Annotated in this window: 53 protein-coding genes and 1 riboswitch (2 of these 54 running past the window's edge); of the genes, 37 read left to right on the top strand and 16 right to left on the bottom strand. The window is 62.6% G+C overall.

Going from position 1 to position 56,488, the window contains the following annotated elements; translation table 11 throughout:
• The 9 genes from infA to dsbD all read left to right on the top strand — a co-directional run.
• On the top strand, positions 1 to 163 hold the 3' portion of the coding sequence (infA, locus tag BCA01S_RS26540) for a translation initiation factor IF-1 (protein WP_004521905.1). Its footprint begins 56 nt before the window's first position; 163 of the gene's 219 nt are visible here — the last part of the coding sequence; its start codon lies off the left edge, out of view; the stop codon is at positions 161 to 163.
• Between the two features lie 20 nt (positions 164 to 183).
• A complete protein-coding gene (gene rpmJ, locus BCA01S_RS26535; RefSeq protein WP_004199844.1) occupies positions 184 to 300 on the top strand; it encodes a 50S ribosomal protein L36 in 117 nt (38 codons plus the stop codon).
• A gap of 41 nt (positions 301 to 341) precedes the next feature.
• Positions 342 to 707, top strand: a complete 366-nt coding sequence (gene rpsM, locus BCA01S_RS26530) for a 30S ribosomal protein S13 (protein ID WP_006052223.1) — start codon at positions 342 to 344, stop codon at positions 705 to 707.
• Between the two features lie 28 nt (positions 708 to 735).
• Entirely contained in the window at positions 736 to 1,140 is a 405-nt protein-coding gene (rpsK, locus tag BCA01S_RS26525) for a 30S ribosomal protein S11 (protein WP_006052224.1), read from the top strand.
• A 157-nt stretch (positions 1,141 to 1,297) separates the two neighbouring features.
• The gene (gene rpsD, locus BCA01S_RS26520; protein ID WP_020070587.1) at positions 1,298 to 1,921 is read left to right on the top strand and encodes a 30S ribosomal protein S4; all 624 of its coding nucleotides are present in this window, start codon (positions 1,298 to 1,300) and stop codon (positions 1,919 to 1,921) included.
• A 124-nt stretch (positions 1,922 to 2,045) separates the two neighbouring features.
• Complete coding sequence (locus BCA01S_RS26515; RefSeq protein WP_006052226.1) at positions 2,046 to 3,023, top strand: DNA-directed RNA polymerase subunit alpha; 978 nt, start codon at positions 2,046 to 2,048, stop codon at positions 3,021 to 3,023.
• 169 nt (positions 3,024 to 3,192) lie between these two features.
• A complete protein-coding gene (gene rplQ / locus BCA01S_RS26510) occupies positions 3,193 to 3,585 on the top strand; it encodes a 50S ribosomal protein L17 (RefSeq protein WP_006052227.1) in 393 nt (130 codons plus the stop codon).
• Between the two features lie 371 nt (positions 3,586 to 3,956).
• Positions 3,957 to 4,289 (top strand): divalent-cation tolerance protein CutA, encoded by a 333-nt coding sequence (cutA, locus tag BCA01S_RS26505; RefSeq protein ID WP_027779515.1) that lies wholly within the window; start codon positions 3,957 to 3,959, stop codon positions 4,287 to 4,289.
• Complete coding sequence (dsbD, locus tag BCA01S_RS26500) at positions 4,282 to 6,141, top strand: protein-disulfide reductase DsbD (RefSeq protein WP_027779514.1); 1,860 nt, start codon at positions 4,282 to 4,284, stop codon at positions 6,139 to 6,141. The genes cutA and dsbD overlap by 8 nt, the downstream gene beginning before the upstream one ends.
• A gap of 160 nt (positions 6,142 to 6,301) precedes the next feature.
• On the opposite strand, the gene hemB is transcribed toward dsbD, so the two are convergent.
• Both hemB and yihA read right to left on the bottom strand, forming a co-directional pair.
• Positions 6,302 to 7,300: a porphobilinogen synthase gene (gene hemB / locus BCA01S_RS26495; RefSeq protein WP_027779513.1), complete on the bottom strand. Its 999-nt coding sequence runs from the start codon at positions 7,298 to 7,300 to the stop codon at positions 6,302 to 6,304.
• A gap of 261 nt (positions 7,301 to 7,561) precedes the next feature.
• Entirely contained in the window at positions 7,562 to 8,215 is a 654-nt protein-coding gene (gene yihA / locus BCA01S_RS26490) for a ribosome biogenesis GTP-binding protein YihA/YsxC (protein ID WP_027779512.1), read from the bottom strand.
• Between the two features lie 216 nt (positions 8,216 to 8,431).
• On the opposite strand from yihA, the gene BCA01S_RS26485 reads away from it, so the two are divergent.
• From BCA01S_RS26485 to msrQ, 5 genes are all read left to right on the top strand, one after another.
• A complete protein-coding gene (locus BCA01S_RS26485; RefSeq protein WP_027779511.1) occupies positions 8,432 to 9,085 on the top strand; it encodes a c-type cytochrome in 654 nt (217 codons plus the stop codon).
• 116 nt (positions 9,086 to 9,201) lie between these two features.
• Positions 9,202 to 11,400, top strand: coding sequence for a cytochrome c biogenesis protein ResB (locus BCA01S_RS26480; RefSeq protein WP_027779510.1), 2,199 nt, complete (start codon positions 9,202 to 9,204; stop codon positions 11,398 to 11,400).
• Between the two features lie 4 nt (positions 11,401 to 11,404).
• On the top strand, positions 11,405 to 12,616 hold the full coding sequence (gene ccsB, locus BCA01S_RS26475) for a c-type cytochrome biogenesis protein CcsB (protein WP_027779509.1): 1,212 nt from the start codon (positions 11,405 to 11,407) through the stop codon (positions 12,614 to 12,616).
• A gap of 184 nt (positions 12,617 to 12,800) precedes the next feature.
• Positions 12,801 to 13,796: a protein-methionine-sulfoxide reductase catalytic subunit MsrP gene (msrP, locus tag BCA01S_RS26470; RefSeq protein WP_027779508.1), complete on the top strand. Its 996-nt coding sequence runs from the start codon at positions 12,801 to 12,803 to the stop codon at positions 13,794 to 13,796.
• An 11-nt stretch (positions 13,797 to 13,807) separates the two neighbouring features.
• Positions 13,808 to 14,509 carry a protein-methionine-sulfoxide reductase heme-binding subunit MsrQ gene (gene msrQ, locus BCA01S_RS26465; RefSeq protein ID WP_027779507.1) on the top strand — a complete coding sequence of 234 codons (702 nt, stop codon included), beginning with the start codon at positions 13,808 to 13,810 and terminating at the stop codon, positions 14,507 to 14,509.
• Between the two features lie 82 nt (positions 14,510 to 14,591).
• On the opposite strand, the gene lysA is transcribed toward msrQ, so the two are convergent.
• Both lysA and BCA01S_RS26455 read right to left on the bottom strand, forming a co-directional pair.
• Positions 14,592 to 15,854 (bottom strand): diaminopimelate decarboxylase, encoded by a 1,263-nt coding sequence (lysA, locus tag BCA01S_RS26460; protein ID WP_027779506.1) that lies wholly within the window; start codon positions 15,852 to 15,854, stop codon positions 14,592 to 14,594.
• 9 nt (positions 15,855 to 15,863) lie between these two features.
• Positions 15,864 to 16,220 carry a lipoprotein gene (locus BCA01S_RS26455; RefSeq protein WP_027779505.1) on the bottom strand — a complete coding sequence of 119 codons (357 nt, stop codon included), beginning with the start codon at positions 16,218 to 16,220 and terminating at the stop codon, positions 15,864 to 15,866.
• 35 nt (positions 16,221 to 16,255) lie between these two features.
• Between BCA01S_RS26455 and cyaY the strand changes: the two genes are divergently transcribed.
• Positions 16,256 to 16,573, top strand: coding sequence for an iron donor protein CyaY (gene cyaY, locus BCA01S_RS26450; protein ID WP_020070599.1), 318 nt, complete (start codon positions 16,256 to 16,258; stop codon positions 16,571 to 16,573).
• Positions 16,574 to 16,666: 93 nt separating this feature from the next.
• On the opposite strand, the gene BCA01S_RS26445 is transcribed toward cyaY, so the two are convergent.
• Positions 16,667 to 19,060, bottom strand: coding sequence for a penicillin-binding protein 1A (locus BCA01S_RS26445; RefSeq protein ID WP_027779504.1), 2,394 nt, complete (start codon positions 19,058 to 19,060; stop codon positions 16,667 to 16,669).
• Between the two features lie 254 nt (positions 19,061 to 19,314).
• Here BCA01S_RS26445 and pilM point away from each other — a divergent pair, with 254 nt between their 5' ends.
• From pilM to BCA01S_RS26410, 7 genes are all read left to right on the top strand, one after another.
• The gene (gene pilM, locus BCA01S_RS26440; protein WP_027779503.1) at positions 19,315 to 20,313 is read left to right on the top strand and encodes a type IV pilus biogenesis protein PilM; all 999 of its coding nucleotides are present in this window, start codon (positions 19,315 to 19,317) and stop codon (positions 20,311 to 20,313) included.
• Complete coding sequence (locus BCA01S_RS26435) at positions 20,310 to 21,062, top strand: PilN family protein (protein WP_027779502.1); 753 nt, start codon at positions 20,310 to 20,312, stop codon at positions 21,060 to 21,062. The genes pilM and BCA01S_RS26435 overlap by 4 nt, the downstream gene beginning before the upstream one ends.
• Positions 21,059 to 22,006: a hypothetical protein gene (locus tag BCA01S_RS26430; RefSeq protein ID WP_027779501.1), complete on the top strand. Its 948-nt coding sequence runs from the start codon at positions 21,059 to 21,061 to the stop codon at positions 22,004 to 22,006. The genes BCA01S_RS26435 and BCA01S_RS26430 overlap by 4 nt, the downstream gene beginning before the upstream one ends.
• Positions 22,003 to 23,718, top strand: a complete 1,716-nt coding sequence (locus tag BCA01S_RS26425) for a type IV pilus secretin PilQ (RefSeq protein ID WP_027779500.1) — start codon at positions 22,003 to 22,005, stop codon at positions 23,716 to 23,718. Before BCA01S_RS26430 ends, BCA01S_RS26425 begins: the two co-directional genes overlap by 4 nt.
• Before the next feature lie 106 nt (positions 23,719 to 23,824).
• Positions 23,825 to 24,376 carry a shikimate kinase gene (locus tag BCA01S_RS26420; protein ID WP_027779499.1) on the top strand — a complete coding sequence of 184 codons (552 nt, stop codon included), beginning with the start codon at positions 23,825 to 23,827 and terminating at the stop codon, positions 24,374 to 24,376.
• Positions 24,377 to 24,384: 8 nt separating this feature from the next.
• Positions 24,385 to 25,461: a 3-dehydroquinate synthase gene (aroB, locus tag BCA01S_RS26415; protein WP_042319501.1), complete on the top strand. Its 1,077-nt coding sequence runs from the start codon at positions 24,385 to 24,387 to the stop codon at positions 25,459 to 25,461.
• A gap of 68 nt (positions 25,462 to 25,529) precedes the next feature.
• Positions 25,530 to 26,735 (top strand): deoxyguanosinetriphosphate triphosphohydrolase, encoded by a 1,206-nt coding sequence (locus tag BCA01S_RS26410; protein ID WP_027779497.1) that lies wholly within the window; start codon positions 25,530 to 25,532, stop codon positions 26,733 to 26,735.
• Positions 26,736 to 26,968: 233 nt separating this feature from the next.
• Here BCA01S_RS26410 and BCA01S_RS26405 read toward each other — a convergent pair whose 3' ends face one another.
• Together BCA01S_RS26405 and BCA01S_RS26400 are read right to left on the bottom strand one after the other, a co-directional pair.
• Positions 26,969 to 27,349, bottom strand: coding sequence for an ElaB/YgaM/YqjD family protein (locus tag BCA01S_RS26405; RefSeq protein ID WP_020070608.1), 381 nt, complete (start codon positions 27,347 to 27,349; stop codon positions 26,969 to 26,971).
• A gap of 347 nt (positions 27,350 to 27,696) precedes the next feature.
• The gene (locus tag BCA01S_RS26400; protein WP_027779496.1) at positions 27,697 to 28,422 is read right to left on the bottom strand and encodes an OmpW/AlkL family protein; all 726 of its coding nucleotides are present in this window, start codon (positions 28,420 to 28,422) and stop codon (positions 27,697 to 27,699) included.
• A gap of 187 nt (positions 28,423 to 28,609) precedes the next feature.
• Between BCA01S_RS26400 and BCA01S_RS26395 the strand changes: the two genes are divergently transcribed.
• The 3 genes from BCA01S_RS26395 (at position 28,610) to BCA01S_RS26385 (ending at position 35,913) form a co-directional block, all read left to right on the top strand.
• Entirely contained in the window at positions 28,610 to 29,317 is a 708-nt protein-coding gene (locus BCA01S_RS26395) for a transposase (RefSeq protein ID WP_027779495.1), read from the top strand.
• Positions 29,318 to 29,611: 294 nt separating this feature from the next.
• On the top strand, positions 29,612 to 34,315 hold the full coding sequence (locus BCA01S_RS26390) for a glutamate synthase-related protein (RefSeq protein ID WP_027779494.1): 4,704 nt from the start codon (positions 29,612 to 29,614) through the stop codon (positions 34,313 to 34,315).
• Positions 34,316 to 34,443: 128 nt separating this feature from the next.
• Positions 34,444 to 35,913, top strand: a complete 1,470-nt coding sequence (locus BCA01S_RS26385) for a glutamate synthase subunit beta (RefSeq protein ID WP_027779493.1) — start codon at positions 34,444 to 34,446, stop codon at positions 35,911 to 35,913.
• Positions 35,914 to 36,116: 203 nt separating this feature from the next.
• Here BCA01S_RS26385 and BCA01S_RS26380 read toward each other — a convergent pair whose 3' ends face one another.
• Together BCA01S_RS26380 and BCA01S_RS26375 are read right to left on the bottom strand one after the other, a co-directional pair.
• Complete coding sequence (locus tag BCA01S_RS26380) at positions 36,117 to 37,409, bottom strand: D-amino acid dehydrogenase (protein ID WP_027779492.1); 1,293 nt, start codon at positions 37,407 to 37,409, stop codon at positions 36,117 to 36,119.
• A 43-nt stretch (positions 37,410 to 37,452) separates the two neighbouring features.
• Positions 37,453 to 38,712, bottom strand: coding sequence for an MFS transporter (locus BCA01S_RS26375; RefSeq protein WP_027779491.1), 1,260 nt, complete (start codon positions 38,710 to 38,712; stop codon positions 37,453 to 37,455).
• A gap of 348 nt (positions 38,713 to 39,060) precedes the next feature.
• On the opposite strand from BCA01S_RS26375, the gene BCA01S_RS26370 reads away from it, so the two are divergent.
• Complete coding sequence (locus BCA01S_RS26370) at positions 39,061 to 40,005, top strand: tyrosine-protein phosphatase (RefSeq protein ID WP_027779490.1); 945 nt, start codon at positions 39,061 to 39,063, stop codon at positions 40,003 to 40,005.
• Positions 40,006 to 40,231: 226 nt separating this feature from the next.
• Here BCA01S_RS26370 and BCA01S_RS26365 read toward each other — a convergent pair whose 3' ends face one another.
• Both BCA01S_RS26365 and BCA01S_RS26360 read right to left on the bottom strand, forming a co-directional pair.
• Positions 40,232 to 41,557 carry an ATP-binding protein gene (locus BCA01S_RS26365; protein ID WP_027779489.1) on the bottom strand — a complete coding sequence of 442 codons (1,326 nt, stop codon included), beginning with the start codon at positions 41,555 to 41,557 and terminating at the stop codon, positions 40,232 to 40,234.
• Positions 41,554 to 42,294 carry a response regulator gene (locus tag BCA01S_RS26360; protein ID WP_027779488.1) on the bottom strand — a complete coding sequence of 247 codons (741 nt, stop codon included), beginning with the start codon at positions 42,292 to 42,294 and terminating at the stop codon, positions 41,554 to 41,556. Before BCA01S_RS26360 ends, BCA01S_RS26365 begins: the two co-directional genes overlap by 4 nt.
• Positions 42,295 to 43,031: 737 nt before the next feature.
• Between BCA01S_RS26360 and BCA01S_RS37370 the strand changes: the two genes are divergently transcribed.
• The 3 genes from BCA01S_RS37370 (at position 43,032) to BCA01S_RS26340 (ending at position 44,663) form a co-directional block, all read left to right on the top strand.
• Positions 43,032 to 43,199 (top strand): DUF6726 family protein, encoded by a 168-nt coding sequence (locus BCA01S_RS37370; protein WP_341807758.1) that lies wholly within the window; start codon positions 43,032 to 43,034, stop codon positions 43,197 to 43,199.
• Positions 43,200 to 43,202: 3 nt separating this feature from the next.
• Complete coding sequence (locus BCA01S_RS26345; RefSeq protein ID WP_027779486.1) at positions 43,203 to 43,928, top strand: hypothetical protein; 726 nt, start codon at positions 43,203 to 43,205, stop codon at positions 43,926 to 43,928.
• A gap of 93 nt (positions 43,929 to 44,021) precedes the next feature.
• Positions 44,022 to 44,663 (top strand): flagellar basal body L-ring protein FlgH, encoded by a 642-nt coding sequence (locus BCA01S_RS26340; protein ID WP_425176918.1) that lies wholly within the window; start codon positions 44,022 to 44,024, stop codon positions 44,661 to 44,663.
• A gap of 102 nt (positions 44,664 to 44,765) precedes the next feature.
• Here BCA01S_RS26340 and BCA01S_RS26335 read toward each other — a convergent pair whose 3' ends face one another.
• The 5 genes from BCA01S_RS26335 to BCA01S_RS26315 form a co-directional block, all read right to left on the bottom strand.
• Positions 44,766 to 45,509 carry a response regulator gene (locus BCA01S_RS26335; protein ID WP_027779484.1) on the bottom strand — a complete coding sequence of 248 codons (744 nt, stop codon included), beginning with the start codon at positions 45,507 to 45,509 and terminating at the stop codon, positions 44,766 to 44,768.
• Positions 45,510 to 45,610: 101 nt separating this feature from the next.
• Positions 45,611 to 46,258, bottom strand: coding sequence for a hypothetical protein (locus BCA01S_RS26330; protein ID WP_027779483.1), 648 nt, complete (start codon positions 46,256 to 46,258; stop codon positions 45,611 to 45,613).
• 85 nt (positions 46,259 to 46,343) lie between these two features.
• Positions 46,344 to 46,805, bottom strand: a complete 462-nt coding sequence (locus BCA01S_RS26325; protein ID WP_027779482.1) for a hypothetical protein — start codon at positions 46,803 to 46,805, stop codon at positions 46,344 to 46,346.
• Between the two features lie 209 nt (positions 46,806 to 47,014).
• Positions 47,015 to 47,875, bottom strand: coding sequence for an SDR family NAD(P)-dependent oxidoreductase (locus BCA01S_RS26320; protein WP_027779481.1), 861 nt, complete (start codon positions 47,873 to 47,875; stop codon positions 47,015 to 47,017).
• A complete protein-coding gene (locus BCA01S_RS26315; RefSeq protein ID WP_027779480.1) occupies positions 47,872 to 49,623 on the bottom strand; it encodes an ABC transporter ATP-binding protein/permease in 1,752 nt (583 codons plus the stop codon). Before BCA01S_RS26315 ends, BCA01S_RS26320 begins: the two co-directional genes overlap by 4 nt.
• A gap of 381 nt (positions 49,624 to 50,004) precedes the next feature.
• Positions 50,005 to 50,128, top strand: a riboswitch (TPP riboswitch).
• A 218-nt stretch (positions 50,129 to 50,346) separates the two neighbouring features.
• Between BCA01S_RS26315 and BCA01S_RS26305 the strand changes: the two genes are divergently transcribed.
• From BCA01S_RS26305 to BCA01S_RS26270, 8 genes are all read left to right on the top strand, one after another.
• Positions 50,347 to 51,477 carry an FAD-dependent oxidoreductase gene (locus tag BCA01S_RS26305; protein ID WP_027779478.1) on the top strand — a complete coding sequence of 377 codons (1,131 nt, stop codon included), beginning with the start codon at positions 50,347 to 50,349 and terminating at the stop codon, positions 51,475 to 51,477.
• Positions 51,478 to 51,548: 71 nt separating this feature from the next.
• Entirely contained in the window at positions 51,549 to 51,746 is a 198-nt protein-coding gene (gene thiS, locus BCA01S_RS26300; protein ID WP_006052269.1) for a sulfur carrier protein ThiS, read from the top strand.
• Positions 51,747 to 51,781: 35 nt separating this feature from the next.
• Entirely contained in the window at positions 51,782 to 52,597 is an 816-nt protein-coding gene (locus tag BCA01S_RS26295; RefSeq protein WP_027779477.1) for a thiazole synthase, read from the top strand.
• Positions 52,594 to 53,706 carry a thiamine phosphate synthase gene (gene thiE / locus BCA01S_RS37365; RefSeq protein WP_084166934.1) on the top strand — a complete coding sequence of 371 codons (1,113 nt, stop codon included), beginning with the start codon at positions 52,594 to 52,596 and terminating at the stop codon, positions 53,704 to 53,706. Before BCA01S_RS26295 ends, thiE begins: the two co-directional genes overlap by 4 nt.
• A gap of 93 nt (positions 53,707 to 53,799) precedes the next feature.
• Positions 53,800 to 54,621, top strand: coding sequence for an ABC transporter ATP-binding protein (locus BCA01S_RS26285; protein ID WP_027779475.1), 822 nt, complete (start codon positions 53,800 to 53,802; stop codon positions 54,619 to 54,621).
• 8 nt (positions 54,622 to 54,629) lie between these two features.
• Positions 54,630 to 55,397 (top strand): lipid asymmetry maintenance ABC transporter permease subunit MlaE, encoded by a 768-nt coding sequence (mlaE, locus tag BCA01S_RS26280; RefSeq protein ID WP_027779474.1) that lies wholly within the window; start codon positions 54,630 to 54,632, stop codon positions 55,395 to 55,397.
• 88 nt (positions 55,398 to 55,485) lie between these two features.
• On the top strand, positions 55,486 to 56,016 hold the full coding sequence (mlaD, locus tag BCA01S_RS26275) for an outer membrane lipid asymmetry maintenance protein MlaD (protein ID WP_027779473.1): 531 nt from the start codon (positions 55,486 to 55,488) through the stop codon (positions 56,014 to 56,016).
• An 11-nt stretch (positions 56,017 to 56,027) separates the two neighbouring features.
• Positions 56,028 to 56,488, top strand: partial view of an MlaA family lipoprotein gene (locus BCA01S_RS26270; protein ID WP_027779472.1) — the beginning only. 595 nt of this gene lie beyond the right edge of the window; 461 of the gene's 1,056 nt are visible here — the first part of the coding sequence; its start codon is at positions 56,028 to 56,030; its stop codon lies beyond the right edge, outside the window.

Here is a 56,488-nt window from a genome sequence, read left to right as displayed (position 1 = left end):
CGCTACCTTCAGGGTGAAGCTGGAAAACGGCCATGTCGTATTGGGACACATATCCGGCAAGATGCGGATGCACTACATCCGAATCTTGCCGGGCGACAAGGTGACGGTTGAATTGACGCCTTACGATCTGTCGCGTGCGCGGATCGTGTTCCGGGCGAAGTGATTTGAAAAAAGGGTAATATCATGAAAGTGATGGCATCGGTTAAGCGCATTTGCCGCAATTGCAAGATCATCAAGCGCAAAGGCGTTGTGCGCGTGATTTGCAGCTCTGATCCGCGCCACAAACAGCGTCAAGGCTGAACGCCGCGCTTTTGCTTGCGCTTTTTGTTTGAGGAAAAACAATGGCTCGTATCGCAGGGGTTAACATCCCGAATCACCAGCATACTGAAATTGGCCTGACGGCTATTTACGGTATCGGCCGCACGCGCTCGCGCGACATTTGCGTCGCTGCTGGTGTGGCATTTTCGAAGAAGGTCAAAGACCTGAACGACGCAGACCTCGAAAAGCTGCGTGAAGAAGTCGGCAAGTTCATCGTTGAAGGCGATCTGCGCCGTGAAACGACGATGAACATTAAGCGCCTGATGGATCTCGGCTGCTACCGTGGCGTTCGGCATCGTAAGGGCTTGCCCCTGCGCGGCCAGCGTACGCGTACGAATGCCCGTACGCGCAAGGGTCCGCGTCGTGCAGCGCAATCGCTGAAGAAGTAAGCGGAACTGACAGTTACAGGAAAACGTAATGGCTAAGGCTTCGAACAACTCCGCGGCGCAACGCGTTCGCAAGAAGGTCAAGAAGAACGTCGCCGAGGGCGTGGTTCACGTTCACGCGTCGTTCAACAACACCATCATCACGATCACCGATCGTCAAGGCAATGCACTTGCTTGGGCAACGTCGGGTGGTCAGGGCTTCAAGGGCTCGCGTAAATCGACCCCGTTTGCAGCCCAGGTGGCAGCCGAATCGGCTGGCCGCGTGGCGATGGAATACGGCGTGAAGAACCTCGAAGTGCGGATCAAGGGCCCCGGTCCTGGCCGTGAGTCGGCGGTGCGCGCGTTGCATGGTCTTGGCATCAAGATCACCGCGATCTCCGACGTAACTCCGGTCCCGCACAACGGCTGCCGTCCGCCGAAGCGTCGTCGTATCTAAGACGCTGTTTTCGCCAGCGCCTGTTGCCGCCGGATCTAGTAAACCGGCGAAACAGGCTGCTTGCGCTATTGAATTGACTAAGCCCACTGTTCGACCCAAAGGGTTCGGACTAGCGCGAGTGCCTGCATTCGCGTGATCAATCAACGAAGGAATCAACGTGGCACGTTATATCGGCCCTAAGGCCAAGCTGTCCCGCCGTGAAGGCACTGACCTGTTCCTGAAGAGCGCCCGTCGTTCGCTCGCTGACAAGTGCAAACTTGACAGCAAGCCTGGCCAGCATGGTCGCACGTCGGGTGCACGTACGTCCGACTACGGCACGCAGTTGCGCGAAAAGCAAAAAGTGAAGCGCATCTACGGTGTCCTCGAGCGCCAATTCCGCCGTTACTTCGCTGAAGCCGACCGTCTGAAGGGCAACACGGGTGAGAACCTGCTGCAATTGCTCGAGTCGCGTCTGGATAACGTCGTGTATCGCATGGGCTTCGGCTCGACGCGTGCTGAAGCGCGTCAGCTCGTGAGCCACAAGGCGATCACGGTGAACGGTGTTGTGTCGAACATCCCGTCGATGCAAGTGAAGGCAGGCGACGTCGTCGCAGTGCGCGAACAATCGAAGAAGCAAGCGCGTATCCTCGAAGCACTGTCGCTGGCTGAACAGGGCGGCATGCCCAGCTGGGTCGCTGTCGATTCGAAGAAGTTCGAAGGCACGTTCAAGTCCAAGCCGGAACGCAGCGACATCGCTGGCGATATCAACGAAAGCCTGATCGTCGAATTGTATTCGCGGTAATCGGATTAACGGCCGGGGCACCCCGATTGCGTTGCGCAAGGGGGAGTCTCGGCTGTTTATTTTCAGGTTGTTACCGGTCAGCCTTATCGGTGTAACGAGCCGAGGGTATTGAAAAGGAAAACCTATGCAAACCAGTTTGTTGAAGCCCAAGATCATCGCAGTTGAATCGCTGGGCGAAAGCCACGCGAAAGTGGTCATGGAACCGTTTGAACGCGGTTACGGCCACACCTTGGGTAACGCGCTCCGCCGCGTGCTGTTGTCGTCGATGATCGGCTACGCGCCGACCGAAGTGACGATCGCAGGCGTCGTACATGAGTATTCGACGCTCGACGGTGTGCAAGAGGACGTGGTCAACCTGTTGTTGAACCTGAAGGGCGTAGTGTTCAAGCTGCATAACCGTGACGAAGTGACGGTTACGCTGCGCAAGGAAGGCGAAGGCGTTGTTACCGCCGGTGACATCGAACTCGCGCATGATTGCGAAGTCATCAACCCTGATCACGTGATTGCGCATCTGTCGAAGGGCGGCAAGCTCGACGTCCAGATCAAGGTCGAGAAGGGCCGCGGTTACGTGCCGGGCAATGTGCGTCGTTACGGCGAAGAGTCGGCCAAGATCATCGGCCGTATCGTGCTGGATGCGTCGTTCTCGCCGGTTCGCCGCGTGAGCTACGCCGTGGAAAGCGCTCGCGTCGAACAGCGTACCGACCTCGACAAGCTCGTGATGAACATCGAAACCAACGGTGTGATCTCGCCGGAAGAAGCGATTCGTCAATCGGCTCGCATTCTGGTTGATCAACTGTCTGTGTTCGCTGCACTGGAAGGCACCGAAGCAACGGCTGAAGCGCCGTCGCGCGCGCCGCAGATCGATCCGATCCTGCTGCGTCCGGTCGATGATCTCGAATTGACGGTTCGTTCCGCGAACTGCCTGAAGGCCGAGAACATCTACTACATCGGCGATCTGATCCAGCGCACGGAAAACGAGTTGCTCAAGACGCCGAATCTGGGCCGCAAGTCGCTGAACGAAATCAAGGAAGTACTGGCGTCGCGTGGTTTGACGCTCGGCATGAAGCTCGAAAATTGGCCGCCCGCTGGGCTGGACAAGTAAGTCGGCGCTTCGTCTCGGGACAGAACCCGTCGCTGCACTGGCAAAGACGCGGATTTTCCTTTAAAATCCGCGTCTTGCTTTTTTCACTACCGGCCCGTGCACTCGCTATTTGCAGTAGAGCGAGCGCGATAGAAGAGCTGGACCAAAACTCTGAATCGAAGGAATCAACATGCGTCACCGTCATGGTCTGCGGAAACTGAACCGCACGAGCAGCCACCGTCTGGCAATGCTCCGTAATATGTCCAACTCGCTGATCGAGCACGAAGTCATCAAGACGACGCTGCCGAAGGCGAAAGAACTCCGTAAAGTTGTCGAGCCGCTGATCACGCTTGGCAAGAAGCCGTCGCTGGCAAATCGTCGCCTGGCATTCAACCGCCTGCGCGATCGTGACTCGGTCACGAAGCTGTTTGAAGTCCTCGGCCCGCGCTACGCTACCCGTCCGGGCGGCTACCTGCGCGTGCTGAAGTTCGGCTTCCGCGTCGGCGACAACGCACCGATGGCTCTGGTCGAATTGCTCGATCGTCCGGAAGTCGAAGAAGTTGAAGTGCAAGAAGCCGAGTAAGCTTCAGGGCACTAAAAAGCCAGGCGTCACGCTTGGCTACAGAATGCAGACAGACCCCACGCTTCTCGGAGCGCGGGGTTTTGTTTTTTTGGCTAGGTAAATGCTCCCGTGAGCCGCGGGGTTTCGTCGGAAAAGCCGTTCGAAAAGCGCAATGGCAGGTCAAAGCACGCATGACCAACCGGCCGCATCGCTGCAGCATGCATGCCTCAAGCGATCCACAACGGCCCCAGCGCTTTGGATCCAGGTGCAACGACGGAGCCAGTCAATCCGCAGTGACCAAACGCCGCACGCACGGGGCCGCACAGCCTGCGGCACTTGTCTGCCAGGTGATACGATATTGCCACTCGAACTGTGCCTTGCCGGAGCTTTCAGTGAGCGTGAGTGTTACCTTGATCCTGACGACGGTGCCCGACGCGGCCGCTGCTGACAAGCTGGCCGCAGAAGCGCTCGCTGCCCGGCTATGTGCTTGCGTAACGCAGCTCGGCGCCGTGCAATCGCGCTACCACTGGCAGGGGCGTGTCGAAACGGCACAAGAAATACAGCTGTTGTTCAAGACGAGCGCTGCCCGTGCTCTTGAGCTTGAGCAGTACATACAGACGCACCATCCGTACGACACACCGGAAATTCTGTCGTGGCAAGCCACGGCCTCGGCCACGTATGGTCAGTGGATCCTTGCAGAAACCCAACGCCCTCTACATGTTTAACTGTCTCGACGGGCGCGCGCGCCATGCGTTTCGTGCCGCATTCCTCCTCTTTGCCGGCCTGATTCTGGCGCAGTTCTGCACCCTCGCCCGTGCGGCAGACGACTTCCTCGATCCGGCGGTAGCGTTCAAGTTCAGTGCGGCTGAAAAGCCGGGCGAAGTCGACATTACGTACAAAATTGCTGACGGCTACTACATGTACCGGGAGCGTTTCGCGTTCGCGACTCGCAGTGGAAACGCGACAATCGGTGAGCCACAGTTGCCGGCGGGCCATATCAAGTTCGATCAGACGTTCAATAAGAACGTCGAGACGTATCGCAACGAGCTGACGATCCGCATTCCAGTTAAGCAGGCCGCAGGAGGTTTCGATCTGGCCGTGACATCGCAAGGGTGTGCGGACGCTGGCATCTGCTATCCGCCGATGGAGCGCGTCTACCATGTAAGCGGTGCCGCTCTGCGACCGGTGGGAAGCGCGGCCGCGCTGCAAACTGAGGCGAGCGATACGCCGTGGTACGAGCGGGCCACCAACGCCGAGTACGCGCAATCGCTGCTCCAGGGCGGCGGTTTCCTCACGATCATCGGACTTTACTTCGTCGCGGGCATGGTGCTGAGCCTCCTGCCGTGCTCATACCCGATGATTCCCATTCTTTCGGCAATCATCATCGGCGAGGGCGCACGGGTCACTCGCGCGCGGGGCTTGGCGCTGTCTCTCGCCTATGTAATCGGAATGGCGCTCGTTTACACCGCGCTCGGCATTGCTGCCGCGCTCGTTGGGCAAAGTCTGGGCGCGTGGCTGCAAAATCCGTGGGTGTTGGGTGCGTTCGGTGTACTACTGACCGTTTTTGCGCTCACGCTGATTGCGGGTTTCGATATCGCATTGCCGCAGCGTTGGCAGGAAGGCGTTTCACACGTGTCGGCGCGGCGCTCTGGCGGCAAGTTTGCAGCCGTCGCCGGAATGGGCGCGCTGTCCGCGTTGGTCGTGGGTGCCTGCATGACTGCGCCGCTTTTCGCGGTGCTCGCCTTCATTGCGCACACGGGGAATGCCGTGCTCGGTGGCGCCGCGCTGTTCTCGATGGGACTCGGGCTTGGCGTGCCGCTGCTTATCATCGGATTTGGCGCCGGAACCTTGCTGCCGCGCGCTGGCGCGTGGATGGACGGCGTCAAAGTGCTGTTCGGTGTCGTGCTGCTCGCCGCGGCGCTCTGGATCGTCTGGCCGGTGCTCGGGGCAACGGCTGCCATGCTCCTGAGTGCGCTCTGGCTCTTGATCGCCGCGGCGTCGCTGGGTCTCTTTTCGGCGCCTTTGGCGCAAGCGTCGATATGGCGCCGGCTTGGCCGCGGTATCGGCGCCGCCATGGCTGTTTGGGCGGCGGTGCTGCTCGTTGGACTGGCGGCTGGCTCGTCAGATCCGCTGCGCCCGTTGGCTGTGCTAGCAACGCGCGGCAGTGCGCCGGTGCCGGATCGTGCGGCTGGCTCACCCCAGAATGCGTCGCAGGGCGATCTGACGTTTCAGCCGGTGCGATCATCGGTCGGACTGGACGAGGCCGTCAAAGCTGCCGCGCAGCCGGCCATGCTCGACTTTTACGCCGACTGGTGCGTCAGTTGCAAAGAGATGGAGAAATTCACCTTCAGCGACCCGCGCGTCCAGGCGAAATTGAAGGAGATGAACCTGCTGCGCGCCGACGTGACGGCCAACAATACCGACGATCAGGCACTGCTCAAGCGCTTTGGCCTTTTCGGCCCGCCGGGAATTATCTTTTTCGACCGCGGCGGCAAGGAGGTACTGCGCGTCGTCGGTTATGAGTCGGCCGACAAATTCCTGCGCACGCTCGAACGGGCGAGCCGACCTCAGGCGTGATTGCAATAACCGCATGAATGAGCGGCAAGCGCGAGTGGATAAAAAACGGAGGCGTGACTGAAAGTCCGCCTCCGTTTTACGTTCTGGCCCCTGCTGAACTCGCACATGAATCGACTCAGCCCGTGCCAGACGAGGTAGTTGCCGCTATGCGCGGCGCCAACTACTTTTGCGAGCGGAGAATCCGCGCTGCATCCAGCGCGAAATAGGTCAGAATGCCGTCCGCGCCCGCGCGCTTGAAGGCGAGCAGTGATTCCATCATCGCCTTGTCGTGGTCCAGCCAGCCGTTCTGAGCCGCTGCCTTTAGCATCGCGTATTCGCCGCTGACCTGATACACGTAGGTCGGGAACTGGAACTCGTCCTTCACCCGGCGCACGATATCAAGGTACGGCATGCCCGGCTTGACCATGACCATGTCCGCGCCTTCGTTAATGTCCGCTTGCACCTCGCGCAACGCCTCATTGGAGTTGGCGGGGTCCATCTGGTACGTCATCTTGTTGCTTTTGCCGAGGTTCGTCGCGGAGCCCACGGCGTCGCGGAACGGGCCATAGAACGCGGACGCGAACTTGGCCGCATAAGCCATGATGCGCGTGTGGACATGGTCCTCGCTTTCCAACATTTCGCGGATGGCGCCGATGCGGCCGTCCATCATGTCCGAGGGCGCGACGATATCGACGCCGGCTTCAGCTTGCGCCCGGGCCTGTTCGATCAGGATGTCGACGGTCTCATCGTTGATCACGTAGCCGTTTTCGTCGAGCACGCCGTCCTGGCCGTGGCTCGTGTACGGATCCAGCGCGACGTCGGTGAGCACGCCCAGATCGGGAAAGTGCTTCTTCAGTTCGCGAACCGCGCGCGGGATCAAACCCGCGGCGTTGGTCGCTTCGCGGCCATCAGATGTCTTGAGCGACGGCTCGATCGCCGGAAACAGCGACAGCACCGGTACGCCGAGCTCGACGCATTGCTCGGCGACTTTCATCAGCAAGTCGACCGAAACCCGCTCGACGCCAGGCATCGACGGCACGGCTTGCCGCACGTTGCTGCCTTCGACTACAAAGACGGGGTAAATCAGATCGTTGGTGGTGAGAATGTTCTCGCGCATCAGACGGCGCGAGAAGTCATCGCGGCGCATGCGGCGAGGACGATAGTGCGGGTAGAAGCTCATGGAATCGAAGATCGTGGATGTCTTGGTAGGACAGTGCCCAGAGAGGTGCTCGGGAGCCGGCGCCGCTCACGGAAACTTTTCAAGACAATGGTATATCATACCGATCGAGCAAGGCGCTTGGCGCTGACCTCCCCGCTTCTCCTCCCTGAGCGGGTGCCTGTCGTTTTTCGATTAGGCTGTTTGACCCGCCGTTAAAGCGGCGGGTTTTTTTATGGGCGGCGGAAAGTGCGCGCTCAGGCCGCCGGCAAACACACTTCGGGGTTACTGCGCGGCGTCGGTTGCGCCCTTCATTTCGGGGATCAGCCAGCTTTCAATCAGTTCGTGAGCTTCGTCGATACCGACCCGCTTGAGCGCTGAGAAGAGTTGCGCCGTCAGTTCGCCTTGATAGCCCGCGGCACGATATTCCGCAAAACCCTTCTGTGTCGCGCGCAACGCATTCACGCTTTCCTGCCGCGTCAATTTGTCGCATTTGGTGAGCAGTGCGTGGATCGGCTTTCCGGTCGGAGCAAACCACTCGATCATTCGCCGATCCAGGTCGGTCAGCGGCCGGCGCGAGTCCATCATGAGGATCATGCCGCGCAATTGCGAACGCGATTGCAGGTACGTGGACAGCAGCGCTTCCCAATGAGCCTTGGCTGCGCCAGGCACTTCCGCATAGCCGTAGCCAGGCAGATCGACAAGATGGGCCGTGGGTTCGTCCGCCTTGCCGACGGAGAAGTAATTGATGTGCTGCGTGCGTCCCGGTGTCTTACTCGCGAATGCGAGCCGCTTCTGATTGCACAGGATATTGATGGCCGTCGACTTGCCTGCATTCGAGCGCCCGGCAAAAGCAATCTCGGGCTGGGCGGTGGCCGGCAGATCACGAAGGTGATTGACGGTCGTGAAAAAGCGGGATTGGTGGAGCAGGAAGGACATGATCAGGCCAGATTTCGAGACGCCGGGGAACCCGGAGTGGGGACGGGTCAAGCCCGACTGGCGTCTTAGCGATTAGCGAGTTATTGTACAATACGATGGTTTACTGAAAACCTGAGGGGGCCAGCCCGCGTGCCTCGGCGGCTCCTGGCGGTCACTCGGGTCGCCGTCGTATTGTGCAAAACCTCTAAAATCCACAAGACGAGACAGGGTGTGCGAATGAATCGACTGTGCAAGGCTCTGATGGTTTTTCATGTAGCAGCAGGTCTTTCAAGTTTGGCAATTCAGGCACGAGCAGCAGATCCGGCAAAGCCGGACGTCAATCGGGGGCAGGCAATCGCAGTGCAGGTTTGCGCGTCATGTCACGGCGCAGACGGCAACAGTGCCGGCGGCGCATACCCAAAACTGGCGGGCCAGCATCCCGACTATCTCGTCAAGCAACTCAAGGATTTCAAGCCGCAGCCCGGCGCCAAGCAGCCCGCGCGTAACAATGCGATCATGACGGCTATGGCGGCCGCGCTGTCCGACCAGGATATGGTCAACGTCGCAGCCTACTTCGCGACGCAGGCTCCAAAGCCTGGTTATGCGCACAACAAGGACACGGTGCCGCTCGGGCAGAAGATTTATCGAGGCGGCATCGCGGACAAGGGCGTGCCGGCCTGTGCCAGTTGTCACGGGCCCACGGGTCAGGGTATTCCGTCGCAGTACCCGCGCTTGTCCGGCCAGTGGGCTGAATACACGGTGGCGCAGTTGAACGCGTTCACGCAGGGCCCCGGAGCGCGCAATAACAACGAGGCGATGCATGCTGTCGCATCGCGTCTGTCGGACAGCGAGATCAAAGCTGTGGCCGATTACATCGCGGGCCTGCACTAAGAGGTTCGCGCGCAATTGCAACCGGCCCGCCGAGGCCGGTAAAAAACAAGAAAAGGGTGGGGGCGTCGTGTCAACGGTCGCCCTTCACCCTTTTTTGCTGTTCAGTCGGAGTATGAATGAGCGTCACCACGTCGGGTTTGCAGTCGAAGTCGAGCAATCGCATCGTGCGCAGCGTTGTCGAAGTATTGAGTTCGATGCGTTTCGCCATTGCGCTGCTCGTGATCCTGTCGATCGCCAGCATTATCGGTACCGTCCTTACGCAGGACGATCCGTATCCCAATTACGTCAACCAGTTCGGCCCGTTCTGGGCCGATATCTTCCGCGCGCTAAGCCTTTACACGGTTTACAGCTCGTGGTGGTTCATGCTGATTCTCGGCTTTCTGATGGTGTCGGTGTCGCTGTGCGTGATCCGCAACGCGCCGAAAATGATCGCTGACACGAAGAGCTGGAAAGACAAGGTCCGCGAAGCCAGCCTCCGCGCGTTCCATCACAAGGGCGAATTCGCGGTGCACGGCACGCGTGCCCAGACGGCGGCGGTGCTCGCCAGACTGTCCGCCAAGCTTGGCTACAAGTTCGTCACGCGCGAGTCGGACGGCGCCACGCTGATCGCGGCCAAGCGCGGCGCGTTGACCAAGCTCGGCTACATCTCCGCGCACATTGCGATCGTGGTGATTTGCCTTGGCGGCCTGCTCGACAGCAATCTGCCGATCAAACTGCAAATGTGGCTGTTCGACAAATCGCCGATCCGCGCGAACACCGTAATCAACGACATCCCGCCGGAACATCGCCTGTCGCAATCGAATCCGACGTTCCGCGGGTACGCATGGGTGCCGGAAGGGCAGCACGTGTCCACCGCTATCCTCAACCAGCCGGACGGCTCGCTCATCCAGGACCTGCCGTTTTCGATCGAGTTACAGAAATTCATCGTCGATTATTATTCGACGGGCATGCCGAAGCTGTTCGCTAGCGACATCGTCGTGGTAGATCACAAGACCGGCGCGCGCGTGCCGGCTCGTATCGAAGTGAACAAGCCGTTCGAATACGACGGCGTGTCGATCTATCAATCGAGTTTCCAGGACGGTGGCTCGCAAATGCAGATGACGGCCTATCCGATGACAGGTCCGAGCGCGAAAACCGCGCCTTTCGGCGGCACGATAGGAGGCAATGCGCCGTTGAGTTCGGCCACGTCGCTTGCCGACGGGCAGACGGTCGAGTTCACCGACTTCCGCGCGATCAACGTGGAGAACATTTCCAATGGCAGCGGCCAGACGGACGCCCGCGGCGTCGCCGCCCATCGCTCGCTGAAGGAAGCATTCGACGAGCGGCTCGGCTCGGGCGCGAAGACCACAAAGCCGCTCGACCTGCATAACGTCGGCCCGTCGGTGCAGTACAAGGTACGCGACAAGGACGGCCAGGCGCGCGAGTACAACAACTACATGCTGCCGGTTGCGGTTGCCGGGGAACGATTCTTCCTTGCCGGCATGCGCCTCAATCCCGACGATCCGTTCCGCTATCTGCGCATCCCCGCCGACAGCGGCGGAACCGTCAAGGATTGGATGAACATGCGCGCAACGCTCGAGAACCCGGGAATGCGCGCGCAAGCCGCTCACCGCTTCGCCCAGCGCTCGGTGCCCGAAGCGAACACAGAATTGCAGCAGCACCTGGAAGAAAGCGCGCTGCGCGTGCTGACCCTTTTTGCTGGCGCGGACAACACCGTCAAAATGCCGAACGGCCAGCCGGTCGGCGGCTTCCAGGCAATCGCCGGATTTATCGACCATTCGGTGCCGAAAGGCGAGCAGGAAAAGGCTGCAGGCCTCTTGCTGCGCATGCTCGAAGGCTCAATGTGGGACCTTTGGCAACTGTCGCGCCAGCAAGTCGGCGAGCCAGAAGCGCAGGCCAACGCGGATTCGAGCCGCTTCGTACAAAGCTCGATCAACGCGATATCCGACAGCTTTCTGTATGGATCGCCGGTCTACTTGCAGCTCGACTCGTTCAAGCAGGTGCAAGCCTCGGTATTTCAGTTGACGCGCGCACCCGGCAAAAAAGTCGTGTATCTTGGCAGCCTGCTCCTCGTGTTGGGCATCTTTTCGATGTTCTACGTCCGCGAACGGCGCCTGTGGTTCTGGCTCAAAGATACTGAGCAGGGCACCAATGTCGTGATGGCCATGTCGAGCGCGCGCAAAACGCTCGACTTCGAAAAAGAATTTGTTCAGACGCGCGACGCGGTCGGCGCCGCGTTGGGCGCGAAGCTCACCGATGCATCGTCCGGCAACGCCGGCACGCCGTCCGCAAGCTCACAAGATTCGACCCGGTAATACCATGGACTTGACTCAGGTTTCCTCATCTTCGCCTTCATCCGCCCGACCCTCCAAGGCGTCTGCGGACGAAGCGTTCAACTCTGCCCAATATGACGAGCGGCCGTTCCTGAAACGGCTTGGCATCGTCGACTGGCTATTCGCCCTCGCCATGGTCGCGGGGGCCGGGTTCGCGCTGTCGCGCTATTACCCGTTCATGAATTACTACGACAAACTGGTGCTGGTGTGCGCGGTGCCGGTCTTCGTCGTGCTCGGCTGGCGCTGGAAACCCGTGCGTCCGCTGATGGTGGGCATTGCGGCACTGTCGCTGCTGGCCATCCAGATCTATCACGGCGATCTGAGCCGGGCCGAGAACGCCTTCTTCCTGAAGTATTTCCTGTCGAGCCAGTCCGCGATTCTGTGGATGAGTGCGCTGTTCGTATTCGCCACCGTTTTCTACTGGATCGGCCTGCTCTCGCGCTCGCCCACGGGCGCCGCCATCGGCTCGAAAATGACCTGGGCCGCCGTGCTGATGGGCTTCGTCGGTCTGATGGTGCGCTGGTACGAGTCGTATCTGATCGGCGCGGACGTCGGGCATATTCCCATTTCGAACCTGTACGAAGTCTTCGTGCTGTTCAGCCTGATCACCGCGCTGTTCTATCTCTACTATGAACAGCACTACAACACGCGCGCGCTCGGTGCGTTCGTGCTGCTCGTGATCAGCGCCGCCGTCGGTTTCCTGATGTGGTATTCGGTCGCCCGCGACGCGCAGCAGATCCAGCCGCTCGTCCCGGCGCTGCAAAGCTGGTGGATGAAGATCCACGTGCCCGCGAACTTCATCGGGTACGGTAGCTTTGCCTTGTCGGCAATGGTCGCAGTCGCTTATCTGGCAAAGGAGCGCGGCATGTTGGCCGACCGCCTGCCGGCGCTCGAAGTGCTCGACGACGTCATGTACAAGTCGATTGCTGTCGGCTTCGCGTTCTTCACGATTGCGACGATTCTCGGCGCGTTGTGGGCGGCAGAAGCGTGGGGCGGCTACTGGAGCTGGGACCCCAAGGAAACGTGGGCACTGATCGTCTGGCTGAACTATGCAGCCTGGCTGCATATGCGTCTGATGAAAGGCTTGCGCGGCGCTGTCGCCGCGTGGTGGGCGCTGACGGGCCTGCTCGTCACGACCTTTGCGTTCCTTGGCGTGAACATGTTCCTGTCGGGCTTGCATAGTTACGGCAAACTGTAATTTCCGCTGTTCCCAACCGACAAAGAACCGCCGCGTGTTTCGCACCGGCGGTTTTTTTATGACCGACGGAATATTTGCACGCCAAATGTGTTCGTCCATGTGAGTACGCATGGATGGCCCGACGAGCGATCATCACCCTGGCCCCGTCAGATGTCAGAAGCGGCGGCCGGCAAGGAGCAGCATGATGTGGATCAAGCGAAGCGACAGGATTCAACTTACCGGCGACGATATCGCTCGTAGCGAAATCACGCCTCAGCACATTTTCGAGAACCGGCGGCGCGTGCTGCAGGCCGCAGGCGCGCTGGCGCTCGGCAGTCTGATCGGCGTGAACGGCGAAGCACTGGCGGCTTACACGTCGACCGATCCGAAGGCGCAGAAACTGGCGGCCAAAACGAACGCGAAGTTCGTCGCGCTGGACAAGATCACGCCGTTCAAGGACATCACCACATACAACAACTACTACGAGTTCGGCACCGACAAGTCCGATCCGGCACACAACGCCGGAACGCTGCGCCCGCGGCCGTGGAAGGTCAGTGTCGAGGGCGAGATCAAGAACCCGAAGGTCTACGACATCGACGAACTGCTCAAGCTCGCGCCGCTCGAGGAGCGCGTGTATCGGCTGCGTTGCGTCGAAGGGTGGTCGATGGTGATTCCGTGGATCGGCGTGCCGCTCGCCGAGCTGATCAAGCGCGTGCAGCCGACAGGCAACGCGAAATATGTTCAGTTCATTACGTTGGCCGACCCGTCGCAGATGCCGGGACTCTCCACGCCGATACTCGACTGGCCATACTCCGAAGGCTTGCGTATGGACGAGGCGATGAATCCACTCACGCTGCTCACTATGGGTGTGTACGGTCAGGTGCTGCCGAACCAGAACGGCGCGCCGGTTCGCGTGGTGGTACCGTGGAAATACGGCTTCAAGAGCGCGAAGTCGCTGGTGAAAATCCGCTTTGTCGAGAAACAGCCGGCGACGAGCTGGAACACTTATGCGTCGAGCGAGTACGGGTTTTATTCGAACGTGAACCCGAACGTCGACCATCCGCGCTGGAGTCAGGCGACAGAGCGGCGCATCGGCGAAGACGGCTTTTTCACGCCCAAGCGCAAAACGCTGCTGTTCAACGGCTATGGTGATCAGGTGGCGTCTCTCTATCAGGGCATGGACCTGAAGAAGAATTTTTGAGCGACACGACGATGGCTTCCGATACCCAATCTGTCACTCGTACCGGGCACAGCGCGCCGCGAGCCAATGCGCCTGCTGCGGCGCCGGCAAAGCGTCCCGCCGCTGGCTCGCGCTGGGTCGTGCCCGCGAAAATCGCGGTGTTCATCGCGGCGTGGTATCCGCTGGCGCGGATCGTGTTGTTCGGCGTGACCGACCGGCTGGGCGCGAACCCGATCGAGTTCATCACGCGCTCAACGGGCCTGTGGACGCTCGTGTTCCTCTGCATCACGCTCGCCGTGACGCCACTGCGCCGCCTCACAGGCATCGCGGCGTTCGTGCGGTTTCGCCGCATGCTCGGGCTATACGCGTTCTTCTACGCGACGCTGCATTTCACGACGTATCTCTGGTTCGATAAATGGTTCGACGTGGCGGAGATCGTCAAGGACATCGGCAAGCGGCCGTTCATTACTGTGGGTTTTGCGGCGTTCGTGCTGCTGATTGCATTGGCCGCAACGTCGCCGCGCGCAATGGTGCGCAAGCTCGGCCGCCGCTGGCAGACGTTGCACCGCGCGATCTACGCCATCGGCGCGCTGGCGATTCTGCATTTCTGGTGGATGAAAGCGGGCAAACACGACCTCATCCTGCCGAAAATCTACGGCGGGATCATGCTCGCGCTGCTGGGTTGGCGTCTGATTGTGTGGATACGCGAGCGGCGCAAGTTGAAGCCGCGCTGACTGCGCGCGAGCGTAAGTGCTAAGAAAAAAGGCGATGCCGCAATGGCATCGCCTTTTTTATAAAGCGGACTTGCGACGCTGGTTACGCCGGCAAAACCGTTTCGCCCGCGAACAACTGCTGGACTGCTTCTCTCGCCCGAACTACATGCGCTTGTGTACCATCAACCATCACCTCCGCTGCACGCGGGCGGGTGTTGTAGTTGGAGCTCATCACGAAGCCGTAGGCGCCCGCCGAGCGAATCACGAGCAGATCGCCGGGCTCGACGGAGAGCAGCCGTTCGCGCCCCAGCCAGTCGCCGCTTTCGCAAACCGGTCCCACGATGTCGTACACATGCGCGGGGACGTCGCGCTCAACAACGGCGTCGATAGCGTGGTACGCCTCGTACATCGCAGGGCGGGCAAGTTCGGTCATCGCCGCGTCCACGATGGCGAAATTCTTTTCAGCGCCCGGCTTCAGGAATTCGACGCGCGTGAGCAGCACGCCCGCATTGCCAACTAGCGAGCGGCCCGGCTCGAAATACACCTCGCGGTGGCCGTGACCGCGCGCCTCGATGCGATCGAGCACCGTGCGTACGAATTCGCCGATGTCCGGCGGCGTTTCGTCGTCGTAGGTGATGCCGAGGCCGCCGCCTACGTCGATATGACGAATTGCAATGCCGTCTTTCTCGATCAGTTCGACCAGTTCCAGAAGCTTGTCCACCGCGTCGAGGTAAGGCGCAATCTCGGTTATCTGCGAGCCGATATGGCAGTCGATGCCGACAACCTCAAGGTTCGCCATGGCTGCGGCCGCTTGATACGTGGCGCGTGCATCTTCGAACGCGACGCCGAACTTGTTCGACTTCAGCCCAGTGGAGATGTAGGGATGCGTCTTCGCATCGACGTCGGGATTCACGCGCAGCGAGACGGGCGCGATCTTGCCCATTTCCGCGGCCACCGTGTTCAGGCGATCGAGTTCCGGAATGGATTCGACATTGAAGCACTTCACACCCGCCGCGAGTGCCTCGCGCATTTCGCTCGCGTGTTTGCCGACGCCGGAAAACACGGTGTTTTCCGCTTTGCCGCCGGCCGCCAGCACGCGAGCCAGTTCGCCGCCCGACACGATGTCGAAGCCCGCGCCGAGACGCGCGAACACGTTCAGCACTGCGAGATTGCTATTGGCCTTCACAGCCACGTGCACGCTCGCGCGACGGCCGGCGCACGCGCCTGCGTACGCATTCCAGGCGTCAGTGAGCGCGGCCCGGGAGTACACATAAAGCGGCGTGCCGAACTGTTCGGCGAGCGAAACGGCGGACACGCCTTCGACGTGAAGCACGCCGTTGACGTAGTCAAATGCAGGTCGAGTCATGCGGAGGTCTTATTGAACGGGAGTGGCGGCGGAAGCGGGCTGCGAAGCCGAAGCAGCGGAACCAGCAGATGAAGGAGACGCCGACAGTTCGTTCGCGGGCGCGAGCGAGAGCGGCGTGCCGGAAGTGTCAGGAATGGAGTCTGCGTCGGACGCGGTTTCGGCGCCGGGTTGTACTTCGTCAGGAGACGGCGGCTGTGTGCGGTCGATGGGCTTTTCCGGCAAAGGTGGCACGGTAGGCAAATAGAGCGAACCGCGTTGTCCGCAGCCGGCGAGCGAGCCACCGAGTGCGCAACCTGCGAGAATGGCTAAACCCGCTACAATCGCGCGGCCGGGCGCCGCCGCGCGCATCCGAGATACGACTCGCATGACTGTCCCTGAATAAATAATCGATGGAGTTTAGCATGTCCGATAGTGATTACCTGACCCGTGCAGAGGCCGCGCTAGCCGCCATCGAACGCGCGCTGGACGACACCGAGGCCGACATCGAACTCGAGCGCAGCGGCAACGTGCTGACCCTCGAATTCGCGAATCGCTCGAAGATCATCGTGAATCTGCAACCGCCGATGAGCGAGATCTGGATCGCCGCGAAAGCGGGCGGTTTCCACTACCGTTTTGTCGATGGCGAGTGGCGCGACACCCGCAGCGGCAACGAGTTTTTTGCGGCGCTCTCGGAGTACGCGACGGAGCAGGCCGGTGAGCCAGTGCATTTCGAGGCCTGAAACCAACATCGAGCGGTTAGACGCTTAACAAAAGAAAAAGCCGCCGCGCAGGAACTGCACGGCGGCTTTTTTTGCGGCATGCAGGACGCTGCGTTAGTGCCCGCGGAACAGATTCATGATGTCCTGCTTCTCCTGCTCGCCGACTTGTCCCGGTGCGGCAGACGCAGCGCTTGCTTCGTCGAGTGCCGCCTGACTGATGCCGACCGTCCCAACAAAACCGTGGCCCGGCGTGAACTCGTCGAAATACAGTTCTGAGCCGACTTCGGTCACTCCGTCGGGCATCGGCATCTTGTACTCCGGCACGCCTTTGAGCGCGCGTCCCATGTACTCGATCCAGACCGGCAACGCGAGGCCGCCGCCGGTTTCCTTGTCGCCCAGACTGCGAGGGTTGTCGTAGCCGATCCACGCGATCGCCGTGAGCGTGTGCTGATAACCGGCGAACCACGCGTCGCGCGAATCGTTCGTCGTACCCGTCTTGCCGCCGAGGTCCGTGCGCTTGAGCGCGTTCGACTTGGCACCGGTGCCACGCTGCGCGACGCTTTGCAGCAGGCTGTTCATCACATAGGCGTTGCGCGGTTCGATGGCATGCGGCGCGCTTTGCTCGGCGACGAGCGGTTGCGCATGCGCGACTACGACGCCGCGCGGATCGGTAACTTCAGCGATCAGATACGGGTTGATCCGATAGCCGCCGTTCGCAAATACCGAGAATGCGCCCGCCATTTGCAGCGGCGTGACGAGGCCCGCGCCCAGCGCCATGGGCAGGTAAGCCGGATGACGGTCCGCATCGAACCCGAAGCGCGTGATGTACTGCTGCGCATACTTCGTACCAATGTGGTTGAGGATGCGAATCGACACCAGGTTCTTCGACTTCTGCAACGCGGTGCGCATGGTCATCGGGCCGTCGAAGCCGCCGCCGTAATTCTTCGGCTCCCACGCCTGGCCGCCGGTCTCCGCTGCGCTGAAAAATAGCGGCGCGTCGTTGATCACGGTTGCTGGTCCAAGTCCTTTTTCAAGCGACGCCGAATAAATGAACGGCTTGAAGCTCGAGCCCGGCTGACGCCATGCCTGCGTGACATGGTTGAACTTGTTCTTGTTGAAGTCGAAGCCACCGACGAGCGCGCGGATAGCACCGTCTTGCGGCACCACGGAAACAAACGCACCTTCTACTTGCGGCAATTGCGTGATTGCCCACTGACCGTCGTCGTTCTTGACGAGGCGGATGATCGCGCCCGGCCGCACGCGCTGGTTCGGCTGCGCGCGCGCGCTCAATGCAAGCTGTGCAAAGCGCAGGCCGTCGCCCTGAACGGTCGCCACATTGCCGTCGATGAACGTCGCCTGCACCTGCTTCGGGCTCGCCGCCGTCACGACTGCCGCAATGATTTCGCCGTTGTCCGGATGTTCGAGCAATGCGTCGTCGATGGCCTGCTCGCGGTCGTCCGCGTCGGACGGCAGGTTGATGAACGCTTCGGGGCCGCGATAGCCGTGGCGCCGCTCATAGTCCATCAAGCCTTTGCGTAATGCGCGGTACGCGACGTCCTGATCCGCGGAGTCGATCGTCGTGACTACGTTGAGACCGCGCGTGTACGCTTCCTCGCGGTATTGCGCGTACATCATCTGCCGCACCATTTCCGCCACGTACTCGGCGTGCACGCTGAATTCCTTGCCCGCGCCCTTTACGACGAGAGCCTGACGGCTCGCTTCGTCGTACTGCTGCTGGTTGATGTAATGCAGCTCGTACATGCGCTGAAGAATGTACTCCTGACGTACCTTCGCGCGCTTCGGATTCACCACCGGGTTATACGCGGACGGCGCTTTCGGCAAGCCCGCCAGCATGGCGGACTCCGCGAGCGTCAGATCTTTCATGTCCTTGCCGAAGTACACACGCGCCGCGCTCGCGAAACCGTACGCGCGCTGGCCGAGATAGATCTGATTCATGTAGACCTCGAGAATCTGATCTTTTGAAAGCTTCGACTCGATCTTGTAGGCGAGCAGCATCTCGTAAATCTTGCGCGTGTACGTCTTCTCGCTCGAAAGGAAGAAATTGCGCGCGACCTGCATGGTGATCGTGCTTGCACCTTGCGTCGCATGGCCGTTGGTCAGCGCAACGATTCCAGCGCGAGCGATACCGGTCAGGTCGACGCCACCATGATCGTAAAAGCGCGCGTCTTCAATTGCGAGCACGGCTTTCTTCAGGCTGTCGGGCACCTCCTGAATGCGGACGATGTCGCGCCGTTCTTCGCCGAACTCGCCGATCAGCACATGGTCGGCGGTATAGATGCGCAGCGGCACTTTCGGCCGGTAGTCGGTGAGCGCGTCGAGCGAGGGCAGATTGGGCGTGGCCACGACGAGCGCATAGCCGACCACCAGAAGCACGCACACAATGCCCGCGACGATCAACCCGAAAAAGCCCAACAGGAGCTTGAGCCACAACGGGCGTTTGCGCTTCTGCGGCGCGGGCGGCGGAGACGTGGGAGACGTGGATTGCATATAGGCACCAAAAAACAGTCCCGCGATTATAGCCGCCCAGCTTTTCAGCTTTCGGCGTGCTTACCGACAGTTCTTTACAAGTCTCTGCACCGCGTGAAATGAGGCTTCACTGTAGCTGCTTTGACGAACGTCGGGGCGGCCGGCCTTCAACGTTAGCCGTTTGGCTGAGTGTCGCCCAGCGGCGTGCTTGCGCACAATTCTCCCTCGCTACTCGCGCTCGAATGGTTCGCCGCGTGAGTCTCAGGGAGGGCGTGATGACGTTAAGAAATTCATGGATTGAAGCCGTGCAGGCAGGGGTGCAGCGTTTCGCTGCAGGTATCGACGTGGGTTCGCAAAACGTGCGGCTCGTCGTGGTGAGTCAGCGTGCACGCGCACGCGCATGCCCTTCGATGCAGATCGAGTATGCGTGCACAGTGCCGCTTCCCGCTAATGCGATGGCCGGCAACGAGATCGCTGACCGGCAGTCAGTCGCTCGCGCGTTGCGCGACGCGTTCGCCGATATGCCTCACTCGTGCGCGACACAGGCGTTGCGATGCGCGATGGCCGTGCCCGCATCAGCAACGTTGACCGCCACTGTGCCGCTCGCGCGGCTTGCGATGCAAAGCGGTTGCGCGGAAGACGGCGGGCACGAACTCGCCGAACTCGAACCGGCGGTCATGAACGAAGTGGAGCGCATTGCAGGACTGGAGCGGCACGCGCTGGCCGTCGACTGGTTCGTCGACGACAGGCCCTTGCTCGCTCGTTCCGTGACGATCGCCGCGACCGGGCGTCAACATCTCGAAGCGCGGATCGAATGCGCAGCCGCTGCGGGCATATCACTCACAGCGATCGACGGCGAACCGCATGCTGCGCTGCGGGCCATGCGCTACGCGGCGAGTCACGAACTCGATCCGCACGAACCGTATGTCGCGTTATGGATCGGCACCGACGGCGTGCATGGCTGGCGTCTCGTCGACGACACCGTCGCAGCCGAGATGCACTACCCCGCGCCGGAACATTCGGATCTCGCAGACGCGTTGCGCGACCTCGCGCATGGTCCGATGCTCGACTGCGCGCTCGTGAGCGGTGAGGTGGAACTGCTGGACGGCGTTGGCTTCTCGATCGCGGATATCGCAGACATTCTGGGCTGCACGGTCTTGCCGTTCGAGTGCGCGGCGCTGGGCTCGGTAGCACGTCAATTGAACGATCCGCTTCTGCATGAAGCGGCAGGCGCCGTCGCGTTCGGACTCGCGTTGCGCGGGGTATTCGAATGAGCGCCGCAGTTTTCGATGCAGGCCGCTTTAACGCAGCGGCGCAACTTCATGTCGGGCGCGACATGCGCGGGCGGCGCGCCGTTCGTCCTGTCAAGCCATGGCTCGGCGGCTTCAATTTGCTGCCTCATCGACAACGCAAAGCCCGGCTCGCGCGTCGGCGATGTCTGCTGACATTGGCGATCGCAGCGTTGGCCGGTTGCGCAGCGGTCTTCGCGCTTGCTGGATATCAGGCGATAGAAAAGGCGCGGCTTGAGTCACAGCGTGCTTCTATCGAGCAATCGCTTGCGCAGCTCGCCGCGCCGCTCGCCGAGCATGCGCGCCTGCTACAGGCGCGCGACGAGCAGCGCGACAAGGCCGCTCGCGCGAAGCGTTTGTCCGAGCCGCTCACGTATCTGCGCGACCTGCTCGACGCGTTGAGTTTCGAACCCGGCGACGGCGTTCTATTGCAGCAGCTTCGCCAGCGCGAGCACGAGACGGAACTGGTAGCGACCTCGCGAGCGCATATCGATTCTGCGCAGTGGCTTAAGCGTCTCGGTGGGATTCCCGGCGTGACAGGTGCGGAAATGAGCGATTCGCATCGCTCGTCGCCGCATGCGAATCCAGGTGCGAATGCAAGCGAAGGAGCGGCCGCTGCGTTTGAGTTTGGCGCTCGCCTGCATTGGGAGGACGTTGCGAACGTGGCGGACAAACGCGTTGGCGTCGCGGCATCGCAAAAAGCAAAAGCCGAGCACATTGGAGGTTCGAAATGAGTACGACATTTGCCGGATTCAGCGGCGTGCCGCGGCCACGAGTGTCGCTGTCGCATGCGCTCAGGCGTCTGCGCGCGCCGCTTCACACGTGGAGCCCGCGTCGTCGCTGGGCGATCGCGTTGTTGATTGCGCTCGTCGTGTTCAGCCTTGGGGCGCACGGCTGGATCGTGGCTGATCTGGGGCGTCTGGCAGCGAGCCGCGCGGCGCTACTTGCAAGCGCGGAGCATCTAGCCGATGCAAGGCGAGCGCTTACGCAATTGCCGTCGCTGCGCCGCGAAGCCGCCGCGGCAGAGTTCGCCCCCGCTGCCATAGTCACTGCTTCGCGTGCGTCGAAGCAATGGACTTCGGCCGATGACGTGCGCGTCGTCTCAGAACTCGCCGCGCAGAACGGCGTGGCGTTACTGGCCGTTGAGCCCGGTGCAGCGAGCGGCACGGGCGTTCAGAGCGAGCGTCCGCTTCAGCTTGCCGCGCGCACCGACTTCATTCACCTGATGTCGTTTATGCGCGGACTGATCGAACTGCCGGTGCTGATGGTTCCCGTCGATGTCGTCATCAAGCGCGACGGGTCTGCGCTTTCGGTGAGCGCGGCACTGCGCGTGTACAGCGGTCTACGCCCGGCTCCTGCCAGCCTCACGACGCAGGAGCTTGCCGACGCGAGCCTTGATTCGGATGACGAAGAAGACGTGGTGTTTTTCGATCCCTTCTCGCCCGCGCAAATGCAGGCGACTATCGGTTTGCCCGGGCAGCCGCAACTCCGTCTTGTCGGATTGCTGCACGATCGCGCGCGCGGTCTCGCATTGTTCGATACGCCCGAGGGCGCGACCACTGTTGCGTCCGGCCAGCAGATCGGCGACGAGCGCGTCACGCGCTTCGACGCGTTCGGCATTACGCTCGCCAAAGGCGCTGCAACGCGGACGCTTGAGCTCGCGGAGGCTTCGTCATGAGCATAACGGAGCTATTGCGCGGCGACCGGCATGCATCTATCGGTGTTGCCGCAGTCTTAAGTGTTCGTGCCTGCGTTCGCGTGGGACTATCTGTGACGTTGTCTCTCGGCGCGGCGCTAACCACCGACGCGGCAGGAGCCGCGATTCCATCGCTGCCTCCGTTGCCTGCCTACATGCCGCTCGACGATGCGGTGGCATCGTCCGACTCGCCATACAATGCGCCGCCGCTGCCTCGCGGTTCAATCTCTGAAGCACCGAACCCGTTCCGCGACGATTCCGCGGATGCCACCGCCGTCTCGCGCACGCCGACGGAGGCCGGGCAAAGCCGCACAGACGATGCAATGGACGACGCAGATGGCTCGGTGCCTCTTGGCCGGCAATCTGCCGCCACCAGCCATGCCGGCGCGACCGCGTCGGCGCTGGAAGGTCCGCCAGTGCCATTGCCTCCGCTCGCACGTCTGAGCGGCGCTCCGAAAACCGCCGCGGACGCGTCGCTTGCCGCCGACGACAAGCCGATTTCGCTCAACTTTCAGCGCGCCGAACTCGGCGCCGTGCTGAACGCGTTCGCACAGTTCACCGGATTGAACATCGTCGCGAGCGAGAGAGTGCGCGGGGCCGTTTCGCTGCGCCTCGACAAGGTTCCGTGGCGCGTCGCGTTCGACACGCTGCTCGACGTCAACGGTCTCGCCATGGAGCGCCACGGCAACGTGGTCTGGGTTGCGCCGATCGCAGATCTGGCCGCGCGCGAGCGGCAGCGCTTCGAGGCCCATGCGCGGACTGCGGATCTCGAGCCGCTCGCAAGCCGCACGTTCGAGCTGCACTACGCGCGCGCCGAGGACGTGCGGCGCCTGCTGACAGGCTCGGGCAATCAGCGGGTGTTGTCCAAACGCGGCGCGGTGACCGCCGATCCGCGCACGAATCTACTGTTCGTCACGGATCTGGAGGGGCGCCTCGCGCAGATTGCCGCGCTGCTTGCCTCCGTCGACCGGCCCACGCGCCAGGTGCTGATCGAGGCGCGCATCGTCGAAGGTGAGTATGGTTTTTCTCGCAATCTCGGCGTGCGGCTATCTATGGCGGGTACGAACGCCGACGGCACCACGCGAGGTTTGAGCGGCGGCAAGGACGGTCTCGTCTACGATCTGTCTGCCCGCCCGATTGCGGGTTTCGACGCGGCGACGGCCGGGTTGACGCTGTTCGCAGCGGGCGCGACGCGGCTTCTGAACGTCGAGTTGAGCGCATTGGAGGCCGAGGGGCGCGGCGAAATCGTCTCCAGTCCGCGCGTTGTCACCGCCGACCGGATGAAGGCGGTGGTCGAACAAGGCACCGAGTTGCCTTATCAGGCCAAAGTCGGGCAGGGCGTATCGGGTGTGCAATTCCGCCGCGCCACGCTGAAGCTCGAAGTCGAGCCGCAGATCATGCCGGACGGCCGCGTGGTGCTGGACCTGGATGTTGCCAAGGACAGCGTCGGCGAACAGACCGACGCCGGGCCTGCAATCAACACGAAGCACGTGCAGACTCGGGTCGAGGTGGAAGACGGTGGTACGGTGTCGATTGGTGGAATCTACGCGACCGACGGCCGGGACGATGTGACTCGGGTGCCGCTCCTGGGCAAAATACCGATTCTAGGTGCGCTTTTTCGCCATCGGGCTCATCGCGACCAGCGCAGCGAACTGGCAGTTTTCATCACGCCGCGCGTCGTTCAGACGAATTAGGGGCTCGCTGCCGCCGTTCGAAAGCGGCGGCGCGCAGGCTCGACAAGGCAGCCGCTTTGCCAGTAAGCTGCGGCACGAACCATACCGGATTAGCCAGAGGACACCGTTGCAAGCGCGGGACGCACACGCCAATGTATTTTTTGTAGGGCTCATGGGGGCGGGAAAAACCACCGTGGGCCGGGCCATTGCGCGCCGTCTCGATCGCCCGTTCTTCGATTCAGACCATGAAATCGAAGCGCGCACGGGCGCGCGCATTCCTGTGATCTTCGAGCTGGAGGGCGAAGCGGGCTTTCGTGAACGTGAGGCGAACGTCATTTCCGAGCTCACCGGGCGCGACGAAATCGTGCTCGCGACCGGCGGCGGCGCGGTGCTGCGGCCGGAAAACCGGCAGGCGCTGCAAAGCCGGGGCGTGGTGATCTACTTGCGCGCCAATCCGCACGATCTGTGGCTGCGAACCCGGCGCGACAAAAATCGCCCGCTTCTGCAGACGGAAGACCCCAAAGCGCGCCTCGAGGCGCTCTACGAAGTGCGCGATCCGCTCTACCGCGAGTGCGCGCATTTCGTGATTGAAACCGGCCGGCCTTCCGTCAACGGACTCGTCAATATGGTTCTGATGCAGCTCGAGATGGCCGGCGTCGCCAAACATCCTGCGTCATAATGGGCCGTATGATTACCGTCAATGTCGAACTGGGCGAACGCGCCTACCCCATTCATATCGGTGCCGACCTGATCGGCCAGACCGCGCTGTTCGCGCCGCACGTCGCCGGCAACTCGGTCACCATCGTCACCAATACCACCGTCGACCCACTTTACGGCGACACGTTGCGCGCCTCGCTCGCGCCGCTCGGCAAGCAGGTGTCCACTGTCGTGTTGCCGGACGGCGAGGCCCACAAGAACCTCGAAACGCTGAACCTCATCTTCGACGCACTGCTCGGCTCGCGCGCCGACCGCAAGACCACGCTGATTGCGTTGGGCGGCGGCGTGATCGGCGACATGACGGGTTTCGCGGCTGCCTGCTACATGCGCGGCGTGCCGTTCATTCAGGTGCCGACCACGCTGCTCTCGCAGGTGGATTCGTCGGTGGGCGGCAAGACAGGCATCAATCATCCGCTCGGCAAGAACATGATCGGCGCGTTCTATCAGCCGCAGGCCGTGATCGCCGACATCGGCGCGTTGCGCACGCTGCCCGCGCGTGAGCTGGCGGCGGGCGTGGCCGAGGTCATCAAGACGGGCGCTATTGCAGACGCCGGTTTTTTCCGCTGGATCGAAGCCAATGTCGAGGCTTTGAATCGCTGCGAGCCGGAAGCGCTCGCCGAAGCGGTCAAGCGCTCGTGCGAGATCAAGGCGTCCGTGGTCGCGCAGGACGAGCGCGAAGGCGGACTGCGCGCCATTCTCAATTTCGGCCATACGTTTGGCCACGCGATCGAAGCCGGACTTGGCTACGGCGAGTGGCTGCATGGCGAGGCGGTCGGCTGCGGAATGGTGATGGCTGCGGACCTGTCGGTGCGGCTCGGCTATCTGGACGAAGCGTCGCGCAAGCGGCTCGTCGACGTCATCGTCGCCGCGCATTTGCCGACCCGCGCGCCGGCGCTCGGCGAATCGCGTTATGTCGAACTGATGCAGGTCGATAAGAAAGCGGAAGCCGGCGCGATCAAATTCATTCTGCTCAAGCGTTTCGGTGAGACGCTCATCACCCAGGCGCCCGACGCCGAGGTGCACGCCACGCTGGCCGCCGCCGTCTGAAGGCCGGCTTTGGCAGCGAGGCGCCGCGCACGGCGTCGACCGGCGCCCCCCATGTTTCGGAGAACCCGGTGACAGACAGGCGCAGCGACGATGTAAAGCAGGAACCCGCGGCGAACGCCGCAGCGCTCGGCGTCCCGACGCAGGAAGCGCTCGAAGCGCACCTTGCGCCGTATGCCGCGCATTCGGCGCTCTCGCGCGGGCGCCGCTATCCGGAAGCACCGCCGAACGCGCGCACCGAATTCCAGCGCGACCGCGACCGCATCGTTCATTCAACGGCGTTCCGCCGGCTCGAATACAAAACGCAGGTGTTCGTGAATCACGAGGGCGACCTGTTTCGCACGCGTCTCACGCACAGCCTCGAAGTCGCGCAGATTGCACGTTCCGTGGCGCGCAACCTGCGTGTGAACGAAGACCTCGTCGAAGCCATTTCACTTGCGCACGATCTCGGTCACACGCCCTTCGGACATGCCGGCCAGGATGCGCTGAACGAATGCATGCGCGAGCACGGCGGCTTCGAGCACAATCTGCAAAGCCTCGCGGTGGTTGACGATCTCGAGGAGCACTACGGCGCGTACAACGGCCTGAATCTGTGTTTCGAAACGCGCGAGGGTATTCTCAAGCATTGCTCACGCGAGAACGCGCGGCGGCTGGGTGCTTTGGGCGAGCGTTTTCTCGAAGGACGCCAGCCGTCCATCGAAGCGCAGATCGCGAACGTGGCCGACGAGATCGCGTATAACAATCACGACGTGGACGACGGCTTGCGCTCCGGTTTGCTCACCGTCGAGCAACTCGCCGAAGTCGAGTTGTGGCAAACACATTCTGAAGCCGCGCGGCGCGATTTTCCGCGGATTGAAGGCCGCCGGCTGATCCATGAGACGGTGCGGCGCATCATCAACACGCTGATCGTCGATCTAATCGACACCACGAAGCTCAATCTGGCCCGTCATGCGCCGGATTCGCTCGACGCCGTGCGCGCTGCGCCGGCGATCGTCGAGCATAGCGAAGCGGTGGCGGCCCAGGCTGCAGCGCTCAAGCGTTTTCTGTTCAAGAACCTGTACCGCCATTACCGCGTGATGCGCATGGCGAACAAGGCGCGCCGCGTGGTCGTCGGTCTGTTCGACGCGTTCACCGAAGATCCGCGGCTGCTGCCGCCGGGCTACCAGTCCACCGACGCCGCGCAGCAACCTCGGCTTATCGCGCATTACATCGCAGGCATGACGGACAGGTACGCGCTGAAGGAGTATCAGCGTCTCTTCGTGATCGAAGATAACTGAGCGAGCACGAGCCGTGGCAAGCGAGGGCCACGGCAGGAAGCATGTCGGGCGAGCCCGGCACACGAGGCACTGCAGAGACTGCCTGGGTTGGCGGTCTCCCACACCGGGCTGCACAGCGTCGATGCAACGGGACGCTAACGCCATGCAGCCCGGCCGCGGGCTTGAGCCGCACTTCTCAGCGCTCTTCTCAGCGCAAGCTCAAGCGCGCTTTAGGGCAACATGCAGCGCAAAGCTCAGCGCATGCGCGAGGCGAACAACGCGCCTGCGATCAGCGCGACGCCGCCAACAATCGCGAGCGTCTGCCACGGATTTTCATGCACATAGTCGTCCGCGTCCGAGAGCGCTACATTCGCGCGTTCGCGTACGGCCTCGCGCGTGTCGTTCATGCGGGCGCGGGCGTTGTCGAGCTGCTTGCGCAGTTTGCCGCGCAGCGCTACTGCATCGGCCTGGGTGCCTTCGGCCAGCGTGGATTCGAGCTCAGACATTAGCGTGCGAAGTTCGCCTGCAATGTCTTCAGCCGCGTCGCGGCTGTGGCGGGCAATACGCCGCGCGCGGCGGCTCGTGCTGGTCCAGGATTCGCCGAGGGCATCTCGCGTATTCGGAAGTGCTGTCATAGTCGCTCCGTCGATGAGGGTAAAAAGGGCCCACGTTCACGGTTACGCTTAAACCACATCGCAACGCAGGAAACACCAGCAGGACGCAACTTCGGTGCCAAACCCAAATGCCCGGCAGACGGTGCCGCGGGGCGAAAATCGTCAGCAGATATTGCACGAAGCACAACGCTTGCGGGTCAGTTTTACAAACACACCGAAGCTGCGGCGCGGTGCATCGGTAAAGGAGGCGCGTGCTGTCCTTGGGGGCACAAAATAAAAAACGCCGCCATTGGATAAATGACGGCGTTGTTCAAGCCCCGCGAATTCGACTACCCTAAACCACAGCATTCCACGCGTGCGAAACCGTGTTAGAAGCGGTAACCGATGTTGACGTAGGTAACGATCGGGTTCAGCTTGATCTTGGTTTGCGATTGCACGTTGAGCGTACCGACCGGCGTCTGCGCCTGCGTGTTCAGTTTGGCCGTCGTGCTGAGCGGCAGGTACGACACCGACACGCCCGCGAACCAGTGCTGATTGAACGCGTAAGTGAAACCCGCATTAAACACCGGCTCCCACGAACTATCCGTAGTGACGCTGGTCGGACCATGCAGGACGTTCGCCTGGAATGCTCCGTTGGTGATCTTCTCGTCGGTGAACCAGATACGGCTCACGCCGATACCGAGATACGGACGGAATGTGGCAGTGGGAGCGTTGAAGTAGTACTTGAACAGCAGAGTTGGGCTCCACTGCTTCGCCTGACCCAGCTTGCCGAATTGGTCGAGGCTACCGGTGCCGTTCAGGTCGAACGAAGGCGGGTAGCCAATCACGAATTCGGTGGCGATGTGATCGGTAATGAAGTAGCCCGCGGTCAGGCCAATGGTGTCGGCCGAACTCAGTGAGGCTCCGGTATTGGCTTCTGTGATGTTGGTCGGGCTACCGCCAATGCTCGTTACTTGCAGGGGCTGGCTACTCGATTGAGGCGCAAGATGGAACCAGCCTGTTGAGACGAAAAAGCTACCGGCCGATTGCGCGTGTGCTGCTGTTGTCATGCTGGCTAGCACTGCGATCCCCGTTACGGCCTGTTTTAATTTCATATGTGCTCCTCCAAAAAAGGCCCGCTCATTATGACCACAACGTTTGAAACTAACCATACGCGCCGGTTAGAGTTTTCTCCCTAAGCCGGGCGCGCTTCCTGGCCTGGCCGCGCCGCGTCGAACCTCCGGCGCATGCGGCTCCTCGGACCTTCGGGTATGTACCAACGCGACTATCGGATACTTCAGCATGGCACGGCTTGCACGTCTTTATGTTCCTGACCAGCCGCAGCACGTCATCCTCCGCGGACTCGATCAGCAGCCTGCGTTCGTCGACGACCAGGACTACGAACTCTTCATCGACTGTATGAAAGCGGCTTCGCGCGATCATCACTTATCGATCCACGCATATGCGTTGATGCCGGGCGCGGTCCAGCTGCTCGTCACTCCAACGGAGGAGTCGAGCCTGCCGAAAGCGATGCAGGCGGTCGGGCGCCGCTACGTAGCGCACTTCAACCGCCGTTACGCGCGACGCGGCACGTTATGGGAAGGTCGCTATCGCGCCACGGTGATCGAGGGCGAGCGGTATTTTCTGCTGGCGAGCCGCGTCGTCGAAATGTGCCCGGTGCGCATGCAGATCGCGAGCGCGCCAGAAGACTACCGCTGGTCGAGCTACCGTCATCACATCGGTCTCACGCTCGACAGCCTGATCACCGACCATCCGCTCTACTGGTCGCTCGGCAACACGCCGTTCGAAAGGCAGCGCGCGTACCGCGAGTTGTGCGAGCAGCCGCTCGACGAACGAGAGGCAAGCCAGCTTCAGCAGGCCACGCTAAAAGGCTGGGTGCTCGGCAGCGACGCGTACCGTGAATGGGCGGCCCGGGCGGCGAACCGGCGCGTATCGCCGCTGCCCCGTGGGCGGCCTCGCAAGGTCCGGGAGACTCCGCAGGCGCAATAAGCGAATCGAACCAATTGTTTGTCTTTCAAACGGCATCACGACATGCCGTTTTATTTTGCCCTTGCTTGATATGGCACCAATAAAAAATACCCGCAATGCACCAAACTGATAATTAGGGATCAATCATAACGTTTTATTTGCTATTCCATTGATTCGTCGCGTATATTCCGAATTCCGGCGTTTTTGAACTGCGTAGGTTGCAGCGTCAAAGGCGTCTCAGCCGTTGCGGGTGTGCACGTGCGGCAATAGAAAAACGGTTTAACGGCCTGTCGGCCCCTCACAGACGGTGTCCCCATGAACGATCGCCAGCAACCGGTTCACCCGGTTCCCGCCGCCCAAGGGTTGTACGACCCGGAAAACGAACACGACGCCTGCGGCGTCGGCTTCGTCGCCCACATCAAGGGCAAGAAGAGCCACGAGATCATCGAGCAAGGCCTGAAGATTCTCGAGAACCTCGATCACCGGGGCGCCGTCGGCGCAGATCCGTTGATGGGCGACGGTGCCGGCATCCTGATCCAGATCCCGGACGGTTTCTATCGCGAGGAAATGGCAAAGCAGGGCGTGACGTTGCCGCCGTTCGGCGAATACGGCGTCGGCATGGTGTTTCTGCCGAAGGAACACGCGTCGCGTCTCGCCTGCGAACAGGAACTGGAGCGCACGGTGAAGGCCGAGGGCCAGGTGGTGCTCGGCTGGCGTGATGTGCCGGTCGACCACACCATGCCGATTTCGCCGACCGTCAAGGCGAGCGAGCCGCTGATCCGCCAGATCTTCATCGGTCGCGGCAAGGACATCATGGTGACCGACGCGCTGGAGCGGAAGCTTTACGTGATCCGCAAGACCGCGAGCCACCGCATTCAGGCGCTCAAGCTCAAGCACGGCAAGGAATATTTCGTGCCGTCCATGTCGGCACGTACCGTCGTCTACAAGGGCCTGCTGCTGGCAGGTCAGGTCGGTGTGTACTACCGCGACCTGCAGGACGAGCGCACCGTTTCGGCGCTCGCGCTTGTGCACCAGCGCTTCTCGACCAACACGTTCCCCGCCTGGGAACTGGCTCACCCGTACCGGATGATCGCCCACAACGGCGAAATCAACACGGTGAAGGGCAACGTCAACTGGCTGAACGCGCGTACCGGCGCAATCGCGTCGCACGTGCTTGGCGACGACCTGCCGAAGCTGTGGCCGCTGATCTATCCGGGCCAATCGGACACTGCCTCGTTCGACAACTGTCTCGAACTGCTGGTGATGGCCGGCTACCCGCTCGTCCACGCAATGATGATGATGATCCCGGAAGCCTGGGAACAGCACACGCTGATGGACGACAACCGCCGCGCGTTCTACGAATACCACGCCGCGATGATGGAGCCGTGGGACGGCCCCGCCGCGATCGCGTTCACCGACGGTCGCCAGATCGGCGCGACGCTGGACCGTAACGGACTGCGTCCGGCGCGCTACATCGTCACCGACGACGACCTCGTCATCATGGCGTCGGAAGCGGGCACGCTGCCTATCCCTGAGTCGAAGATCGTCAAGAAGTGGCGCCTGCAGCCGGGCAAGATGTTCCTGATCGACATGGAACACGGCCGCATCATCGACGACAAGGAACTGAAGGACAACCTCGCGAACGCCAAGCCGTACAAGAGCTGGATCGACGCCGTGCGCATCAAGCTCGACGAGATCGAGCCGAAGGCCGAAGACGTCGCGACCGAGCGCCGTGAGGCCGCCGCTTTGCTGGATCGCCAGCAGGCGTTCGGCTACACGCAGGAAGACCTCAAGTTCCTGATGGCGCCGATGGCGCAAGCCGGCGAAGAAGCGGTTGGCTCCATGGGCAACGACTCGCCGCTCGCGGTCATGTCCAACAAGAACAAGACGCTCTATCACTACTTCAAGCAGCTGTTCGCGCAGGTCACGAACCCGCCGATCGACCCGATCCGTGAAAACATGGTGATGTCGCTCGTGTCGTTCGTCGGGCCGAAGCCGAACCTGCTCGACACGAACAACATCAACCCGCCGATGCGTCTCGAAGTGTCGCAGCCTGTGCTCGACTTCAAGGACATCGCGAAGATCCGCGCGATCGATCAGTACACGGGCGGCAAGTTCAGCTCGTACGAACTGAACATCTGTTATCCGGTCGCGTGGGGCAAGGAAGGCATCGAGGCGCGTCTCGCGTCGCTGTGCGCGGAAGCTGTCGACGCCGTCAAGTCCGGCTACAACATGCTGATCGTGTCCGACCGCAAGACCGACCGCGACAACGTCGCGATTCCGGCGCTGCTCGCCACGGCGGCGATTCACACGCACCTCGTGCAGCAAGGCTTGCGTACCAGCACGGGTCTCGTCGTCGAAACCGGCTCCGCGCGCGAAACGCACCACTTCGCGCTGCTGGCCGGCTACGGCGCGGAAGCCGTGCATCCGTACCTGGCGATGGAAACGCTCGGCCAGCTCGCAGCCGGCCTGAAGGGCGACCTGTCGCCGGAAAAGGCGGTCTACAACTTCACGAAGGCAGTCGGCAAGGGCTTGCAGAAAGTCATGTCGAAGATGGGCATTTCGACCTACATGTCGTACACCGGCGCGCAGATTTTCGAAGCAGTCGGCCTTGCTGAAGATCTCGTGCAAAAGTACTTCAAGGGCACCTCGTCGAAGGTCGGCGGCATTGGTCTCTTCGACGTCGCCGAAGAAGCGATCCGCCTGCACCGCGACGCGTTCGGCGACAACCCGATCCTCGCGAACATGCTCGACGCAGGTGGCGAATACGCGTACCGCGTGCGCGGCGAAGAACACATGTGGACGCCGGATGCGATCGCCAAGCTGCAACACTCGGCGCGCAGCAATTCGTATCAGACGTACAAGGAATACGCGCATCTGATCAACGATCAGACCAGGCGTCACATGACCTTCCGCGGTCTGTTCGAATTCAAGCTCGACCCGACCAAGGCAATTCCGCTCGACGAGGTGGAACCGGCGAAGGAAATCGTCAAGCGTTTTGCCACCGGTGCAATGTCGCTCGGCTCGATCAGCACGGAGGCGCACGCCACGCTGGCGGTCGCGATGAACCGCATCGGCGGCAAGTCGAACACCGGCGAAGGCGGCGAGGACGAAAACCGCTATCGCAACGAACTGCGCGGCATTCCAATCAACAACGGCGACACGATGAAGTCCGTGATCGGCGACGAGGTGATCGTCGACATTCCGTTGAAGGAAGGCGATTCGCTGCGCTCGAAGATCAAGCAGGTCGCGTCGGGCCGTTTCGGCGTGACGGCGGAATACCTCGCCTCGGCCGACCAGATCCAGATCAAGATGGCGCAGGGCGCGAAGCCGGGCGAAGGCGGCCAGTTGCCGGGCCACAAGGTGTCCGAGTACATCGGCAAGCTGCGTTACTCGGTGCCGGGTGTCGGTCTCATTTCACCGCCGCCGCACCACGACATCTACTCGATCGAAGATCTGGCGCAGCTCATTCACGACCTGAAGAACGCAAATCCGGCGGCTAGCGTGTCGGTGAAGCTGGTGTCGGAGTCCGGTGTCGGCACGGTCGCTGCGGGCGTCGCCAAGGCGAAGGCCGACCACGTCGTGATCGCAGGCCACGACGGCGGCACCGGCGCGTCGCCGCTGTCGTCGGTCAAGCATGCCGGCACGCCGTGGGAACTCGGTCTAGCCGAAACGCAGCAGACACTGGTTCTGAACCAGTTGCGCGGGCGTATCCGCGTGCAGGCCGACGGTCAGATGAAGACCGGCCGCGACGTCGTGATCGGCGCGCTGCTCGGCGCCGACGAGTTCGGCTTTGCGACGGCGCCGCTCGTCGTCGAAGGCTGCATCATGATGCGCAAGTGCCATCTGAACACCTGCCCGGTCGGCGTCGCGACGCAAGACCCGGTGCTGCGGGCCAAGTTCAAGGGCCAGCCGGAACACGTCGTGAACTTCTTCTTCTTCGTTGCGGAAGAAGCGCGCGAAATCATGGCGCAACTGGGTATCCGCAAGTTCGACGACCTGATCGGTCACGCCGAACTGCTCGACACGAAGAAGGGCATCGAGCACTGGAAGGCTAAGGGTCTCGACTTCTCGCGCGTGTTCTATCTGCCGCAAGTGCCGGCTGAAGTCGCGCGCAAGCATGTGGAAGACCAGGACCACGGTCTGGACCGCGCGCTCGACCACACGCTGATCGAAAAGTCGAAGGCGGCCATCGAGAGCGGCGAGCACGTCTCGTTCATCCAGCCGGTGCGTAACGTCAATCGCACGGTCGGCGCGATGCTGTCCGGCACGATCGCGAAGAAGTACGGCCACGACGGCTTGCCCGACGACACCATTCACATCCAGTTGAAGGGTACTGCGGGTCAGAGCTTCGGCGCGTTCCTCGCGAAGGGCATCACGCTGGATCTGGTCGGCGACGGCAACGACTACGTCGGCAAGGGTCTGTCGGGCGGGCGCATCATCATCCGTCCCACGAACGATTTTCGCGGCAAGTCGGAAGAGAACATCATCTGCGGCAACACGGTGATGTACGGCGCGATCGAAGGCGAATCGTTCTTCCGCGGCGTGGCGGGCGAGCGATTCTGCGTGCGTAACTCGGGCGCGACGGCGGTTGTCGAGGGCACGGGCGACCACGGCTGCGAATATATGACGGGCGGCACGGTCATCGTGCTCGGCGAAACCGGCCGTAACTTCGCGGCCGGCATGTCGGGCGGCATCGCCTACGTGTACGACCCGGACAACACGTTCGCGGGCAAGTGCAACAAGTCGATGGTCGCGCTCGAGCCGGTTCTGCAGCAGGCCGAACAGGAGCGCACGGTCGACAAGAGCCTGTGGCACGCCGGCACGACCGACGAAGCGCTGCTCAAGGGGCTCATCGAACGTCACTTCCAGTTCACCGGCTCGCCGCGTGCGAAAGCGCTGCTCGAAAACTGGGACGCGTCGCGCCGTCAATTCGTGAAGGTGTTCCCGACCGAGTACAAGCGCGCGCTGGGCGAAATGGCAGCGAAGAAGGCGAATAAAGAAGTTCTCGCCGCCTGAGCGCAGACCGCTCGACTGCTTTCGCACAGAGACGTCACCTTTAGCCGTTCCTGCCGCGCGCGACCGTTCAACGGCGCGCTGCGGCGGGTTCAGATCACCCCCTAGATACAGATAGAGAAGAGAACCACATGGGCAAGGCAACCGGTTTTCTCGAGTTCGAGCGCCGCCACGAGGCGTATGAAGCTCCGCTCACACGCGTGAAGCACTACAAGGAATTCGTCGCCGCACTCACCGACGACGAAGCGAAGGTTCAAGGCGCACGTTGTATGGACTGCGGCATTCCGTTCTGCAACAACGGTTGCCCGGTGAACAACATCATCCCGGACTTCAACGACCTGGTGTTTCAACAGGACTGGAAGACGGCGATCGAGGTGTTGCACTCCACGAACAACTTCCCGGAGTTCACGGGCCGCATCTGCCCGGCGCCGTGCGAAGCGGCATGCACGCTCGGCATTAACGACGACCCGGTCGGCATCAAGTCGATCGAACACGCGATCATCGACAAGGCATGGGCCGAAGGCTGGGTCGCGCCGCAGCCGCCGAAGCATAAGACCGGCAAGAAGGTTGCCGTGGTCGGGTCCGGTCCTGCCGGTCTGGCGGTCGCTCAGCAACTCGCGCGCGCCGGTCACGATGTGACGGTGTTCGAGAAGAACGACCGCATTGGCGGTCTGCTGCGCTACGGCATTCCCGACTTCAAGCTGGAGAAGTGGCTGATCGATCGCCGTATGCGCCAGATGGAAGCCGAAGGCGTGACGTTCCGCGCGAACGTGTTCGTCGGCAAGGCCGATTCGCTGCCGGCCTACATCGGCAATACAGCAAAGGAAACCATCACGCCGGACCAGTTGAAGGAAGACTTCGACGCGGTCGTGGTAGCCGGCGGTTCGGAAACGCCGCGCGATCTGCCGGTGCCGGGCCGCGAACTGGAAGGCATCCATTACGCGATGGAATTCCTGCCGCAGCAGAACAAGGTCAATGCCGGCGACAAAGTCCCGAACCAGTTGCTCGCCAAGGGCAAGCACGTCGTCGTGATCGGCGGCGGCGATACCGGTTCGGACTGCGTGGGCACGTCGAACCGTCACGGCGCGAAGAGCGTCACGCAGTTCGAACTGCTGCCGCAACCGCCGGAAGAAGAGAACAAGCCGCTCGTGTGGCCGTACTGGCCGATCAAGCTGCGCACGTCGTCGTCGCATGAGGAAGGCTGTTCGCGCGATTGGGCTGTTGCGACCAAGCGCCTCGAAGGCAAGAACGGCAAGGTCGAGAAGCTGATTGCGGCGCGCGTCGAATGGAAGGACGGCAAGATGGTCGAAGTGCCGGGCTCCGAGTTCGAAATGAAGGCCGACCTGGTGCTCCTCGCCATGGGCTTCACGCAGCCGGTGTCGCCTGTGCTGGAAGCCTTCGGCGTCGACAAGGACGCGCGCGGCAACGTGCGGGCCACCACCGAAGGTGACAAGGCGTACTACACGTCGGTGGACAAGGTGTTCACTGCCGGCGATATGCGCCGCGGTCAGTCGCTCGTAGTGTGGGCGATTCGCGAAGGCCGTCAGTGCGCACGTTCGGTCGACGCTTTCCTGATGGGGCATTCGGACCTGCCGCGCTAAACGTCGCTGCTGGTTTGCCGCAACGGCTGTTCGCGATGCACAAGCCGGTTAATGCCTGCAGGAAGAGGTGGAGACGGCGTGGGCCGTTAAGCGGTGCACGAAGCGGCTAGAAGGCACATCAAGGCGGTAAAACAGAGCCGGGCGCCCGATAGGGTGACCCGGTTTTTTTATATGTGTTGCTTGAGATGATCCAGTTCGCCGCGTCACTTCCCATAACGCGCCAACGTAAGCCCGTCGAGATCGATCTCCGGCTTGCGCTGCGTGATCAGATCGGCGACCACCCGCGCCGAGCCCATCGACATCGCCCAGCCTGTCGAGCCGTGCCCGAGGTTGAGCCACAAATTGTCGATGCCCGAAGGTCCGAGCAATGGCGCGCCGTCGGGCGTCATTGGACGGCGACCCACCCAGAAGTGCGCGGACGTCGGCGCGGCGGCATGCGGAAACCAGTCATCCAGCACTTTCATCAGCGTTTGTAGCGCCTGCTCACGCAGCGTGGTCTGCCGGTTGCCCAACTCGGCCGTGCCCGCCACCCGCAGGTTGTTGCCGAAGCGCGTAATGGCTGTCTTGAGCGACTCGTCCATGAGCGCGGCCCGCGGGGCTTTCTCATGATCGATCACGGGCAGCGTTGCCGAATACCCCTTCACCGGATAGAGCGGCACCTTCACGCCAAGCGGTGCAAGCAGCGCCACACTGTCCACGCCCAGCGCCACCACGACGTTATCGGCCTGTACGGTTTCAGCGGCGCCGTTTGCAACACCTGGTCGTCCGCCGGGTTCACTTTCCACACGCACACCGCGCACCGCACCGCCTTGCACGTCGAGCGATGTCACGCGCGTGTCGAAGCGAAACTGCACGCCGTGGCGCTCGCAGATAGCTCGTAATTCGCGCGTGAAGCGGGCGCAGTCGCCGGCTTCGTCGTCGGGAAGATGAATGCCCGACACCGGAGCCGCGCGCGCCCAACGCAAGCCCGGCTCGAGATCGATGCATTGCGCGGGACTCACGTCCCGATACGCGATGCCCGCGTCGCGCAGCACGGCCAGCGCCGGTTGCGCGAGTTCGACGTCGTACTCGCTGCGAAAGAGTTGCAGATACCCTTGGCTGCGCCCGTAATCAAACGGATGACGGCTGCGGAATTCGTGCAGGCAGTCCCGGCTGTAATAGGCGATGCGCTGCATCCGCTGCTTGTTGACGCGAAAGCGTTCGAGGTCGCATTCGCGCAACCAGCGCACGATCCAGCGCCACTGAGCCGGGTCGAGGGTAGGACGGAAGATGAGCGGCGACGCTGGCTTGAACAGGTACTTGAGGATCTTGGCCGGCATGCCCGGCGCGGCCCACGGCGTCACGTAGCCGGGCGCGATCACGCCCGCGTTGCCGAAACTCGTGGCGAGCGCGACGTCCGGCTCCCGCTCGATCACCGTAACCTCGCAGCCTTGCTGGCGCAGGTAGAAAGCGGTCGCGACGCCGATCACGCCGCCTCCCAGAACAATCGTTTTCATGTGCGTAGACGGCAGGAATCAGCGGCAGTAATCAGCGACAAAGTCAGGCAGCAGGACTGGCCGTGCCGAGCACCTTGCCCTTGGTTTCGGGCAGGCACAACGCAGCGACGATCACGAGCAGATAACCCGCGCCGGCGACAATGCCCATTGCTTTCACCAGAGACATGCCCTGCGAAAGTGTGCCGACGAGAATCGGAAAGAACGAGCCGAAGCCGCGCCCAAGGTTGTAGCAGAAGCCTTGCCCGGAGCCGCGAATCGCATTGGGATATAGCTCCGACAAATAGGCGCCCACACCCGCGAAAATCCCTTGCACGACTATGCCAAGTGGAAATCCGAGCGCAAGCATCATGCCGTCGGTGATCGGCAGCATCGTGTAGACCATGCCGAGCACGAACGAGCCGATCGCGAACAGAATGAAGGACGCGCGGCGCCCAATCTTGTCGCACAAGATCGCGCCCACGATGTAACCGGTGAACGAACCGACGATCAGCACGATCAGATAGCCGCTCGTGTTGAACACGGACAGATGACGCACGGTCTTCAGATAGGTGGGCAGCCACGTGGTGATCGCGTAGTAACCGCCGAGCATGCCGGTGCACAACGCGCTGCCAAGCAGTGTGATGCGCAAGTGCGGCCCGGAGAAAATCTGCAGGAAATGCGCAGTTTCGAAGCCGCTCTCACGCGCACGGCGTGTCTGCAGATAGATGTCGGGGTCGCTGACGTTGCGGCGAATGTAGATGATCCAGGCCGCGGGCAGCAGACCGATCCAGAAGCACGCGCGCCACGCATACTGTTCGGGCAGCAACGCAAAAAATGCCCAGTAGACGATGGCCGCCGCCGCCCAGCCGAACGACCAGCTGCTCTGCACGGTGCCCACGGCTTTCGCGCGATGCTGCGGCGAGCGGATCGTCTCGGCCATCATGATCGTCACGACCGACCATTCACCGCCGAAGCCGATTCCTTGCAGGGTGCGTGTAGCAAGCAGCTGCCAGAACGAATGCGTGAAGCCCGATAGAAACGTGAACAGCGCGAAGGTGGCGATCGTCCATTGAAGCACGCGGATGCGGCCGTACCGATCGGCCAGAATGCCGGCAAGCCAGCCGCCCAACGCCGACGAGATGAGCGAACTCGTGGCGATCATGCCCGCTTCGCTTTTGGTCATGCCCCACGTCGCGATCAGCGTCGGAATGAGGAACGAGTAGATCATGAAGTCGAACGCATCGACCGCATAGCCGCCGAAACCGGCGTACAGGGTGCGGCGTTCCCGCTGCGTCAGTTCGGTGAACCATTGGAGAGAAGGCATGTTTGTTGTGTTCTCCTGGTTTTTTGTGTGCCGGCGGCTCATGGGAGGTGTTTCTATTCTACGGGGACGAGGCAACATGCGGCCAGTTGTGGTCAAAATTGGCAGCGAACATCGCAGCAAAGGGTACGCAGTAGATAACAGACGAGATGCGTAAGAAACGGATCCGGCGAGCGCACGCCGGACGGCATACCGGCTGATGCATGCAAGACGACGAAAGCTCGCGAAAGCCGTTGCTTACGAACTAATACGCCGTAACCAAAAAGATAATGAACACCGTTACACTCCGCACGCAGCGCATCGGCTGCACATTGTTCGCCCACACTCGCGCCTGCTACATCTAATCGCCTAATGTCCGCTACCGCGAAAATCTGCCGGGAACCTCGCCGCCACTTTGCGCGCGTGGCCGTGCCCGCTCGCCAACTTGCCGCGAGCGGGTCGCGCCGGACATTCCTGAAGGGTTCCGCAAGCGTGCTGCTGGCGTCCGGTATCAGCGGTTCGCTGCTCTCCGCGTGCGGCGGCGGCAACCTGGAAAGCGAGCAGGGCGAGACGCCGCGACTGGCCTCGGTCGACAATTTCCGCGATGTCGCAGGCGCAGCCGCAGGTTATCCAACTGCCGACGGCAAAACGATGCGCCGAGGCGTGTTCTTTCGCGCGAACGTGCTCGCGCTCAGCGTGGCTGACCAGACCGAGATCGAAAGTCTCGGCATTGCCAGCATCTTCGATCTGCGCACGCCAGGCGAGATCGAGCGGACGGCCGATATCCTGCCGCGTGTCACCGTCTCGCAGACGTTGAATGTGCTTGGCGCTCGCGACTTCATCACGCCCGCCTTCAATTCCGCGGGCGGCGCGGCGGCTTTTATGGAGTCCGAGGCTCGCGCCTATGTAACCGGCGCCGCGCAGCGGGCGAACTACGGCGCGCTGCTGCGCCAGCTGGCCGATGGCGCGGGCGCGCAGCTGTTCCATTCGAACGCCGGTAAGGATCGCGCGGGTTGGGTTGCGGCGTTGTTGCAGAGCATTGCTAACGTGCCGCTCGACGTGATCATGCAGGACTACCTGTTGAGCAACGTCTATCGCGCACAGGCGATCAGGTCGCAGAAAGAGACTTTGCGTGCGCAGGACGGCGATGCGCTCGCCGCGATCCAGGAGCCCTTGCTCGGCGTTCAGGAAAGCTATCTGCAGGCGGGATTCGACCAGGTGCAGGCAAGCTACGGCACGATGACGCGCTATCTGACCGAAGGCCTTGGCGTGTCGGAGTCGGCTATCGAGAGTTTGCGCAGCCGGCTTGTCGTTTGAGGAGCGCAGGGAAAGTCATTTGCTGGGGCCGGACAAATACGCGCATAAAACCCGCGCCCAAAACCGTGGGCAAAAAAAATCCGCCCCGAACAAGCGGGCGGACTGAGAAGGGCGGCATCGAGGTTGCCGGGGCCGACTATACGACCGCCGGCTACGCGATAGACGATCCGGTAAGGTGACGTAAGCGGATCGGTCGCGGCGCTCATTCGCGGCAACAGCCTGCGCTTTATGCGGTCGCGGCAGACGCCGCCGGCAGTTCGATACACACTTCCAGACCTCCTTGCGCGTGATTGCGTACATGGCAACGTCCGCCGCGGTCGTGCGCAAGCCGCGCGACGATTGCAAGGCCGAGGCCGCAATGGCCTTCGCCGCCGCGCGCGGCGTCGAGCCGCACGAACGGTTTCATCGCCGCGGCAATGCGCTCGTCGGGAATGCCCGCGCCATGGTCGCGCACTCCGATGAGCCAATATCCGTCGCCGCGTTCGGTGGCGATGTCGACGGGCGGCGCGCCGTGTTCCAAAGCGTTATCGACGAGGTTCGTCACGAGCCGGTCAAGCAGCGTGCGCGGCAGCGTGAACGCCGGACCTGCGCGCAGATGGAGCGCGAAGAGCGGCGTCTCCCCGGCGCTGGAAGTGCTGTCCATGCTGTCGCCGCTGTCCGTGTGTTCGGCGAAGCCGTCGCTCGCGGAAAACTGTTCGCGCAGGAACTCGTCGACCTCTACTGCAGGCCCCGCGTCGGCGGATTGGCCGGCAAATTCGAGAAACTGCTGGACGATGTTCGTCAGCGAGTCGACATCGCGTATCAAGCCCGCACGTTCGCTTTCCTCTACCAGCACGCTCGCGCGCAACTTCAGGCGCGTGAGCGGCGCTTTCAGGTCGTGCGCGACACCGGCGAGCATGACGGCCTGATCGTCGCCGGCTTCGTTCAGGCGCCGCATCATGTCGTTGAACGAGCCGATCAGATCGCGCAGTTCGCGCGGACCTTGCACTGTGACGGGTTGTGGCCGGACGCCCGAACCGAACTCTCGCGCGGCATCGGCGACGCGCGACAGCGGTCGCTGCATCTGCCAGACCGCGAAGAGCGACAGGATGAGCGCGGCGGCCAGCATCGAAACGGATTCGATCAGAAAGCGCGGCGGCGGCGGAAGGTCGACCGGCAGCACCACCCAGTTCGACTTGCCGGGAAACAGCACCCACAGTTGTGGCGGACGCAGGTCGTCGACGGCGGTCTGCGTGCCGGGCGGGAGATCGTCACGCAGGCGCCGCGCCAATTCGGCGACGAGACGTTCCGTCGGTTCGTGCAGATGGATGCTCGGCGGCATGTTCCAGGTCGGAACGAGATGCACGCGCATGGCGGGCGCGAGGGCGGCACCCTTGATCGGCTCACCGTTGATCGCCTGCAGCACCAGCACGAGCCCGCGCGCAAAGCCGTCGACTTCATGACGCGGCGGCTGCATCACCACGAGAACGAACCAGCCGGCCTGAATCGCGAAGAGCACCGCCGTCGAAAGCAACGCCATTCTGCCGAACAGCGTGTTCAGCGGGTTTCTCATGCGGTCGCGGCGGCCTCGTCGGAGAACGGTGTGCCGTCTGCGTCGGGCACGAAGACGTAACCCTTGCCGCGCACTGTTTGCACATAGCACGGATTGGACGGATCGTCCTCGATCACGCGGCGCAGCCGCCAAATCGGTACGTCGAGACTGCGGTCGCGGAATGCGAGATTGTCGCGATGCACGAGGTCGTGAATCAGCACGCGCGACAACACCTTATAGGGATTGTTCACGAAGATCTTGAGCAGCGCGAACTCACTGTCGCGCAACGGGAGCTTCGAGTCCGCGCGCGACAGCGAGCGCGTGGCGAAGTCCAGTTCGAACGGACCGAACTTGTACGGTTTGCGCGCTTCGGGTGCGCTGGTGGTCGAAGGGCCGCGGCGGCGCAGAACGGTGTGGATGCGCGCGAGCAGTTCGCGCGGATCGAACGGCTTGGTCAGATAGTCGTCTGCCCCGAGCGAGAGCCCGACTATGCGGTCCGCCACCGTGCCGCGCGCCGTGACGAAGATCACCGGAATGTCGTCACCGGCGGCGCGCAGCGCGGTGAGCGCGCGCAGGCCGTCGGTGTTCGGCATCATGATGTCGAGCACGACAACCGATGGCCGTTCGCGCTCGAGCCTGCGCTGGAGATGGGTGCCGTCATGCAGCACCGACGCGTCGAAGCCGTTCGACTGCAAGAACTTGCAAAGCAGATCGCGTACGACCGGATCGTCGTCGACGATAAGGACCTGTGGATTCATGGCGAAATTCTAGACTGACGCGCGCAACGCGCGGCCGACTGTTTTCTTACCAATGCTTACCCAACGCTGCGCGGAATCGGCGTGTTGGCGCGTAAGTCCCGTCACCCAAGGCTCACAGCATATTTCACCACGGCCATATTTAGCAACGCGACTGGCAGCCGCGATGACCACGCGATGACCACGCGATGACCACGCGATGACCACGCGATGACCACGCGATGACCACGCGGCCGCCAACGTCGCGCATTGCGTCGAACGGCTTCTCATGCCGCAGGCCGCTTTCCGGAAACAGTTTGCGCACACCGGGAAGTAGTGGCAATCGTTCGAAACCGGTCGTAAGAACCGCCGGAAAGCGCGTCTTTCTTCGTGCATCGCCACGGGCCCGGCGGCGGGAAGATTCGTCCTGCAATACGTAGCGCCACACGCCGCAAGAGCTTAACGGCCCTGTCCGGCATAGACGGCGCAAGACCGACATTCCGCCAAACCATGCGAGGCTCATCGTGACAGTTCCAGGCAACCTCACTTCCACCCACTTCTCTGCAGTAGCGCCCACCAAAACGACGGAAAAGCCTACGTCTACAGGCAATTCCGCAAGTGCCGGCGGCACGGCGCAAGCCAAGGCTTCCGCAACGCAGCCGCAGCCTTCGACGCCTGCGGGCCTCGTCGGTCACCACGTCAACACGACGGCCTGATCTGCCGAGGCCCGCGTGTCGACTCCGAAAATCCTTGCGCGTTTCATCCGCGCCGCTGTGTGGCTCGCGCTTGGCGCGGTGCTGTTGCCGCTCGGCGGCTGCGCCGTTGCCGCGCTGCCCTGCAGGCTCACTTCAGCCACGCTGAAAATCATCCCGGTCGTCGGCCATGCGGCGGCCAGCCCGTTCGACATGTGTTCATCCGCGATCGACTGAATCATGAATCCCCAACGGATTGCCTGCGCGTTGGCGCTCGTTTGCAGCACGTTTTCGCTGACAGTGCCGGCGCAACCGGCGGCGCGCGAAGCCAGCGCGGCGGCTCCCGCGTCGAAGGACGCTTTGGCCGACGCGCGACGGCGCGCGCAGGACGCGCCGTTCGCCTTCCGCGGCATTGCGCTTGGCATCACGCTCGACGAATTTCGCGCGGGCTCGAAGGTGCGCGCGACGCCGATCGGCAGCGTGCCGGTCTGCGAGACGGACGTGCAGGCGGGCGTGCTCGGCATGCGGCTCAAGTCGCACGAGAGTTTGACAGTCGCGTGCCGCTGGGCACATCGCGATGACAACGGTTGGGCGCTGTCGCAAGCGGTGGTCGATGGTGCGCCGGCGTCCGAGCACGTGCTGCGCTTCGCGCGTATCGCGGGACGAAGCGAAGAACGAAGCGCGCTGCGTCTGTACGAAATCTCGTTCGTGATCGACGAAGTCACCGCCGAGGACTTGCGCGAGGCGCTAGCGGAGCGCTACGGCCCGCCGCGTCACGCGACGCAGAACGTGTCGGCGCCAGGAGCGCTGCCGGTCTACGTATGGGAGAACGCGGTGAGTTCGATCACGTTGTGTTTTTTGCCCGGCACTCGCAACGGCACGCTGACTTACCTGCTCAAGGGTTCCGACGCGTGGGTCAAGTCGGTCGTGCGGCAGTGGCAGGCAAGCGATGCGGAAGCCGGTTGAGGCGCCATGCGCCCTTGACAGCCAAACCACTCGAAGATGAGGCCGATCAGGCCAAGGAGTAAAACAATGCCTAAGCTTCGTTTTTCCGCGGCGATGTGCGCGGTGGTGGGTCTATCGGCTTGCGCCGGCGGACAAAAGTCGATCGTCGAAACGCCGATGGCTCCGCCGCTCGTGTCCGCGCCGCTTAACGTCAACACGCAGGGCGCCATCTACCAGGCTGGCACGCTGATGGTGCTGTACGAGACGCCGCGCGCGCAGCACATTGGCGACGTGCTCACGATTCGACTGTCGGAGTCATATAGCGGCAACAATAGTTCGACGGCAGGGGCAAGCCGGGCAAGCAGCATCACTGCGGATGCCGCCGATCATTCGACCGGAGCCGCCGCGCGGCTCGCAAGGCTCTTCAACGTTGGCTCAGCAAGCACCGAGTTCAAAGGGCAGGGCAGCCTGACCGACGCGAGCGGCATGACCGGCACGCTCGCCGTCACGGTGATCGGCACGATGCCCACGGGCAACCTGGTCGTGTCCGGTGAAAAAATCATTTCGATGAGCGGCAACCGTGACCGCCTGCGTCTGTCGGGCGTCATCAATCCTAAGGATATCGAAGCAGGTAACTACGTGGCTTCGAGCAAGGTCGCAAATGCACGCATCGAACAGGCGGGCGTGGGGATGCTCTCCGATGCGACGACCATGGGTTGGCTGCAGCGAATCTTTCTTAGCGTGCTGACTTTTTGAAGCGGGCGCGACGCAATGCGGCGCGCTGTGTTTGCGCCGCCTCTCTGTTATGTCCGCGCCGTGCTTGAGTCTGATCTCGTGTCGCTGATGCGCTTGCCACGCTTACTGTGAAAGCGCAGTTGAGCCACGCTCAGCCGCGCCGATCTCACCGTCCGGGACGAACACGTAGCCGCGCCCCCACACCGTTTGCACATAGCGCGGCTCTGACGGATCGACTTCGATCAGACGGCGCAAACGCCAGATCGACACATCTAGACTGCGATTGCGATGCGCCTCGCTATTGCCGTGCAGTTTTTCGAGCAACTGCGCGCGCGTGAGGACTGTCATCGCGTGCGTGACGAACACTTTCAGCATCGCGAATTCGCTCGAACGCAGCGTGATGCGCTCGCCGTCGAGGCGCAGTTCGCGCGCCGGGAAGTTGACTTCGAAGCGGCCGAAGCGATACGGCGCGCGCTGTTCCGGTGCGCTCGGAGCAACCGAGCCGCGACGCCGCAGCACCGTGCGAATGCGCGCCACCAGTTCACTCGGTTCGAACGGCTTGCCGAGGTAATCGTCCGCGCCGAGTTCGAGACCGATCACGCGGTCGATCGGATCCGCGCGAGCGGTGAGAAGGATCACGGGAATATCGTCGCCCGCGACGCGCAACGCGCGCAGCGCGCTGATGCCGTCGAGCTCGGGCATCATGATGTCGAGCACGATCAGCGCCGGGCGCTCGTCCTGAAGCTTGCGCTGCAGTGCCATGCCATGCTCGAGCGTAGCGACCTTGAAGCCGCGCCCTTCCAGATACTGGCTGACGAGCTCACGTACGACGGGGTCGTCGTCGACGACCAGAATGGTTTGGTTCATTCAGATCATCTTAGTGATCGGCGCGAGCGCAGCAAAGCGGTTGATGCTTTCCAAACCTTTCCTGAGTAAGACCCAAACATTGAGCGAGCAATGAGCGCGCTTCAATTGACCTGCGAGGTCTGAATTGTTTGCAGCGTCTGGCGGCTAAAGTCGGTCTGATCGACGACCATCTTGTCGATGAGGCCATTAAGCTTGGTCGACGCCGAAGAGAAACGGTCGGTGTTCAGGCCGCCCGTCTGATAGCGCGCGGTGACAAGGACGCGGCCGCTCTGCACGAGCGTCAGGTCGATGATCGACAGGTACTGGATCGACTCGTCGCTGAACGAACGGCGGCCATAGTCGATCGCGGCGTTGTAGACGAGGCGCGCCTCGCAGCCGGCGGGCGAAGTACCGGGATTGTAGACATCCGAACGAATGCCGCGCCGGTCCAGCGCGAGTTGCAGCGCCGGCACGAAGTCGCCCACCGACACCGTCTGATTCACTTCAATGCAGACATGTCGCACATCGGCGGGACGGCCGTTCACGAAGGTCGGTGACGAATAGTTGGCGGCAATCGCATAGCCGGCCTGAATCACGGAGCCGGTGGCGTCGGCTGCCTGGATCAGCGTCCATGCGCAGCCGTTCAGTCCCACCGTCAGCGTGGTACAGGCGACGAGCCTTGCGCTCGGCCGCCGCAACCTGATCCAGGCCGCACGAGGGGCTCGCGTGAAGGCGTTAGCGTTAGCGCGTGTGCCAGGCAGGATGGTCATGAAGCAGAGCCAGGTGGCGATGAGGACAGGCAACACAGATCGACCGTCTGCGCGAGACGCAGGAAGACGCGCATCGTCCCGACGCCTAGCGCGTGACGCGCAGACGCAATTCGTTCTGCCCTTGCACGCTCGCTGTCACGTTGACGCGTCGCTCCGCGGTCGTGACGACGAAGTGCTGGCGTGTCGGCGTATTGACGTCGTGCACGACGTTCGGAAAGCAGGCGGCGATGTCCGCGCCGATTTCTTCGAGCGGATCGTTGACCACTCCGTCGGCCTGCCAATGCGCGCGCCAGTGGCAGTCGTACGCGTGCGCGTTGGAGCGGCAATCTTCCGTACTTGCGACGCCCGGCAATTGTGCGGCCGGTTGCGTATGCAACTGCTTGAAGTCGGACGCCTCGACGATGTGCTTGAGCGCAGGGCACACGTCAGCCGGCTCGTTGGGCGAAGTGGTTTGTGCTGCTTGTGCGGCGCTCGCGAGCAGCATGGCCGTGCCGAGAGCAAGCGCGAGGCGGTGAGTGAAATGAGGAGAGCGGCGGTCGAGTGACATGAGCGAAGAGTCCGTTAGCAGTGAATGACTGCGGGCCGCGGGGACGGCTCGCACGACTATCGTCGCTGTTGTCGGCTCTTTTCAAAGGGCGGAAAAGCTCGCCCGCTTCGCAAATGCTTTCGAACTGTTCTCTCGTGTTTCCGGATCTTGCCGTTTGTGCGGCCCGCGCGATGATCGCGTCGCTCGCGTCGGTGGCTCAACTCGGTAGTTCAACCCAGGGTCAAACCGCCGTCGACGTGAATCACCTGGCCGGTGATGTGACGCGCTCCGTCGGAAAGCAGAAAGGCAATCAGCGCCGCGACGTCGGCGGGCTCGGCGATGTGGCCAAGCGGCGTCGCCTCGGCCGCGTGCGTCCACACCGCGGCGTTATCGGGGCTCGGCCCGCGATCCTTGCGCGTATAGCCTGGGGCCACGCAATTCACGGTCACGCCATGCGGCGCGAGTTCGGCGGCCGCCGTTTTCGCGAGCGATTCCAGCGCGGCCTTGGCCGCCGCTGTGGCGGCGAATGGCGCGTCGGCGCGATAACGGTGCGCGACAAATGAACTGAGCGCGACCACGCGTCCGCGCTTCGACGTTTCGAGTGCCGGCGTGGCGCGTTTCAGAAGCGCTGCAAACGCGGCGGGCATCGCTGCGAAGGCCGCGCCCAGCGTGTCGGGGTCGAGTGCCTGCAACGTTTGGCGCTGCGCGTGGCCTGCGTTGGCGACCAGTTGATCGAGCGCGCCAAAGGTGGCGAGCGTTTGATGAACCACATGTTCGACTGCGCCTCGCTCGGCGAGGTCGCCGAAGACGGTGGCGCAGGCCGCGCCATTCGCGCTGCACTCGGCGGCAACTTGCGCGAGACGCTGACGCGATTCGTGATCGGCGCCGCGTGCATGCAACATCAGCGCAATGCGTGGAGTGTCGATCGCTGGCGGGGCCGTCGACGCCGCACTCATCTCCGGCGCGATTATCCGCAGGGCGGCGAGCCGCCGGGCCAGCGCGGCCCCGATGCCCGACCCCGCGCCGGTGATCAATACGACGCGCTCGAAAACCGCGTTGCTGCCGCTCGTCGCACCGCTGCCGGAATTCATGCGGCGACCGCTTCGCTGGAACGCTCGACTTCGAGCGTCTCGTCATGGAACGCAGCAAGCGATTCGCGGTGCGCGACGCTGACAATCGCCGCCTTCGGCAGGCGCTCGGTGAAGAGGCGATAGAGCCTCGCTTCGTTTTCGGCGTCGAGCGCGCTCGTCGCTTCGTCGAGGAACAGGTAGTCTGGCTTGTGCAGCAGCACGCGTGCCGCGGCAAGGCGCTGTTGCTCGCCCGGCGACAACATGCGCGTCCAGTGCCCCGATTCCTGCAAACGGTCCGCGTACTGCGACAGATGGCAGGTGACGAGCGCCTCGCGGCATTCTTCGTCGGTATAAGTGTCGGCTGCCGACGGATAGGTGAGCGCAGCCTTCAGTGTGCCGATCGGCATGTAGCTGACCTGCGGGATGAACATCATGCGAGCGTTGACCGGCGCGTCTATCGAGCCGTCGCCAAATGGCCAGAGGCCGGCGAGCGCGCGCATCAGCGTGCTCTTGCCCGAGCCGGATGGCCCGCGCACGAGCCACCGTGAGCCGGGTTCGATCGCGATATCGCGGATGCGCGACAGCGGAGTGCCGTTGGGCAGCGCGAGCTTGAGGCCGTCGGTGGTGAGCGCGTCGGCGTCGACGAAATGGAGATTGATGCCGCCGTGTGCGGTGGCCGGCGACACCGATTCCTTCAGACGCGGCGCATGCACGACCCGCTTGAATTCGCGCAACCGGTTCACGGTTGCGCGCCACTCGACGAGCGTCGAGTAACTGTTGATGAACCACGAGAACGAATCGCTGACGGTGCCGAACGCGCTCGAAATCTGCATCAGTACGCCGAACGTGAAGGCGCCCGCGAAATAACGCGGCGCGGCCACGACGAGCGGAAAAATAATTGCGATCTGGCCATAGAAGCTGAGCACGAAGGTCAATCGCTTCGTGTACTTCATGACCTGCCACCAGTTGTCGCGAATCCGGCCGAACAGCGAATGCGCGTTTTTCTTCTCCGTGTCCATGCCGTTGTAGAACGCGATCTGCTCCGCGTTTTCGCGCAGACGGATCAGGCCGAAACGGAAATCCGCCTCGACTTTCTGTGCCTGATAGTTAATCGGCACGAGCGGGTGGCCGACCTTCTGGATCACGAGCGATCCGACCACCGCATAAAGCGCGGCCGCCCACACCATATAGCCGGGGATCTGCAGCGGTACGCCGCCGAGCGTGATGGTCAGCGCACCGGCGAGCGACCACAGGATCGTGATGAACGACACCAGCGTGACGACCGTGGACAGCAGATCGAGCGTGAGCGACAGCGTGGTGGTGGCGAACGACTGAAGGTCGTCGCTGATCCGCTGGTCGGGGTTGTCGGCGAGGCGGTCGCGCTCGATCCGGTAGAACGCGCTGTCGTGTAGCCACTCGTTCAGATAGCGCGTGGTGAGCCACTGACGCCAGCGGAACCCAAGCATCTGCCGCATATAACGCCCGTAGACCGCGAGAATGATGTAGCCGAACGCGAGACCCGAAAACACCATCAGCAGATGCGGGAAGTCGCGCACATTCTTGGTTTGCAGCGCGTTGTAGAAGTCGGCGCTCCAGCGGTTGAGCCGGACGTTGATCCACACGACCAGCAGATTCATCACGATGATCGCGAGAAGCAACGCCCACGCCGTCTTACGTTCTTCCGACACCCAGTAGGGCTTGATCAGGCTCCAGGCGGAGACTTTCTCGTCGGGCGGCAGCGCGGGGCTGGCGGATGTATTCGTTGTCATGAGCGTCCTGAGGAGTGCTGTTCCATTCGGGCCGACCCACGCAGGCCGGCCCATTGCGAATATTTGTGCGTGTGCGGGTGGCGACACCCGGCAAGCACCACCGGTGCGATTGCCGATTCTGGCGCGAAGCCCTTAAGCGAAAATTAATGATCGGCGCGAGTTTTCCGGCGATCGCGCTGCGGGTGTTTCGCCTGCGTCGCCGCGACTTTGCGCCGCCAGGCCCCGCGTCATGCCGCATTCGCCGCGCCATCTCTGCTGGCATTGTGCCAGAGCGCCGCGCCGCCGATATGGGTGACGCCCAAGGCGGTGCCGGATCGAGGCGCGTGCGATGCCGCGCGCCGCTCGTTTGCGAGCGCCGCGCCTTTTATGGTCTAATGACCTTCGACGAAACAGGGGTGCTTCGCACTTGAGCGGCGTGATTTTCACGCTGCGGCAGCGAGGCTGAGAGAGACCCTTTGCACCCGATCCGGGTAATACCGGCGCGGGAAGTTTCCGGAAGCAACCAGTCTTCCATTCCCCGCCGGGCGGCGTTCTTCATTGGAGCACGCTATTGCCTGGCCGGCCTTGCCCGCCGGTTTCGTCCTGGGTACGCGCTTCTTTTTGGCCGTACGGAAAGGACTCGATGACCGCCTATTCTTCAGTTATGTTTCTTGCTCCTTGTCACGTCGCCGGCGGCGTGCACTGCGTTGCCATTGCGCGTTGCGTTGGATCGGAGTGCGCACGATGATCCACTCCGCACAACCCGATTTCGCGGTGCTCGGCGGCGGCCTGTGCGGGCGTCTCGTCGCGTGGCGGCTTGCCGGGCAAGGGCATCGCGTTGCGCTTTATGAGCGCGGCGACGCAGCCGGTTCGCAAGCCGCCGCGTGGGTCGCCGCGGCGATGCTGGCGCCGCTTGCCGAAGCCGCGAGTGCCGAACTTCTGATCACGCGATTGGGCGCGACCTCGCTCGATACCTGGCCGAAAGTGCTGGCCGAACTGCCCGAACCGGTGTTCTTTCAGCGCAATGGCACGCTCGTCGTCTGGCATCACGCGGATCGCACCGAGGCCCCGTTGTTCGAACGACGCGTGCGCTCGAACGCGCCGGCCGAATTGCTGGACGGCGGCTTCGTCACGCTGGCCGGCGCCCAGCTCGGTGCAGCCGAGCCGGCGCTGGCGGGACGCTTCAGTCAGGGGTGGCTCCTGCCGCGCGAGGGCCAGCTGGATAACCGCCAGGTGCTTCGCGCGCTTGCTGCGGGGCTTGCACAACGCGGCGTTCAGACTCACTGGAATACGCCTGTTAGCGACAGCGCGCTGCCGCCCGCGCGCGTCACGATCGACTGCCGCGGCCTCGGCGCCAAACCCGCGCTGCCGACACTGCGCGGCATTCGCGGTGAGGTTGCACGCGTGCATGCGCCAGGCATCGACCTGACGCGCCCGGTGCGGCTGCTGCATCCGCGCTATCCGCTCTACATCGCACCGAAGCAGGACAATCTCTACGTGATCGGCGCAACCGAGGTGGAAGGCGAGGACATGTCGCCCGTCAGCGTGCGTTCCGCGCTGGAGCTTCTAAGCGCTGCGTTTTCTGTGCATCCGGGCTTTGGCGAGGCGCGCATTCTGGAGCTCAATTCGCAGTGCCGCCCGACCTTGCCCGATCATCGGCCGGCATTGCTGTGGGACGGCGCGCAGACGCTACGGGTGAACGGCCTTTACCGGCACGGCTACATGATCGTGCCCGAAGTCGCCGACGAAGCCGTGCGCTTCGCGGCGGCGCTGCTGGACGGGCGCATCGGCAACGCCGACGCGTTCGCGGACTGGCAGCGCGGCGCGCGCTGGAGCGAGCTTTTCCAGCACGATTGTGCGCGGGAGCCGGCATGAGCGCCGAACCGTGCCGCAGTGCCGTTAGCACGCTTGTGCTTTAGCCAACGACTGAACCGTATTCGAACATCATGGACATTCACATCAACCAGAAGCCGCTGTCGTTGCCCGAAGGCGCGACTGTCGCCGATGCGCTCGCTGCTTACGGCGCGCGGCCTCCGTTTGCCGTCGCGCTAAACGGCGACTTCGTCGCACGCACGCAGCACGCGGCGCGCGCGCTGCAACCGGGCGACAAGCTCGATGTCGTGCAACCCGTGGCCGGCGGCTAAAGCCATCACGCATTGCAGGAGACCAGGACATGCAAATGACTACCCCACAGGCCGCCGACGCGCTCACGCTGTACGGCCAACCCTTCGCGAGCCGCGTGCTGCTTGGCACGTCGCGTTATCCGTCGCTGCAATCGCTGTCGGATTCCATCGACGCCGCCCGACCCGGCATGGTGACGGTCGCGCTGCGCCGGCAGATGAACGAAGGCGGCGCGGAAGCCGGCTTCTTCGATCTGCTCAAGCGCCATGGCGTGCCGCTATTGCCCAATACGGCAGGGTGCCTGACCGTCGGCGAGGCCGTGGCGACCGCGCACATGGCGCGTGAAATTTTCGAAACCGAGTGGATCAAGCTCGAACTGATCGGCGACGATTACACCTTGCAACCCGATCCGGTCGGTCTGATCGAAGCAGCCGCGAAGCTCGTCAAAGACGGCTTCAAGGTGCTGCCGTATTGCACCGAAGACCTCGTGATCGGCCGCCGTCTGCTGGATGCCGGTTGCGAAGCGCTGATGCCGTGGGGCGCGCCGATCGGCACCGGCAAGGGTGTCATCAATCCGTACGGCTTGCGCGTGCTGCGCGAGCGGCTGCCGGACGTGCCGCTCATTGTCGACGCCGGACTTGGCGTGCCGTCGCATGCGGCGCAGGTGATGGAATGGGGCTTCGACGGGGTGCTGCTGAACACGGCCGTGTCGCAGGCCACGCATCCGGACGCGATGGCGCGCGCTTTCGCGCTGGGCGTCGAAGCGGGACGTCAGGCGTTTCTCGCGGGACCGATGGCCGAGCGCGAGAGCGCGCACGCGAGCACGCCGGTGGTCGGCATGCCGTTCTGGCATCAGGACGGGAGCGCTGCATGACGCAAACATTGGCTTTGAAAGACCGCGACCTGTTCTGGCCGCCCGCCGACGAACTCACCGAGGCGACTGAGCGCATCCGCGCGCGTCTCGGCGACTGGCCGCCTACTCACGCGCCGTGGCGTATCTGTCTGACCGCGCCGGACGAGCCGAACGGCGGCGATCTGATCGTGCTCACCGATGCCGCGCGGCACGGCGAGCAGATGGCGCACTGGCTGGTAAAGGGCGCGGCGGTGGTCGAAGCCGCCGAGAACAAGGCCACGCTGCACCTGGGCGGCGAGAAATATCGCCTCGAAGGGCATCTCGCGGAAGACTGGATTCCCGCACTGGCCGCATTTCTAGATTGCGGTTTCGATCCGCACGACGCGTTGGTGCTGGCGCTTGCGTGGCGCGACGGCGACGAAACCCGGACCAACGCCGCGGGTGACGCTTTCCCCTGCGATCTGGCCACTTTCCCTCGCCTCGCCGATTTGCCGCAAGCGCCGGCCCAGGCCTTTCCGCGCTGCCCGGAGCGGCTCGGGCTCTATCCGGTTCTGCCGAGCGCGGAGTGGGTCGAAAGGGTGGTCGGCTTCGGCGTGAAAACGGTGCAGCTACGCCGGAAGTCCGCCCATCCCGCCGACGAACTTCAGCGCGAAATTGCCCGCTGCGTTGCTGCGGGGCGCCAGCACGACGCGCAGGTTTTCATCAACGACCACTGGCAGGCCGCGCTCGATGCGGGCGCTTACGGCGTGCATCTCGGCCAGGAAGACGTGCATACCGCGGATCTGTCGGCGCTCGCCGCGGCGGGCGTACGGCTTGGACTCTCGACGCACGGTTTCTACGAAATTCTGAAGGCGCTGCATTTTCGTCCTAGTTACATCGCGTTGGGCGCAGTGTTTCCGACCACGACCAAGGTGATGCCTACCGCGCCGCAGGGCCTCAAGCGCCTCGCTCGCTATGTCCGGCTGCTGGACGGCGTCGTGCCGCTGGTCGCAATCGGTGGAATCGACCTGCAGGTCTTGCCCGAGGTGCTCGCGACCGGCGTGGGGTGCGCCGCAGTGGTCCGCGCAGTGACAGAAGCCGCCGATCCCGCTGCCGCAGTTTCCGCACTGCAGCAAGGGTTTACGCGATAATCCCGATGATTCGTTAAGAGACAGGGTACCTCACGGCAACTTTTGCATGATGGCCCTATAATTCGGCCTTCCGTGTAAAAGGACTGTCAGTCAGTGTCTTCCCCCTCCGAGACCTTACTCGAGCTGCGCAATGTCGACTTCGGTTACGGCGACCGGCTCGTCCTGTCGAACCTGAACCTGCGCTTCAAGCGCGGTCAGGTCGTCGCGGTCATGGGCGGCTCGGGTTGCGGCAAGACCACGGTGCTGCGGCTGATCGGCGGTCTGGTGCGCGCCCAGCGCGGCGAGATTCTGTTCGACGGCCAGAATGTCGGCGCACAGACGCGCGAGGGCCTGTACGCGTTGCGCCGCAAGATGGGTATGTTGTTCCAGTTCGGCGCGCTGTTTACCGACATGTCGGTGTTCGAGAACGTCGCGTTTGCGCTGCGTGAGCACACCGAGCTTCCCGAGGAATTAATTCGCGACCTCGTGCTGATGAAGCTCAACGCGGTCGGCCTGCGTGGCGCGCGCGATCTGCTACCCTCCGAGATTTCGGGCGGCATGGCACGGCGGGTAGCGCTCGCGCGCGCCATCGCCCTCGACCCCGAACTGATGATGTACGACGAGCCGTTCGCCGGCCTCGATCCCATCTCGCTCGGCATCACGGCGAACCTCATCCGGGCGCTCAATCAGGCGCTCGGCGCGACGTCTATTCTGGTCACGCACGACGTGCCGGAATCGTTCTCGATCGCCGATTACGTTTATTTTCTGGCCAACGGCGGCGTCCACGCCGAGGGCACACCCGCACAACTGCGGGCGTCCACGGACCCAACGGTGCGGCAGTTTATCGACGGCGCGCCAGACGGCCCGTTCAAATTTCATTATCCGAGCAAGACGCCGCTGGCGGCGGATTTCGGCGTCGGCGGAGGTCAGTCATGATCGGTTCACTGATCAGCTCGGTCGGCCGCTCGGTGCTCGACGGGCTCGGCACGGCCGGCTATGCGACGCGCTTTTTCCTGCGCCTCGTGCTCGAGTTTTTCCCGCTGCTGCGCCGCCCGCGTCTTGTCACGAAGCAGATCCACTTCGTAGGTAATTATTCGCTGGTGATCATCGCGGTGTCGGGGCTGTTCGTCGGCTTCGTGCTCGGCCTGCAGGGTTATTACACGTTGAATCGCTACGGCTCGGAGCAGGCGCTTGGGCTGCTGGTTGCGCTATCGCTCGTGCGCGAACTCGGGCCGGTAGTCACGGCGTTGTTGTTCGCCGGTCGCGCGGGCACCTCGCTCACTGCTGAAATCGGCCTGATGAAGGCCGGTGAGCAATTGACCGCGATGGAAATGATGGCGGTCGATCCAGTCAAGGTCGTGGTCGCGCCGCGCCTGTGGGCCGGCATCATCGCCATGCCGATTCTCGCCGCGATTTTCAGCGCGGTAGGCGTTGCGGGCGGCTATGTGGTCGGCGTGCTGCTGATCGGTGTGGACGCCGGTGCGTTCTGGTCGCAAATGCAAGGCGGCGTGGATGTCTGGCGCGACGTGGGCGCGGGTGTCGTCAAGAGCGTGGTGTTCGGTCTCGCGGTGACGTTCGTGGCGCTCTTTCAGGGCTATGAAGCCAAGCCGACGCCGGAAGGCGTGTCGCGTGCCACGACGAAAACCGTTGTGTACGCGTCGCTTGCGGTGCTCGGCCTCGATTTTCTGCTGACCGCGCTGATGTTCAGCTAAGACTGCGCTGCATGTTTTCCGCTGCGGCGCGTCAGTGGGCGCGCGCGGCGGAGTAACGGCGGCGCGGCAGATTCACTTTGGGATGACGATGAAAAAGACTGCTCTCGACTTCTGGGTCGGCCTGTTCGTGGTGCTGGGTTTTGTGGCGTTGCTGTTCCTCGCGCTCAAGGCCGGCAACATGAGCTCGCTGTCGTTCCAGGCGACCTACCCGGTTAAGCTGAAGTTCGACAATATCGGCGGATTGAAGGCGCGCGCGCCCGTGAAGAGCGCGGGCGTGACGGTTGGCCGCGTCGGCTCGATCGGTTTTGACAGCAATGCCTATCAGGCGGTCGTCACTATCGATATCGACAAGCAATACCAGTTTCCAAAAGACACGTCGGCAAAGATCCTGACCTCGGGCCTTCTCGGCGAGCAATACATTGGCCTGGAGCCAGGCGGCGACTCCGAGATGCTCAAAGCCGGCGACACGATCTCGATGACGCAATCGGCAATCGTGCTCGAAAACCTGATCGGACAGTTCCTCTATAGCAAAGCGGCTGATTCGGGCGCGTCGAAGCCCGGCGCGGGATCTGCGGCCCCTGCGGCGGCTTTGCCTGCTTCCGGCTCCGCCGGTCAATAAGGAGAACAATAATGCAGACCTCACACGCTGGGAGCGCTGGCGCCTTCCGGGTGGCCAAACTGGCCGTCGCCGCTGCGCTGCTCGCCGGCTGTACCACGGTGCAGACGCCCACCAAGGGCGATCCGCTCGAAGGCTTGAACCGCACAATCTTCACGGTCAACGACAAGCTGGACCAGTACGCGCTGAAGCCAGTCGCCAAGGGTTACGTGTTTATCACGCCGCAGCCGATTCGCGACAGCGTGACTAACTTCTTCTCGAACATCGGCGACGTCTACATCGCGGCGAACAACCTGCTGCAGCTGAAGATCACCGACGGCGTGCAGGACATCATGCGGATCGTGATCAACACGGTCTTCGGTGTCGGCGGTCTTTTCGACGTAGCGACGCTTGCCAAGCTGCCGAAGCACGACAACGACCTCGGCCTGACTCTCGGCCACTATGGCGTGCCGGCAGGTCCGTACCTGGTGCTGCC

The sequence above is a fragment of the Paraburkholderia caledonica NBRC 102488 genome (assembly GCF_000685095.1).
GTDB lineage: Bacteria > Pseudomonadota > Gammaproteobacteria > Burkholderiales > Burkholderiaceae > Paraburkholderia > Paraburkholderia caledonica.
This window is presented reverse-complemented; position numbering and strand designations above follow the sequence as displayed.

Excerpts from the sequence above, each read along its gene's own strand:
- rpmJ (WP_004199844.1), top strand. The coding sequence starts at position 184 with ATGAAAGTGATGGCATCGGTTAAGCGCATTTGCCGCAATTGCAAGATC.
- rpsM (WP_006052223.1), top strand. The coding sequence starts at position 342 with ATGGCTCGTATCGCAGGGGTTAACATCCCGAATCACCAGCATACTGAA.
- rpsK (WP_006052224.1), top strand. The coding sequence starts at position 736 with ATGGCTAAGGCTTCGAACAACTCCGCGGCGCAACGCGTTCGCAAGAAG.
- BCA01S_RS26515 (WP_006052226.1), top strand. The coding sequence starts at position 2,046 with ATGCAAACCAGTTTGTTGAAGCCCAAGATCATCGCAGTTGAATCGCTG.
- rplQ (WP_006052227.1), top strand. The coding sequence starts at position 3,193 with ATGCGTCACCGTCATGGTCTGCGGAAACTGAACCGCACGAGCAGCCAC.
- dsbD (WP_027779514.1), top strand. The coding sequence starts at position 4,282 with ATGTTTAACTGTCTCGACGGGCGCGCGCGCCATGCGTTTCGTGCCGCA.
- hemB (WP_027779513.1), bottom strand. The coding sequence starts at position 7,300 with ATGAGCTTCTACCCGCACTATCGTCCTCGCCGCATGCGCCGCGATGAC.
- yihA (WP_027779512.1), bottom strand. The coding sequence starts at position 8,215 with ATGTCCTTCCTGCTCCACCAATCCCGCTTTTTCACGACCGTCAATCAC.
- BCA01S_RS26485 (WP_027779511.1), top strand. The coding sequence starts at position 8,432 with ATGAATCGACTGTGCAAGGCTCTGATGGTTTTTCATGTAGCAGCAGGT.
- BCA01S_RS26480 (WP_027779510.1), top strand. The coding sequence starts at position 9,202 with ATGAGCGTCACCACGTCGGGTTTGCAGTCGAAGTCGAGCAATCGCATC.
- ccsB (WP_027779509.1), top strand. The coding sequence starts at position 11,405 with ATGGACTTGACTCAGGTTTCCTCATCTTCGCCTTCATCCGCCCGACCC.
- msrP (WP_027779508.1), top strand. The coding sequence starts at position 12,801 with ATGTGGATCAAGCGAAGCGACAGGATTCAACTTACCGGCGACGATATC.
- msrQ (WP_027779507.1), top strand. The coding sequence starts at position 13,808 with ATGGCTTCCGATACCCAATCTGTCACTCGTACCGGGCACAGCGCGCCG.
- lysA (WP_027779506.1), bottom strand. The coding sequence starts at position 15,854 with ATGACTCGACCTGCATTTGACTACGTCAACGGCGTGCTTCACGTCGAA.
- BCA01S_RS26455 (WP_027779505.1), bottom strand. The coding sequence starts at position 16,220 with ATGCGAGTCGTATCTCGGATGCGCGCGGCGGCGCCCGGCCGCGCGATT.
- cyaY (WP_020070599.1), top strand. The coding sequence starts at position 16,256 with ATGTCCGATAGTGATTACCTGACCCGTGCAGAGGCCGCGCTAGCCGCC.
- BCA01S_RS26445 (WP_027779504.1), bottom strand. The coding sequence starts at position 19,060 with ATGCAATCCACGTCTCCCACGTCTCCGCCGCCCGCGCCGCAGAAGCGC.
- pilM (WP_027779503.1), top strand. The coding sequence starts at position 19,315 with ATGACGTTAAGAAATTCATGGATTGAAGCCGTGCAGGCAGGGGTGCAG.
- BCA01S_RS26435 (WP_027779502.1), top strand. The coding sequence starts at position 20,310 with ATGAGCGCCGCAGTTTTCGATGCAGGCCGCTTTAACGCAGCGGCGCAA.
- BCA01S_RS26430 (WP_027779501.1), top strand. The coding sequence starts at position 21,059 with ATGAGTACGACATTTGCCGGATTCAGCGGCGTGCCGCGGCCACGAGTG.
- BCA01S_RS26425 (WP_027779500.1), top strand. The coding sequence starts at position 22,003 with ATGAGCATAACGGAGCTATTGCGCGGCGACCGGCATGCATCTATCGGT.
- aroB (WP_042319501.1), top strand. The coding sequence starts at position 24,385 with ATGATTACCGTCAATGTCGAACTGGGCGAACGCGCCTACCCCATTCAT.
- BCA01S_RS26405 (WP_020070608.1), bottom strand. The coding sequence starts at position 27,349 with ATGACAGCACTTCCGAATACGCGAGATGCCCTCGGCGAATCCTGGACC.
- BCA01S_RS26400 (WP_027779496.1), bottom strand. The coding sequence starts at position 28,422 with ATGAAATTAAAACAGGCCGTAACGGGGATCGCAGTGCTAGCCAGCATG.
- BCA01S_RS26395 (WP_027779495.1), top strand. The coding sequence starts at position 28,610 with ATGGCACGGCTTGCACGTCTTTATGTTCCTGACCAGCCGCAGCACGTC.
- BCA01S_RS26390 (WP_027779494.1), top strand. The coding sequence starts at position 29,612 with ATGAACGATCGCCAGCAACCGGTTCACCCGGTTCCCGCCGCCCAAGGG.
- BCA01S_RS26385 (WP_027779493.1), top strand. The coding sequence starts at position 34,444 with ATGGGCAAGGCAACCGGTTTTCTCGAGTTCGAGCGCCGCCACGAGGCG.
- BCA01S_RS26380 (WP_027779492.1), bottom strand. The coding sequence starts at position 37,409 with ATGAAAACGATTGTTCTGGGAGGCGGCGTGATCGGCGTCGCGACCGCT.
- BCA01S_RS26375 (WP_027779491.1), bottom strand. The coding sequence starts at position 38,712 with ATGCCTTCTCTCCAATGGTTCACCGAACTGACGCAGCGGGAACGCCGC.
- BCA01S_RS26370 (WP_027779490.1), top strand. The coding sequence starts at position 39,061 with ATGTCCGCTACCGCGAAAATCTGCCGGGAACCTCGCCGCCACTTTGCG.
- BCA01S_RS26365 (WP_027779489.1), bottom strand. The coding sequence starts at position 41,557 with ATGAGAAACCCGCTGAACACGCTGTTCGGCAGAATGGCGTTGCTTTCG.
- BCA01S_RS26360 (WP_027779488.1), bottom strand. The coding sequence starts at position 42,294 with ATGAATCCACAGGTCCTTATCGTCGACGACGATCCGGTCGTACGCGAT.
- BCA01S_RS26345 (WP_027779486.1), top strand. The coding sequence starts at position 43,203 with ATGAATCCCCAACGGATTGCCTGCGCGTTGGCGCTCGTTTGCAGCACG.
- BCA01S_RS26340 (WP_425176918.1), top strand. The coding sequence starts at position 44,022 with ATGTGCGCGGTGGTGGGTCTATCGGCTTGCGCCGGCGGACAAAAGTCG.
- BCA01S_RS26335 (WP_027779484.1), bottom strand. The coding sequence starts at position 45,509 with ATGAACCAAACCATTCTGGTCGTCGACGACGACCCCGTCGTACGTGAG.
- BCA01S_RS26330 (WP_027779483.1), bottom strand. The coding sequence starts at position 46,258 with ATGACCATCCTGCCTGGCACACGCGCTAACGCTAACGCCTTCACGCGA.
- BCA01S_RS26325 (WP_027779482.1), bottom strand. The coding sequence starts at position 46,805 with ATGTCACTCGACCGCCGCTCTCCTCATTTCACTCACCGCCTCGCGCTT.
- BCA01S_RS26320 (WP_027779481.1), bottom strand. The coding sequence starts at position 47,875 with ATGAATTCCGGCAGCGGTGCGACGAGCGGCAGCAACGCGGTTTTCGAG.
- BCA01S_RS26315 (WP_027779480.1), bottom strand. The coding sequence starts at position 49,623 with ATGACAACGAATACATCCGCCAGCCCCGCGCTGCCGCCCGACGAGAAA.
- BCA01S_RS26305 (WP_027779478.1), top strand. The coding sequence starts at position 50,347 with ATGATCCACTCCGCACAACCCGATTTCGCGGTGCTCGGCGGCGGCCTG.
- thiS (WP_006052269.1), top strand. The coding sequence starts at position 51,549 with ATGGACATTCACATCAACCAGAAGCCGCTGTCGTTGCCCGAAGGCGCG.
- BCA01S_RS26295 (WP_027779477.1), top strand. The coding sequence starts at position 51,782 with ATGACTACCCCACAGGCCGCCGACGCGCTCACGCTGTACGGCCAACCC.
- thiE (WP_084166934.1), top strand. The coding sequence starts at position 52,594 with ATGACGCAAACATTGGCTTTGAAAGACCGCGACCTGTTCTGGCCGCCC.
- mlaD (WP_027779473.1), top strand. The coding sequence starts at position 55,486 with ATGAAAAAGACTGCTCTCGACTTCTGGGTCGGCCTGTTCGTGGTGCTG.